Below are 57,671 nucleotides of genomic sequence, written 5' to 3' on the forward strand. Positions count from 1 at the left end.
CGGTCGAGATTAGCATCAACCATCTAGAATTCAAGGGTCAAGAGTACAACTGCGCCTTTGTCCGCGACATCAGCGAGCGTTATAAAGCAAAGGAAGCTCTTCAAGAAAGCGAACAAAAGTTTCGCAGTATTGTAGAAAATGCTAACGATATTATTTATCAGCTAACACCGGATGGAATCTTTTCTTATGTTTCCCCGAACTGGGTCGAGCTTTTAGGGCACGAAATTTCAGAAGTTGAGGGCAAAGTTTTTACTCTGTTTGTCCATCCCGATGACATACCCATCTGTTTGGGTACCTTACGTCGAGCGATCGAAAATGCTCAGAATCAATCTGGGGTTGAGTACCGAGTTAGACACAAGGCTGGTATTTGGCGATGGCATACCTCTAATTTCTCACTGTTGAGAGACTCGCTTGGTCGCGTGGTTTCAGTGATTGGGATTGCTCACGATATTAGCGATCGCAAACAAGCGGAGGACGCCTTGCGAGAGAGTGAGGAGCGATTTCGGAATTTGGTTGAAAGCACTAACGATTTCATTTGGGAGGTTGATCAGAATGCTGTATACACCTACGTGAGTCCCCAAATCAAAGATATTTTAGGTTATGAAGTGGCAGAGGTTTTAGGTAAAACGCCCTTTGACTTCATGCCCTCTGAAGAAGCCTGTTGTGTGAGTGAAATGATGAGTAATCGGGTGGCTTTGCGACAGTCAATTACTAATCTCGAAAACATCAACTTGCACAAAGATGGACATATTGTAGTACTCGAAACGAGTGGTGTTCCTTTCTTTGATAAGGCTGGTAGTTTCCAAGGGTATCGCGGAATCGATAGAGATATTACTAAGCGCAAGCAAACTGAGGAAGCCGTCAGGCAATCTAAAGCGCAGCTACAACGACAAGCTAATCAATTAGAAAAAACCTTACGCCAACTTCAGAATACACAGGCACAGCTCATTCAAACTGAAAAAATGTCTTCCCTAGGACAGTTGGTGGCGGGGATGGCTCACGAAATTAACAATCCCATTAATTTTATCTATGCCAATATTAATCATGCCAGAAATTATATCACTGATTTATTCAATTTGATTGGTTTTTATCAAGATTTTTCTCCTCCTCCCCCCCTGGAAATCGCGTCAGAAATTAAGGCAATTGACCTAGACTTTGTGATAGAAGATTTTCCCAAACTCCTTGATTCCATGAAGGTAGGGGCTGAACGGATTCGGGAAATTGTCCGGAGCTTAAGTACTTTTTCTCGTGTGAATGAAGCGGCTGTTAAAGAGGTAGATCTTCATCAAGGGCTTGATAGTACTTTAATTCTTTTAGAAAGTCGCTTGAAGCCACCGCTGAGTTCTCAGACGATTCAGGTGATTAAAGACTATAGTAATCTGCCTTTGGTCAAATGCTATCCAGGAGAACTCAATCAGGTTTTCATGAATCTCCTGAATAATGCCATTGATGCGTTAGAAAAACATAAGCGGCATCAGAATTTTGCCGAAATTAATGCCAACCCCAGCACGATAACAATTCGCACTGAAATAAGTTCAAAATCTACATCCCATCCCTGGATTGTAATTCGCATTGCAGACAATGGTTCAGGTATGACAGAAGAAATTAGTTCCAGAGCTTTTGACCCATTTTTCACGACAAAACCCGTCGGCGAAGGTACTGGTTTAGGGTTAGCCATTAGCTACCAAATTGTGGTTGAGCTTCACAAGGGTCGGTTGTACTGTATTTCCTCTCCGGGTCAAGGAACCGAATTTGTGATTGCACTTCCTAATATTTAAAAGGAGGCTATCATGGACATTTTAATTGTCGAGGATGAACCAGAAATTGCCAAACTCATCCAACTCGCTTTAGAAAGAGAAGGGTTTGCCTGCAACTGGTGTGCCGATGGACTAACGGCTTTACAGGCGTTTACCAAACAACAACCCGATGTAATCATTTTAGATTTGATGCTTCCAGGTCTGGATGGTTTGGAGGTATGTGCCAGAATTCGACAAAAGCCCGGTGTGAAAGACCCCTATATTTTGATGTTGACGGCTAAGGGTGAGGAAATTGACCGGGTGATTGGTCTATCCACGGGTGCAGATGATTATTTGGTTAAACCTTTTAGTCCTACCGAATTAGTAGCCAGAGTTCGGGCGCTATTACGGCGCAGTCTGCGTCATGGGGGACAGCATTTAATCTACCAAACCCAACATTTTGTAGTTAATGTAGATCAGCGCACAGCAACACGCCAACTGGAGGTAGGCGACACAGAAGTGCTGGACTTAACCACTTTAGAATTTAATCTGTTGGCTACATTTATTAGTCAGCCGGGCCGAGTTTGGAATCGTACTCAGCTAATTGACAAACTTTGGGGTGATAACTTTTTTGGCGATGAACGAGTCGTTGATACCCATGTGGCGCGGTTGCGAAAAAAAATTGAGCCTGACTCCGCTAATCCGACTTTTGTGAAGACGGTGATTGGCGTCGGCTACAAGTTTGAAGACTTAGTTGCAACTTAAAACTTCCGCATCATTTCACGGAATTTTGTCAGCCAATGAGTAAGGATAATTTGCGTCGAATGAAATCCTTGCCTTTAGCATCACGCCTGTTTTTTTCCCATCTTTTAGTGATGATTGTGGGCGTAGGTTCTCTCGTGATCATTGGCAAGTTGTCTTCCCCTCGCTTGTTTGTCCTGCACCTGCAACAACTCGAAGGCAGAGGTCTCACTTTACGCTTTGCTCGCACTTATCTGGTTAAGGGGTTTGAAACCGCTTGGAATCGCAGTACCTTCTGGTCAGTGATTGTTGGGACTACGGCTGCCGGTGGACTTAGCTACTGGGTTTCCAAGCGAATTGTACAGCCTCTGACTCAAATCGAACAAATTACCCAAAAGTTTGCAGCAGGGCAACTGGACGAGCGACTGCCGCCGAGTGAGATTCCTGAAATCAATCAACTGGCTAACAGTTTTAACCGGATGGCTGTCAGTTTGGAAGATGTAGAACAGCGACGGCGAGACTTAGTCAGTGACCTCACCCATGAACTGCGAACTCCTTTAACGGTGCTGCGGGGTTATCTCGAAGAACTAGCCGATGGTCAAATGGAACCGACTCCAGCGGTTTACCAGCGGTTAACAAAGGAAATCAGACGGTTAGAACGTTTGATTAATGATTTGCAGGAACTTTCTAAGGCAGAAGCCGGATATCTCCCGATTAAGGTTGAGCCTGTTAATTTACGTCCCTTGTTAGAGTCTTTGGTGGAAAAATTTGCTGACCAGTTATTGGAAGATGGCCCACAGTTGCGTTTAGACTGTCCGGAGCAATTGCCCAGTGTACTGGCTGATATTGACCGAGTGGAACAGGTGTTGGTTAACCTTTTAGGCAACGCCCTCACCTATACGGAGTCGGGTTCAATCATCATCCGTGCTTGGGCAGAAGCCGAAGGGACAAAAGCTTTTGTCCCGCGATTGTGGATTGCGGTGACTGACACGGGGATTGGAATTTCACCCGCAGATTTGCCTCATGTCTTTGAGCGTTTCTGGCGGGCGGAAAAGTCTCGAAATCAGCATACGGGAGGAACTGGGATTGGTCTAGCGATTTCTCAACGGTTGATTGAAGTGCAGGGTGGTGAGATTGAAGTGGAAAGTCAATTGGGTGTTGGTAGTACGTTTCGCTTTTATCTACCTCTGGCGTGATACCCAATCCGTCTCGATAACCCCCTTTTTTGCCAAAGGGAGGGGGGAGTGGGTGAGTGGGGCCGGATCTCATACGAGGATGAGAGAAGGAGACGTGAGCTAAGTCAGGACTTACGCAACTGTCACATGCGATAGCGAAGCGCTGCTGCGTTTGCGTTCGCCCTTGGCGTTGCCGCAGGCTAGCATTAGCGAGTCTTCGAGCGTCAGCGCAGATCGCATCTCCAGAATTAGGCTAAGGACATGACTAACATTGGACGCTTGAGTTGAGCAATTAAATAGTTTGAAACTAAAGCTAGAGCAATCTTAGAGCCTAGCCAGTTTCCGGATTTAGTCAACTCATTCAGGTAGCAATTACTAACAACATTAAACATTTGTACATCAAGCTGAAACACCTATGGATAAACAGTTTAGCTACAAACAGGCATCATCCACAGCTAGCAATGGCATTAAAACGGGTAGAAACTTACTCCCCAAGAATGCTATTCACAGTGTTAAGAGGAGATGCTCTAGGTTTGGTATCGTAACTCTCTCAATCGCATTACTGGGTTCTGTAACTGTTATTTTGTTTAGTAAACCTAATGGTTCTACTAATAACTATTCAACAAGTAATAACCATCAACAAATTGATGACAATTCCCAAACTTATATAATTATCCATCCAACTCGACAGCCACTCAAACAAAATACTCCCCCAACAGAAAAGAATGACTTAGATTTTTATAATCGGGGTCAGGAAAAATTTATTGCAAGAGAATATAGTCAAGCCATTGAAAATTATACTGAAGCTCTTAAAACAGCCGATAATCCTGTCCGTCTTGCAAACATCTATAATAGTCGGGGAATCTCGCGAATTAAACTAGGAGATAAGCAAGATGCTCTTAGAGATTTTACCCAAGCAATAACCTTAGCTCCTAAACAAACTATTTATCATAGAAATAGAGCGGCTGTTTATGCTGATTTAAAAGATTGGTCAGCAGCAATTAACAACTATAATGTAGCGATTCAATCCAATAGTCAAGAAACTGAATTATATCGATTAAGAGCGCAAGTGCATTTTCATAAAGGAGATAGTATAAGCGCCCTAAAAGATATTAGAACAGCAATACATATTGCCTTAGATAAACGGATATAGTGGTTCTCATGTGGATGAGGTACAAATTTCTCGTTTTTCGGGGATTGGGAAGTAGTAATTTCTTGTTCCCCCATCCCCCCATCTCCCCATCTCCCCATCTCCCCATCTCCCCGTCCCCCATCCCCCCATCATTACCTCTGAGCCTGCTCAATCGGAAAGGCTCCCGGCTTCACCGCTACATTCATCTCTGTTTGATTGCGGCGCAACCCAAATTGTAAGTTGCTGCCAACCTGAGAATTCTCCACAGCTTTTTGGATATCCTCAGCGTTTTTCACACGTTGACCGTTGATTTTGTGGATAACATCCCCAGCACGTAGTCCAGCTTGGGCGGCGGGGGAATTGGGCATCACTTTGGCAATCAGTATGCCGTTATCTTCATTGACCGTAAGACCCGCCTGAGGATTGTTATTAATGTTTTGTTTTAACTCTGGCGTTAATGTCACCATCTGGATGCCGAGGTAAGGATGTTGAGCTTGACCCGTCGCGATTAATTGCTGAGCAATCCGTTGAGCGGTATTGATAGGAATGGCAAAGCCTAAACCTTGGGCACCCTGGATAATGGCTGTATTCATGCCAATCACTTGACCAGAGGCATTTAACAAAGGCCCGCCAGAATTGCCGGGATTAATCGCGGCATCCGTTTGGATAAAGTTAACCCGCTTATCGGGGACACCGACTTGAGAACTGGAACGCCCTGTGGCACTAATGATGCCTGTTGTGACAGTATTATCTAAACCGAGGGGATTACCGATCGCGATCGCCCATTCCCCTGGTTTGAGTTGTTCGGAATTGCCGAGGGTAACGGCGGGGAGATTGTTCGCTTGAATTTTCACGACGGCAACATCTGTCATCGGGTCGGTTCCGACCACTTTACCCACAAAGGTGCGACCATCTTTGAGAGTCACATTCACCGTATCGGCACCCTCTACAACGTGAGTATTCGTCAGAATCTCACCATTGCTGTTGATCATAAAGCCTGACCCTGTACCGCGTTCAACTCGCCTTTGTGGCTCTGCGGGAAGATCGGCTCCAAAAAAATCGCGAAACAGTGGGTTATTAAAAACTTGTGGCCTCCGGGACGTGACGGTTCGAGAGGAATCAATCCGCACCACAGCAGGCCCAACGTTTTCGACGACCTGGGTAATAAAATTTGTGTCTTGAATGGGTAACCGTGTGCTAGGGGGAATGGTTCCGGCGAAAGCTTTACTGGAATTTGGAGAATTCGGTGTAGCCGAAGAGAGCAAGTGACCCGATAAGAAATAATTTCCGGATAAAGTAACACCCACTCCCAGCAACACCAGTGATAAATAACTCGCAGCCTTTTTTAAAGGAAAAGAGGCAGAATCGTAAGCTTTAGAAGTTTGGTTATCGAGTACCATGGGATTCTATTCAAGAAATCGATTGCTGTGGATGACGCGATCCTAATTAATACCGAATCGTGGCTGTTTAGTGTCATGTCAAGAGAGCAAACAGAAGAGGTTCTACAAGACGCTCTACAGATGACATTTACCACTTTAAAGAGTCTGTATGACGTTCTTGTGACAACCAGATGACGCCACCATGAAACGGTTCCAATTTCTTTTGGTTCCCTAATAATCAGCAATCAATCCCTATTTAAACTTTAAAGAAAGTGCGGACGCTGCCTATGATTTTCTTGGAGTTTTTCCTCTAAAGTTTGCCAATCTTCCTGCTCGATGAACTCAATAAATTGGTCGAGGCTGTGGCGATAGGAAGTGAGCGATCGCAACAATGACTCTCGATTATACCGCGCCATCATCATCCCCAGCTCTGGGTTGCCGCCTCCAACGCGGCTGGTATCCCGAAAGCCAGAACTGGCTAACTTTTGAGCTAACTCTAAAACGGTTGAGTCAGGTTCGCTCATACAGCTATCGATCAAGCTGGCGCTAACCATCACGGGTAGGTGAGAAATCGACGCCACGGCGCGATCATGGTCTTCAGGACGGCAGAAATAGACTCGTGAAGTGAGCGATCGCACAATCTCCTCTACCCGCTTCACCGCCGATGCTGGTGTCGTGTCAATCGGTGTTAGGACGTAAGGATTATCTGCAAATAGCCCTAAGACAGCCGCTTCTATGCCATTGTCTGTTGTGCCTGCCATGGGATGTCCACCGACGAAGTTGTGCCATAAAGCAGCAACTTGGTCAACCACTGCCGCCTTAACCGAACCGACATCGGTGAGTACGGTATCGGGGGAGAGATGGGGAATTAACTGCTGTACAGTGGGTGCGATCGCAGCAATCGGTGTGCAAATAAACACAACATCGGCTGCCGCCAAAAGCGTTAGATTCTGACTAGCGTCATCCACAACACCCCGTTCAATCGCCCGTTGACACGTTTGCTCTTGGCGAGAAACGCCTAAGACTTGGTGACCGAGTGTTCTCAAGTCTAATCCTAATGAGCCACCAATCAGCCCTAGCCCTACAATCCCAATGTTCATCGTCTTGTTTTATCAAAGTTCAGCATATGCAACTATTAAACTAAGATTTGTGCAACGCTGAAGCTGAAGGCGACTAGACCTTCGCTGTTTTAGTCAATGCTAGGGTTGGTCGCTACCATTCGCCCCCTAACTCAAGCTTGGGATTGACAAGGAAATGAATGTCAGGGAAATTCTCAAAAAATATGCAGCGGGAGAGAGAGACTTTTCGGGTCTTAACCTTGCCGAAGTCAACCTAAGTGGTGCTAATCTTAGCGGTGCTAATTTGAGTGAAGTGAATTTAAGTGTGGCTAACTTGAGTGGAGCTAATTTGAGTGGGGCTAACCTCAGCCGAGCTAAACTTAATGTCGCCAGACTCAGTGGCTCTAATATCTCGAAAGCCAACTTAATCCAGGCCAGCCTCAATGTTACCAATTTAATTAGGGCCGACTTGAGGGGAGTCAACCTGACTCAGGCCGCACTGATTCGTGCTGAACTAATTCGTGCTGAACTGTCTGGGGCAACGCTCAAAGAAGCGAACCTCAGTGGTGCGGATCTGCGAGAGGCCGCCCTCAGACAAGCTATACTCAGCCGTGCTACTTTAAGTGAAGCGAACCTCCGGGGTGCCTTCCTGACCGCCAGCATTTTGGAAGGGGCGAATTTAAACAAAGCTGACCTGAACCGAGCCGACCTCAGCGATAGCAACATCAGAGAGGCTGACCTGAGGCAAGCGAATCTGAGTTTTGCCAATCTCAGTGGCGCTGACTTTAGCCGAGCCAATCTCCGCTGGGCCGACCTGAGTGGAGCCGATCTGCGCTGGGCTAATCTGAGCGATGCCAAATTAAGTGGAGCCAACTTAATGGGGGCTGACTTAAGTAATGCTAATTTACATAATGCCAGCCTAGTTCACGCCGATTTAACTCAAGCTTCTCTGATTAAGGTGGATTGGATTGGGGCTGACTTGAGTGGTGCGACCCTGACCGGGGCGAAACTTCATGCTGTTTCTCGGTTTGGGTTGAAAACGACCGGGATAACTTGTGAGTGGGTTGACCTGAGTCCGGAAGGCGATCGCAGCGAGATTTTTTACCTCTCTAGCGAGGGGTTGCAAAAGTTTTTTAACGCAACTCAGCCGACTGTACAGATTACCATTGATGCGCCGTTAGATCTCAACGCCAATTTAGCGTTGGCCTCTAGTTACTATCAAATTGCTCATATTTACCCAGTTATTTGTAAAGCTCCCAGTCTTGAGATTGGTGCTCGAAAAACGACGATAACCTTCACGATTAGCTCTAATCTGGATCTATTCACCTTCGCTTACTTTGCCATTCTTCCCTTCAAAGATGCAGGGATAACTCATCAAAATATTCTTGCGATCATCAATACTCTCGAAGCACCCGAACTAAATAGTTCAGGGAGCAAAGAACCAATGCAAATTAGACAATTAATTATCAACCTTCATCAAGCGATTGATAAGATTAACGCTACTGAACCCTCTAATATAGCCCCTAAAGTAATAGATTCTCTTGACTTTTTCCAAGCTCCCACTCATACCGTTATTACTAACTCTAGCGCTCAGAAGTTGGATCTCTATTACCATCCTGCTTTTGGCAAATCGTGGATGAATCAATCTAACTTAGGCGGTCGTTCTAAAAACAACTCCCTGCAAACACCGGAAGCGACTCTGCCGTCAGTGAGTGAGGTTATGGAATTTATTACAGGCTTTGATTATGTTAGGCAATCCCCGTAACATCCTCGCCCACTAAATCGAAGGACTATCCCTATATGGCAAGCTAACAGCTCAATCGGCTTCGCCAACTAATGTAAAAGCCGCCCAATTATAGGGGTTTGGTTGTTGTTTCATCGTTGTTAGCATAGCCTGACGCAACGCTTGGGCTTTGTCAGGATTTTGCTGGAGATTACGATACAATTCGGTCATCAATAGCGCAGTGGGTGCATCGGGGACAGACCAGAGGGAGACAATAACACTGGGAGTTCCGGCACTAATCAGAGAACGAGATAACCCGATCACGCCATCGCCCGTGATTTTTCCTCGACCCGTGTTGCAAGCACTTAGAACAACTAAGTCTGCATTCAGCTTTAAATTGAGGATTTCTCCCGATGTGAGGAATCCTTCATCACCTTGGGAAGGCGCGAGTGCGATCGCACCCGGTACGCCCAGTTTCTTGATATCATCCAGGATGCCGTGAGTCGCGAAATGCATCAGTCGCGCTTTAGACATCTGCTGGACAACACTCGTCTTAGTTGCCCGTTCACCGGTGATGGCTTGGGTATTTAAAAGCTTGGCAATTTCTATGGCTTCCTGTTCAGCAGCAGGTAATGGTTCGAGGTCGGCAGGCATTTTAGGATTGCCTACGATTAGGGCATTCTTTCCTTGCAGTTGTTCTGCATTTTGTGACGCTTGGTTTTTTCGTTGTTGGTGCGTTAGTTCGAGAACTTGAATGGCTGGAGCGGTTAAGATGGTATGTTTTTCAATCAGGTACTGACCGGAGGCGTTTTGGAGTGCCGGAAAAGGTAATAAAAATAGGGTTTCGTGGGGGATAAAAACGACCCGTTCTGTAGGGTCTTTTGGTAAAAATTCGGCAATCGGTTGAATGAGAAGTTGATAAAGTTGCTTTCTCACCGATTCGCTACGTTGGGCGTAAGGACCCTCTAAATTCCGGCTGGCGCGAACGAGGTCTTCTAAGGACGTTGGGGCATTACTTTTTGCCTGCCCTGGCACGGGTTTAAGATTTTTCAGATCAACTTGGCGAAAGGCAACTTGACCAGTGGGTTGGACAACCCAGATGAAGAGTTTGGAGGATGGCCCACGCAGCTTGCCTTGAAATTTGAAATCATCATCCGGGATGATGGCATACTCAACGACTGTGGCTTTTTGGGTTTTAGCTATTTGCTGAATTTGCTGAATAGTCGGTGGTTGTGCCTTGGTTTTATAGTTTTGGGCGGCTTGCGGAGATAACCGTTGACCGAGTAATTCGACAAAAGCACGCGCCCTCCCTCTCTCAGAAATTTCCAAAGCCGCTTCAGGCTTTTTCGCAGCAATCAGGATTTGTTGCAGCAGGTTGTAGGAGAATACTTGGGTGTCAAAAACGGACACATTATCCGCATCCGTCAAACCGGGTCGGAGCGATTCAAACGCGGTTAAGGCTTGCCTGAGTTGTTTCTCCGCTTCTGGGAGATTATTCGCGCTAAACAGGGCATGACCCAAGTTATTAAAGGCCATTGCTTCGAGTTGGCGATCGCCCATTGTTTGGGCAATTTTCAGCGTCTGCTGTTGATGTGCGATCGCTTTGGGGAAGTCGCGTTGGTCTTCATAAGTTAGCCCTAAGCCTCCCAGTGTCCTGGCTTCGAGTTGGCGATCGCCGATTGCCCGTGCTAGGGTCAATCCTTGATTGTAGTAATCAATGGCTTTAGCGGTGTCACCCTTGACTTGGGAAGCAATTCCTAAATTGTTGAGAGTATTTGCTTGTCCTGCCTTGTCGTCAACAGCTTGTGCGATCGCTAAACTCTGTTGATATGTTTTAATTGCTTCGTCGTACTTGCCTTGGTTGGCGTAAATTGCTCCAAGATTTCCTAACGCCGCCCCTTCTCCAATGCGGTCTTTGACTTCCTGGGCAATGGTTAAGCTTTGCTGATAGGATGCAATAGCTTTGTCATAATTCCCTAAGCCTTCATAAGCATTGCCTAAATTTCCCAGAATCTGTCCCTCGCCTTGGCGGTTTTTTAGCTGCTGCATCAGTGCCAATGCTTGCTGATGGGAAGCGATCGCTTTTTCGTAGTCACCCATGCCTTTGTACGCAATTCCCAGATTGCCTAGAGCTCGCGCTTCACCGTTGCGATCGCTTAATGCTTGGGTAATGGGTATCAAGGGTTGCAAGGATGCGATCGCTTGTTTGTAGTTTCCGGTTGCCAGGTAGGCTGCACCCAAGTTTCCGAGTGCTGTTGCTTCACCCTGACGTTCTTTGAGTTGCTGGTAAATTTTCAGCGCTTGTTGCCAAGATTGAATTGCTGCGTCCAGCTTACCTTGCTGATATTGGGTAATGCCTTGCTGTATGAGTTGGTCGGCTGATGTCTTACGAGTATCTTGAGCTTGAACAGAGGTCGATGGTGGTGAGAATACAGCAACAGAGGCAACTATCAAGGGTGTTGAGACAGTGGCAAGGAAAGTAACTAGGGCAGTCAAACCAACTCTATAGGATTTCATCGCTTTTCCAGGGGCATTTACATGAATGATTCCAACCTTCAATCGCGTTGAAGCTAACGTTGTAAATCCAGGAGATATGACCTCAAGATGCTTGGGAAGTTTAGCTGGATTTGATTCTCTGTGGGCAGTGGAAACTCCAGACGCAATAGTTCTGGCTGAGAGGTTGGCAGTTGAAAGAAGTCTATCTCCTCACAGTCTTCCTCCTCAGTGCGATCGCTTTTCTCTTCCTCCGTTGTCTTTTCAGACTGCTCTTGAGAGGTTCGACAGTGGCTCAAGCGATCCGCTTGCTTGTTCTGATACTCAAAGAGTTCGGTGCCAATCTGAACGCTGCCACTACCAGAAGCATCGGTGCCGGTGTCGGTACTAGAACCCGTGTTAGTGCCAGTGTCGGTAGTAGAACCCGTATTAATGCCAGTGCTAGTATCAGTACCCGTGCTAGTACCAATCCCTCCACCACTGCCAGTGCCCCCACCCGTACCAACATTGCTATCTGTGCCACCATCGCTGGGGAGGAAAGAAGATGTTACGCTAATGCGACCCCCACCCGCTACAACTGTCCCGTTGCCGATCAGGGGTCTATCTCGAAACGAAACAACAAGCCCTTCGTTTTCCTGGTTGGACGTGATAGCTCCTGCTGTAAAACTGACAGTTGGGTCATTGGCTGTAATCGGCGTGCTTACAGCAAATACTTCAAAATTGCTAAATGTATCTCCATTGGCATTGACAAATGTTCCATAGTTGATGAAGCCATCGTCATCTAGGCTAGGGAATATCTGCTCTCCCAGCACGATATTTCCATTGGCATCGCGTAGGATATTTCCATCCCCATCCCTTTCTATTAGTCGATAGAGCGTATTACCATTTGCATCCGTTTGAAATGTCGGCCCCACTACAAAAGAGCTGCCCCCATGCTGGATGCTGATGTTAGCACCTCCTTGAGAAACACCTGTGGCATAAATGCTAGTGGGGACAACCGCTCCTAAAACTGCCTGGCCTTGGATTTGATCGATATTGCTACCACCATCCACAAAATCCCGAACCAGTAAGGTGTCCGTGGCGCGAAATGTACCACCTGATCTGATCGTTACATCCCCTCCATCACTACCACTGGTGTTAATCGTTTTAACTTCAATATTGCCCCCAGCAGACAACGATACAAAACCACCAAAGGTATCTTTGTTATCAAACTTGGACGTATCACCACCCGTTGTAATAGCTCCAGTTATGATGTTTCCAGGTGCTGAGAGGATGACAGAGCCTCCATTCGCAAAAGAAGGGGTGGTTGAGATGTTTCCCACTGTAATACTTGCAGGTGACGAGCTAACTCCAGTTGATGTGAAGGTTGTTCCTCCTAAAGTGCGGTTGGGAGGAACAGTTGGGGAGTTTCGCAGTTCCATCAAACTAGGAAGAACATTTGGCGTATTTTTCAGTTCGGTTAAGCCTGCACGTAAAATTAGGGCTGGGTCATTTGACAGAATGAGAATATCTGAGTCTGTCCCTTGCAAAGCAGTATTCGGTCCTGTGATGGTGATATTTCCACCCGTAATGCTTCCCCCCGCTTCTACTTTCAGGGATACTCCTTCGTAATTACCAAAACTGACATCTCCTGCTGAGCTAATAATGCCATTGGAGCTGATCGCGTTGTAACGGAAATTACCTAGTCCACCGGATACATTGAGAACTGAGAAATTTCCATCGTTGATAAAACGGCCATTTCCATTAACATTGCCATCACTAATTAAGGTGAGATTGCCACCTGTTCGGAGTACCGATTGGGGACGGTTGAGTGCTTGAATATTAACAGCCTGATTTCCTTGAATGGTAAGATTTCCTCCCGTGCGAATGATGGAGGGATTTGCTCCATCACTCACCTGTACTGTATTTTGTGCAGCTAGCTGTATGTTGTTGGGCGATCGCAGTTGGCTTTCTTGCACGGTTAGGTTCTGCTGTGCTGTTACGGTTAAGTTTCTCTTTGACTCCAAGCTGCTATTTTGTCCGATGGTGATGGATTGTCCCTCTAACTGTATATCCCGTCCATCGATAAATGACGTTATTAACAGTTGGCTGTTTTCTACCGTAATATTCCCCTGCGGTGCTTGCAAAATTAGGTTTTGCTCTGCCTCTAGCTGACTGTTTTCTATCCTAAGATTTCCTGGATTTCCCTGTGCTTGTAACCTCAAATCTCTCCTTGCCTGCAATTGGCTATTGGCTTGGACTACTACAGACTGTGCGTTCAAGGATAGGTCTCTGGTTGAGTTTAGCCTGGTATCTTCTAACGTTATGTTTCCTGCTGGAGCGTTTAGTCGGATGTCACCCCCGTCGTAAGATGTTTCTAGTTGACTGTTTTGTAACGTTAGGCTACCTTGCGCTGTTAGCTGTATTTCCCCTGTTCTGGAGGTGATAAAAGTATTTGATAGGAGGTTGCCGGTAGGATTCAGATTGACATTTCTCACGGCTTGTATGCCGAGTTCATTGCCGGAGAAATCTGTTAGGGAAACATTATTGCCATTGATTTGCAAAATGTTCAAGGGATTTGTGCCGCCAACAGCCCCCAAAATATTCACATTACCTGTGTTTCCCGCTCCCAAGGTCAGGCTTCTGGGGTTGGCATCTGAGCTATTAATGGTGTTAGTAAAGGTGATATTGGTAGCACTATTGTTGTTTAAGGTACCGAGGTAAGTATTCCCTATCAGGTTTACCGGGCCGTTGAGCGTGATACTTCCATTCGTCGCTGTAATCTGACCTCCAAGCTCAATGCTGGCTCCTGAAATTTCCAGATTTCCTCCGGTAGCGCTAATAAAAGCAAGAGGTTGCTCCATTCTAAAAGAGCCGCCACCGATACCATCAGCATTTGCCGTCAACCTAACCGACCGACCAATCGGAAAATCTAGGGACGTGACGGCTTCAACTACAATATCGTTGGTTGCTTCTAGAATGATGTCACCAGTCAGAGCTTCGAGTGTATTCTCGGATATTGTGAAGGTGCCAGTACCTTCGTTGGCCAGAATTACACCATCTGCTATTTCAGCGTCATTTTCTCCATCCAAAAAATCTACAATTCTGATATTTTCTGGATCGAGCAGTAGAGTACCAAGCGTGCCATTTTGCGCCCGCAAGTCAACCGTGCCGTCAAAAACTAGGTTTTGTTTGCCGGATACCTCAACAAATCCACCATTCCCGAAGTTCATGCTGCCACGAGCACGAGCGCTGATATTACCGTAGAACTGGGTTACCTCATCAGCCCAAACAATCACTTGACCGCCATTACCATTAACTAACCCATCTGCTGCGATCGCTGAATCTCGGCTGACATAAGTGCGCGACGCATTCGGAACCGTTCCCTCACCCTTGTAGTCACCGCCAATTAGCACTGTTCCACCGCCATTTGCGCCAGAAGCATTGATGTTAGCGCCAATCAGGGCTACCCTATCCCCAAGTACGTGTAAAGTGCCTCCCATCTTGCCCTGTGCTGTGTCTGAAACATCCAGACTGCCAGAGGCAATCACCGTACCCGTGCTTGCATCGACCTTGAGACCCGACCCCGTCAGCGATACCGTACCATCATCGTTAACCATTATGCCTGTGACATTACCACCACCCTCGCCTGTGAGCAATTCTGGTAGGGACTTGATTTGCAATGCCCAGTTTCCTGGCTGAGTATCTGCCGAAGCTAGAGGTTCTACCTCCAAACTTAGCAGCATCCCCTGTTGCTTAATCTGCACCAACTTTCCACCCTCTACTGCCGCTACTGTAATTTGTCCTCCTGGTGCTGAAACGTTTCCAGTACTGACAACAGTGCCACCTAGCAGTGTTAAGTCTCCCCCACTTACACTTAAGTTGCCTGCATTAATAATTGCTCCTGGCTGATTGACATTGAAAGCAAAGCCACTGGGAGAACCGACGAGGGCAGCATAGTCATTAACACCACTAGCATTAAACCAGTTATTGCCAAAACCGATACCTGTAGCGGTGGTAGCCGTGAACGAGGCAGGCACATTCAAGCTTGCGCCTGAACCAAACACAATCCCAGCAGGATTCATCAAAAACAGGTTAGACTGTCCGCCCGTAACTTGAATGAGTCCGTTAATAATTGAAGGTTCACCCCCCATCACTCGCCCCAAGATATTGCGGATATTGGGGTTAGATAAAAAGTTGGCGATTTGCCCAGAGTTCAGACCAAATTGCCCGAAGCTGTGGAACAGATTTTGATTGTCTCCTGATAGCTGCCCACCCGTGATGTTAAATTGGTTGGGGTTGCCTGCATCGGGGTTAACGTTCGTATTCGTGCCTGGTTCTTGAGTGATGGGTGGCACCTGTGCTTGGAGAGGGGGACACAGCGCAGCGATCGCCAAGGGAATTGCGATCGCACTCAGCATACCTCGTAAAGGAGCGATCGCACCTAAAACCTTTGTAATACACCCACTCATACCGACTGTTGCTCGTTTCATCGTCACCTTGCTCAAATATGTGGAATGTTGGCAACCCGGCTCAAGGCGAGAGAAACTGCCTTAACCCCTTTTATGTCGGTAATCACCTGAATGTCTAATTAAAACCTATGACTTTCGATAGCTGGCAATTTTTCATAATTCTTTTCCAAAGATTGTAGGGGCGTCAGTTGAACTTCAGGGAATAAAACGCCCATGAAACTCCCTTCAAATAAATTTACTTCCGACACCTTTTTATCCTCTTTCTTCTCTCTCCTTGGCAGACAAGAGCCTATAATTTCTAACTTGCCCTCGCTATTTGCTCTCAACTCGGTTCCATGACAGGGAGACGCAAAACTCTCTAAGCTCACATCAAGAATATTATCCGTATAGCTAACTACAGATGAAGAGGTAGTAGAGGTATCAGATTGCATCTTCGTCTCTAATTCTGTAGGGGGGTTATCCGTTTGAGTTGTTGTGCTGTTTGATGTATCAGAGGTTGAAGAATTAGTCGCAATAACTGGATTGTTTGGGGTTGTCTGGTCAGTAGCAATAACCGGATTGATTGGAGTTATCGGGTCAATTACAGGGTCGGTGACAATAACCGGATTGGTGGGAGTTGTCGGATTGTTTGGAACCGTAGGATTGGTAGGATTAGGAGTAACTGGAACTGGATCAAAAGCTATATTTTGAGTCCCTCCATAAAAACTACCATTGCTGCCAGCGCCTACAACAATTGCACCAACAGTACCGCTACCATCAGCAGGAAAAGCTTGTGAAGAAAATACTAAAGGTTCATAGATTTCATTTTTAACAATGTCACGGTTATAATTATTAGGAGTAATCGGTACATAAGAAGTACCATCCCTTAAGACAAATTCATCATTGCCAGGGACAACCCTACCGCTAATTTTTGGCCCACTATAAAAACCAGCATTTCCACCTTGAACCAGGATGCGACTCGTCCCACTGCCAATAGGAAAGGTCTGATCGATGAGAGTTCTTGATGCATCACCATATCGAATCGTGATGGGGGCATTATTACTACCACCAGCAGGTCTGCCAATAATACTGATAGGAAGAGCGTCCGCGAATTTTATCCTTACTAATTGGTTAGGATTAACTTGAATCCCCTTACTATCCAGGAATGAGCTTAAACTGGGATTGGCATTAGGAGATGTGATGTATCCATCAATAAAGCCACCGTTGTCAACAGAACCTATAGCCTGAAAAAGACCAGCGGCTCTAATATCAATTCCATTCGCTCCTGCATCAATTGTTTTAACGACTATATTGCCGTTTGTAGAAGTCAATTTTACAGAGCTATAGCCCGCATAACTGAGTCCCCCGGTGTGAATATTTCCTGTTGTGATGTTGCCCGTAGCAGACAAGTCTACAGAACCTGCCGTAGTTCTAATATCTCCTGTGATAATCTTGCCTGGGGCAGACATCGTTACGGAACCCCCATGCATAAAGGAATCTCTACCAATCTTGTTAACCACTACATCACCGTTTCCCACCAGTACATTAGAGCCTGTCAGTTCTACCTGTCCCTGGCTATTCACCGTCAGTCCGGTAGCATTTCCCCCACTACCACCTGTGAGTAATTCTGGTAGAGACTGAATCGGTAACGTCCAGTTAGCTGGCATCGTACTCGCTGCTGTTAGGGGTTGGACTTCCAGACTGAGTAGCTGCCCGTTTTGGCTAATACGCACAAAACTTGTACCTGGTATTGCCGCAACCGTAATTTGACCCCCTACCGGTGGTGAATCGAATCCGTTCGTCGGTTTAGCATTGAGTTGATTAGTACTGGCAACAGTGCCGCCCAACAACATTAAGTCTCCGTTCGGGTTATCCAGGTTAGCTGCATTGACAATTGCTCCTGGCTGTGAAGTTGAGAAAGCAAACTGGTTGGGGGTGCCCACTAATGCTGCATAATTATTAACACCACTGGCATTAAACCAGTTATTGTCAAAACCAATACTTGTAGCGGTGGTGGCAGTGAAGCTAGCAGGCACATTCAAGCTGGCATTTGCGCCAAAAATAATTCCGGCGGGATTCATTAGGTAAAGATTCGGAGTCCCGCTTCCTCCCTGCACCGTAACTTGAATCAGGCCGTTAATCAAGGAGGGTTCGCCACTCACAACCCGACCTAAGATATTACGAATATTCGGGTTCGCTAGAAAATTGGAAATCTGGTTTTGATTCAAGCCAAACTGCTGGAAGCTATGAAAGAGATTCTGCTCAGTTCCAGCACCCGATACTTGTCCGCCAGTGATATCAAAGGTATTGCCGTTCAGGTTAACGGAGGTGTTAGAACCGGGTTCTGCACTAATTTGCCCTAAGGCTTGCTGTGGGACGTAAAGTATGAGCGAAGCAGCTAAGAAGGAACTCGCTATCTCGAAGGGGAGCGCACTTGCTGTAAGCCTACCAACTTTTGGGGCGATCGCATCTAGAACCTTTGTGATCAACCCACTCATACCGACTGTTGCTCGTTTCATCGTCGTCTTACTCAAATGTGTTGAATGTTGCCAACCCGGTTCAAGGCCAAATAAACTGCCTTAACGTCTCTATATCGGTAATCACCCTTACTTCTATTTAGAACCTTTGGCTGCCGATAGTTGGCAATTTTTCATAATTCTTTTCCAAGGATTGCAGCGGCGTCAGTTGCAGTTCAGGGAATGAAACGCTCATGAAATTCCCCTAAATAAAATTTATTTTAGACAGATTTCTATCTTTTTCATTCTCTCTTATTGGCAGGCAAGAGCCTATAATTTCTAACTTGCCCTCGCGATTAACTCTCAACTCCGTTCCATGACAAGGAGTCGCACAACTATCTACGCTAACATCAAGAATATTTTCCGTATAGCCAATAAAAAATGAAGAGGCATTAGAGGTATCAGTTTGCGTCTTTGTCTCAAATTCTGTTGGGGAATTATCCGTTTGATTTGTCGTGTTGTTTGACGTATCAGATGTTGAAGAATTGGTCGCAATAACCGAATTGCTTGGGGTTGTTAAGTCGGTAACCCCTGGATTGGTTGGGTTTGTTGGATTGGTAACAACCGGATTTCTCAGTGCCTTGAATCTTGATGCTTCCTCCAGATTGAGCGATAAAAGGTTGCTCGACACTATCGCGCACTTGCACTGTATCTTGCGCCAACAACTGTATTTCTTCCGTCGCGTGGAGTTGGCTCTCTACTAATGTGATATTTTGGTTAGCAGATAGTTTTAAAGTTTTGGCTGTCAGCTTATTTGCCACTACATCACCGTTTTCTACCCGGAATTCTGAACCCGTGAGTTCGACTTTTCCGCTATTGTTCACTGCAATTCCTGTGGCATTTTTTCAAGGGGATTATTAAGAAAATGTCGCTCTAAGATTCGAGCAATTCTGATTCCCGTCTCCAACCCCCTACTCCCCAGACGCAAGCCCCTCAGATTTCCCCCTGGCATAATGGGAAGTGGTGTCATTGCCACCCCAAGATTGCTCAGGTTTATAGCATAGGTAGAGCTAATTGAGGGTTGGTGTTCATTTCTAGGGGCGTTCAGACGCTAGGTCTGCGTGATTGAAGTAGAAGTCCATTCCTCTCTACGTGCCTTTCTGCGCGAGCAGGGTCAACCCAGTTGGCCTCATCATTTGACAATGGCACGGCTAGTCGCACGAGCTTTGCGGCGATCGCGTTCTGCCTTGATTCAGACAGGCAGCACTCATGGCTCGTATCGTCTGAGTTATCTGGCACCTGCCTTACTCTGGCCAGGGCCCGTCGTTCTCGTGGCACCTGTATCCGTACAGCAGTGGTTGCTACGGGTGGAAATTCCTCGACTGCAACAGTGGATGGGGACAGATAAGCCAATTCACACAGGAGATGCTTTTCCGGATGAACGGTTCAAGGGGCTATTAATTACCTCCCCAGCGGCTTGGCTGGCAGACCGACTGGAAGGTCTCCAGCGGTTTCCTCCCGGTATCCCAACCCTGATTGATGGTGCCGATGACTTGGAAGGATGGGTTCGTGAGCAGCTTCGAGCCTGCATCCAGCCTGCGGATTGGGACGAACTAATGCTAGCCTGCCCCAAACAGGCTGACTTCATCCGGGACATGCGTGTGCGATTGACCAAATCCATCTTTGTACACCCGCCTAATCCTTACGAGTGCTGTCTGCTGGAGGCAGCCGAGCAAGATACCTTGCGGCTACTGTTTCAAGCACTACAGTCGACTGTCGATGACAATCAATATTCTTATCTGCCAAAAGCCTGGAAACACTTTTGGCAGGGCTGGCAACGCTCAGGCCAGTTATTGTGGGCTACGATTGCGCGAGGCTCCGGTCAATTTTCGTTGTACTGTGGGCCTGTAGAGGTGGCGACAGCACTCGGTTCAGTTTGGTCGCAACAGCCCGTGGTACTCATTGCAGAAGCGCTGGATTTAGACACTTCAGCGTCTGTCTACCGTCAGCAGATGGGCTTAGGAGAATTGACGTGCTTGAAGTTTTCTCCCGACCGACAACGCGAACTGATTCATCTGTATCTGCCAGATGGGCTACCGATGCCGAATACGCCGCGATTTCAAGACGCCCTGATTCAACAGGTTCGCACTCTACTCAGCTTCAATTCCCAGAGTCAGGGTTTAGCTGTTCTCTTGGTGGGCGATGTACCGCTTAAAGCGCAACTAGGAGCTATTTTGGCGGCTGAATGGGGAACACGCGTGCAGGTGGAAAAGACCTCTCTCGATGACCAAGGCATCCTCGTCACCGGCTGGGAATTCTGGCGCACTCATCAATCGGCTCTACCGCTTCCTCAACTGCTGGTCATTGCTACCTTACCCATCCCTTCGCTGGAAAATCCTCTGGTTGCCGGTCAAGTGGCTTACTATAAGCAGCGGCGATTAGATTGGTTTCGTTTATATCTGTTGCCTGCCGCTTTGAGGGAATTACAACATGCGATCGCGCCCGTGCGAAACTCTCAAGGCGTCGTGGCTCTCCTCGACAACCGCGTGAACCACCGCAGTTACGGCTCTCAAGTTCTATCCGCCCTCAGCCCCTTTGCCCGGATTAACTATCTAGACGCCAGTTGGTTTAAATCAAACACCCCGATGGCACCCGAACGCTGGCTTTAAGGTCGTGTTGGGTCTTTTCAATTGATTTGGCTCAACCGACTCCTACCATCTCTTCTGGGATCGCCTCTAACCGCCAAGTAACATTAAATTATCTTAACTATCCTGGAGTGATCACTTTTCTTTTCGTAAACCATCTGCTAATAAAACTCATCTAGAGCGTTATGATCAATACTCAATTCATTAAAACAGAGTAATCATGGGTGAAGCTAAACGGCGTAAAGCCACACTTGGAGAAAAGTACGGTCAAGAAGCGAATATCTTTACCTGGCTGCCAATTACCAAAAGCCAGGGTGAACAATTTGTCAAATGGACGACGAAGGGAGCTTGGGTGGGAATCGCCTTTCTGGTGGTCTACTGGCTGACTATTCGGTTGATTGGACCGACTTTGGGTTGGTGGCAAGTCAATTAGTATTAGCTCTCTAGCATCTGCTGGTGTGAAACTTGGCTTGTGAGAAAATTCAAGTTTCGGTTAACCCAAACCGATAACTAATCTCTATCAGTTGAGTTGAGCTGAAGAATTTTGCTCTATCGCTTCACCGGGCTTGACCAACAAGTCCTTCTTGAGATAGAACCGGATCGAGACCGCTAAGCTCTAGCATTCAAGAAACCGTCAGTGACTGTCGCTATTGATACTTTAACGCTACCACTGACCGACTAATCTGGTGCAAGGTTTACGGAAATCTACTCGATTGCTCGAAACTTTTTTAAATTTTCAACCGACCTCTCCCTAGAGGAGATGAAAAGTAAATTCTTAAGAAAGTATAAAAGATTTAAAATTTTAGGAGTGGTGTTTGGAGGACTAACGTGTTCATACGACTTGCAGAGCAACACCGTCAATTCGTTCAAGATTTGGTGATGAATCTCCAAGCCTTGGCGACTGTACTAGAAAACCGAGGCTATCTCGCTTCCTGCTATACCTGCGGAAGCCAAATGAACAGCGCATCGTTTATGGTCAGTCTGGGAGATAACCACCTGATCCGTTTTTTAGTGTCAGATTACGGTATTACGTGGACGGAAATGCGGGATGACCGAGAGCTGATGAAGCTTGAAGGGGCTGAAGCCATCAGTCAATTACAGGATCTGGCTAATTTGGTCAAATACCAAATTCGGCCTTCTGGATCTGTTGCCCCGGTGCCTCATTTAGTCTAAACCCAGTTCACACAAGAGGAAGTGGGCATTTGGAGAGTAGGGGACGCGGAGAAATTTCTCTTTGTAGGGAAAGGTCTTAATGTTGCTAGGTTCACTTGTCGTTCAAGAGAGCAAGGCAACCTCAAGACCGGGAAGGAGGATTGTTTCTTTAAGACGAGATATTCTCTTAGCTGTTAGCCTACGCTAAGGGGCTTCATCCCCTCCCCGTGTCCTCTCCTAGCGAACTAGCGGTAATACAAATCGATACAGGGTGTAATACAAAGAAAAGATTATGAATTTCTGGATTTCCGGGAGTTCGTGGCAAAGTAATTTAAGAATTTAATATGGGGTCAGCCGATATAAAGACCCTAAACCTATAAAAATATAAAAAAATTAACATATTCGGAGAGCGCTGTTTTCCTAGATCGGGAAACTGGCGCTCTCCTTGTGATCGTTACTGGGATTGCAGGATTGGCTTCACTCCGTCCTGAACAGGTTAAGAAAAGCCGACATGATCAGCAACCCGTTTCAGCTATCCCCCGCAAAAATGTAGCGGTACAATTCGCTCGGATCGGGTTCTGGGCTAGTTTCGGCAAATTGAACCGCCTCATTAATCAATTCCTGAATGCGATGATCAATGCCCGAAAGTTCTTCCCCGTCGGCTAGATTGTGTTCTGTGAGGTAAGCCGCTAGCTTTTTAATCGGGTCTTTGGGGAACCAGAATTCCTTCTCTTCTTTGGAGCGAAGTTCATCGGGATCAGCCAGAGAGTGACCTCGGAAGCGGTAGGTGAGCGCTTCAATTAAAGTGGGGCCTTCTCCAGCACGAGCACGAGCGATCGCCTCTTGAGCCACCGCCCGCACCGCCAAGACATCCATGCCATCCACTTCAACCCCAGCCATACCAAATGCACTGGCTTTTTTGTAAATCTCTGGCTCGGAAGTGGCTCGTTCGTGAGCCATGCCAATGGCCCACTTGTTGTTTTCCACCACATAGAGAATCGGCAGTTTCCACAGGGCTGCCATGTTCAAACACTCAAAGAACTGACCATTATTGCAGGCACCATCGCCAAAAAAGCAAGCGGATACGCGATCAGCACTAGCATCTCCCAACGCTTCTCGCCGGTACTTGGTGGTGAAAGCCGCCCCCGTCGCCACAGGAATCCCCTCCGCCACAAAGGCATAGCCCCCCAGCAGATGATGTTGAGCCGAGAACATGTGCATCGAGCCACCACGCCCCTTACTACAACCCGTTTCCTTACCAAACAACTCCGCCATCACCTCCCGTGCCGGAACCCCCGCACTTAAGGCATGGACGTGGTCGCGATAGGTGCTACAGACATAATCTTCACCTTGGCGCATCGCCCGGATCACGCCAGTGGATACTGCTTCTTGACCGTTATAGAGGTGGACAAAGCCAAACATCTTGCCCCGGTAGTACATCTCAGCACACTTGTCCTCGAACAAGCGACCAAGTACCATATCTTCGTACAGGAGCAAACCTTCTTCTCGGGTAATATTGGCCTGCTCAGCGTTGAATTCGGGTAAAGTTCGTTCCTGAACCATTGGATTATAGTAACCTCACAGCAACAATAGGATAATTTTTCTCTCAACAAATGTTCAGCTTCTTCATAAAGCTGAAGTCAGGTTGAGTCAAACTGACCCAGAAAGGAATACTTACATATTTCCGGGTCTAATCGAGTTCCAGTCCGGACACCCTTCCAGATTGAGTGACGTCAAAATTGCCTCATTAGTTTAAAATCAAACAGTCTCACTCGTGGGATAGGCCATGGGCATTGCTAGAATTACTAACATATCAAAAGCAACTCGTCCCAAGCGGCTGGGCGACTGGGCTGGTTTCCGAAAGGCAACCGTTCAGCAACCACAGCATGTTAAAGACAGAACGCTATTGGCTACTATAAGTTAATTCGATAAGCTCGCATCGCTGGGGAAGTGAACCGTGCGAATTCCGCTCGATTACTACCGAATTTTAGGATTGCCGATTCAGGCTACTGCTGAACAGCTAAGCCAAGCCTATCGCGATCGCGCCTTGCAATTGCCGCGCCGAGAGTATTCGGACGCGGCGATCAACTCTCGCAAACAACTCCTGGACGAAGCCTACGCGGTACTCTGCGATCTCGAACAGCGCTCAGCTTATGATGCGAGCTTTCTGACCAAAACTTACGAACAAGAACCCGGTCAATCTGTAACACTGGGCTTTACGGGCAGCGGCGAAGGCATAGAAGCCCCAATCGACCCCCATACTCCCAGTATTGAAATCAAGCATGAGCAATTCCTTGGAGCCTTGCTGATTCTGCAAGAACTTGGGGAATACGAACTCGTGCTGAAATTAGGGAACCCAATTCTTGGAACCCGCGACAGCATTAGTTTGGATAAGGGTCGTTTGGGAGACCCCCAACTCGTTCGACCGGACATTATTTTAACGATCGCATTGGCCTGTCTGGAACTCGGTCGCGAACAATGGCAGCAGGGCCAGTATGAAAATGCCGCCTCTTCCTTAGAAACGGGTCAAGAATTACTCTTGCGGGAGGGCTTGTTCCCTTCATTACGTGGGGAAATCAAATCAGATCTCTACAAACTGCGTCCCTACCGCATCCTAGAACTATTAGCCTTACCGGAAGAAACTGTTGTAGAACGGCGTAATGGCTTACGGCTGCTCCAAGAAATGCTACAGGAGCGGGGGGGCATTGATGGCACGGGTGACGACCAATCCGGATTAAGTGTTGATGATTTTCTCCGCTTTATCCAACAGTTGCGAACCTATCTCAGTGCCGCTGAACAACAAACCTTATTTGAAACCGAAGCACGACGTCCCTCCGCTGTTGCAACCTATCTGGCTGTTTATGCCCTACTGGCACGAGGGTTTGCCCAAAGAAAACCTTCTTTAATCGCCCGTGCTAAACAGTTGCTGATGCGTTTGGGGAGACGGCAGGATGTTCATCTCGAACAATCGGTGTGCGCCCTGCTGTTGGGTCAAACCGAAGAAGCGAGTCGGGCTTTAGAACTTAGCCAAGAGTACGAACCGCTGGCTTTTATTCGGGAACATTCCCAGGGTGCCCCAGACTTGTTGCCGGGACTGTGCCTGTATGGGGAGCGTTGGCTGCAACAATCAGTATTTCCTCACTTTCGAGACTTGGCTGAGCAAAAAGCATCTTTGAAGGAATACTTTGCCGATGAACAGGTACAACGGTATCTAGAAACTCTGCCAGAGTCACCTGAGGAAAGCAACAGCGAGTGGAGTGTGGTTCCACCTCAGAATTCAGCCTATACCTCAACCAGAGCTTCCAAGAGTGTTAGTGAGCCACAGGTGCTTCGTCGGTCAGAGATCGGCTCTGTATCAGAATCGAGTCGGAGTTTATCGCGTGAGGCGCAAGCTTCTGGAAACTCAGGCTTACGCTACTCAGTTAATGAACCCACGGTTGTAGCTTCCCAGTGGACGGGTGGACGAGAAGCGGCCTCTGCTACAACCAGCCGCACGGCAACGTTGGGTACGGCGACGGAACACTCATCTAAACCAGGCTTGTCAACCCTGCCTGACGCCCAACCGCTTTCCTCCCGTTCGCGTAGCGCTGTCGGAGAGCAACTCTCAGTGGTGGGAGAGCCTACCATTACAGAAATACCTCGTGAGCCTTCTGGAAAGCCGCCGCGCCGACAACGCCAAAAAGGCTTAGCTGAACCCCAAACAACTCGTTCTCGTCAAGCCGATGCTGGGGCAGGAGTACCATCGTCGGCTGGAGAAAGCTTCAAGCGTCTACCCCCCGGTCGTCTTCAAACTTCATCGGACAAGTCCAAGTCTTCCTCAAAAGTCAGACGCCTCGTTTTAATGACCATAGCGAGTGTTGTAGGAGCAGGAATTCTAATTTGGCTGTTGATTGCCACCCTGAGTTGGCTACAAAAAACTCTACAAGGTTTTTCTGCGCCCGACTTAAAAGGACCACAGCCAATGATAGAGCTATCAAAACCTCCCATTCCTATTCCTGAACCAGGCAATCAAGGGAGGGCTCCATCGGGCCCTCTGACTCAGGAGACAGCTCTACAAGTGATTGAAACATGGCTGTCCACAAAGAAACTGGCTTTCGGCTCAGACTATCAAATCGAGCAATTAGATCAAATTCTCGCGGAGCCAGCTCTGTCGCGCTGGCGGCAACGAGTTCAAACAGATAAACAAAATAATTCGTCCTGGCAGTACACGCATAATGTGGTAGTCAACTCGGTTGAGACCAGTGAGGCTAACCCTGAGCAGGCGAGGGTAGATGCGGCTGTGAAGGAAGCGGCTCAGTTCTATCAAGGGGGTCAGCCCAATCCAGATAAGTCCTACAATGATAATCTGCGAGTTCGGTACGACATGGTGCGAAGAGACGGTCGGTGGCTGATTCAAGATATGAGTGTTGTGAACTAGCTCCTGAGATGCAATAGGTTGTCATCAACCTTGCATGAGCAGCGATTCAGAAGGCATACCCTACAGCTGGAAAAATTCCAGTATCAGCATTTCGCCTAAAGCCTTTTCGGTAGGAGTGGGGGGTACGCTCGCTGTAACAGGGGTGTAGGTACCGAATAGAGGCTACAAATCCTGCAACGGAACCTGCGCTCTAGCGCTCCATCTCTTTGCGTGCCTGTTGGCGCAGTTTAAGGGCGTGTGGATGGTTCGGTTGAAGTTGGAGTGCCTTGTCTAGAGCAACAATCGCTTCGTCCCAACGTCCGAGTTCCCAGAGCGCTTTACCTTTAGTCGTCCAAGCATCAGCAGAATTGCGCTCCAAATCAATCGCTCTATCCACGGCCCAAAGCGCTTCATAGGAGCGACCGAGTGATTGGAGTACCATACCCCGACTCACCCAGGCTTCAGCAAATTTGGGTTTATTGATAATGGCTTGCTCATAGAGTGCTAGGGCTTTGGTTAGGCGTCTTTGCTGCTGGTAGCCATTGCCTTTACCCCACATCGCTTCTGGGTATTTCGGCTTCAGGTCAAGAGCATCATTGCACGCCACCATGGCTTCGGAAAACTTTTCCAGCTTATTCAGACAATAACAGCGCCCACCATAAGCTTCAGCAAACTTAGGCTTAAGTGCGATCGCTTGGTCGTAAAATTTTAGCGCTTCCTGGTATTGTCCGGCTGTTTTCAAGCGTTCTCCCTGCTTTTGGAGTTCTTCAGCCGTCAGCTTGCGCGGTGGAGGTTTGGGCGTTGCCGATTGGGTTGGCGTCGGAGTTGAACGTTGATCAGCCAGCACACCGCTACGATTGACGGCTCGACCCGCAAACTGGGGCGAAAGTACAGTTTTGGTGACCACGAAGGTTACACCTACAGCAGTTAAGACAGCCAGCCAAGGCCAGAGTTGAACCCACTGCCTTGGGATTAACTTGAGTGTAGTCTTTGGTGGCACTCTGGTTGGCGAAGCATCAGCGGACGGTTGTCGTTGAGACAGAGATACCGTTGGCTCGTTACTACCCTCTGAAGAATGAACCGGGAATTCTGTTGGCAGCCAAATGTAAGTTTCCTCTTGATTTGTCTCCAATTCCGTCGGTTCCTCCGCCAAGGCTAGCTGATTAGGACGAGGTTGTAGTTCCTGAATGGGTAGCGCTTCTCTTAGGCCAGACGGCGGAGTCATCAGCACAGACTCTTGACGCGAACCGAGTAGACTCTGGAGTGCTGCCAAGGCATCAGCGGCGGCTGGGTAGCGATCGCGGAAATCATAGCACACCATCTTGTCCAAAATACCAGCCAGTTCTGGGCTGACATGGGGGGCATGTTCCCGCCAAACCATTTCGCCTGTTTGGGGGTCTTCGGCCATGGATTTAGGGTGAACCCCAGTTAATGCCTGAATGCCCAGCATACCGGCGGCGTAGACATCGCTGCTAAAGCGAGGAGTTCCCGCCAATTGCTCGTTGGGCATGTAACCCTTCGTGCCGATGGAAATGGTTAAATTTGTCTCCCCTGTTTCGGGATTGACAACCTGAGTGCTGACTTGCTTCACGGCACCAAAATCAATCAGCACAATTTTGCCATCACCCTGGCGACGAATCAAATTGGGGGGCTTAATGTCGCGGTGGATCACCTGTTGCTCATGGACGAACGCCAACACCTGTAGAATATCTTGCAACAGCTCAATGACCTGAGATTCTGTCCACGGCTGACCCTTAGCGAACTCTTTGGTTAACGGCTCTCCTTCAATGAATTCCTGAGCCAGATAAAACTCTTCATTGTCCTCAAAGTGTGCTAGTAGACGAGGAATCTGGTCATGATTACCGAGTTGATAGAGAACTTCTGCTTCCGTGTCAAACAGGCGTCTCGCCATAGCCAGTGTTTCAGGTTGACTCGTCTGGGGCTTGAGCTGTTTGACCACACATTGGGGATGACCCGGAAGGTGTAAATCTTCTGCCAGAAAGGTTCGACCAAACCCCCCTGCTCCTAGTTTGTTAATAATTTGGTAGCGTCCACCCAGGGGTTTCTCCGGATTTGTTGGTAGAATATCTTGGCTCATGTTAAATTGGCCTACTCGAATTCACTCGGAATCAAGCCAGTTAAGCGTTACAGGTTCTTGCTTTAGTGCAGAGGTATGTTTAGGCTTGGCTTTCCAGAAGCAGATGTGTTTCCGTCATTACGATGGGCGTTATGTCAGGTCATCTCTACTAGGAAGTAGCGACAACAACAGAAATTGATGTAGAGACATTGAAATGCAGCCGATGATTCTTCATAAGCTTTGCAGGCTCCTTAGAGAGGAAGAGGCAGAGACGGCTGGCAGAGGAATGCAAAAGCCAGCCAAGCGGATAATCTCCGTTTATTCCTTTGTGTCTGAAGACATGAGTTTGAGACCATTTGTGCCCTTACACGTCAGTGATGGTTAGGACTCTATGCACCCAACTCCTAACGGAACCCTGAAATGATGCCTAATTATCCGCACGCTTTTAGCTACAAACTCAGTAGCATTATGGCAGGATTCACATCCCTTACTGCCATTCCCTAGAGCCAAGGGTTTTGTTTTTAAGTGTACTTATGCCCAGGATACTCCTTCTCGCGCTCTTTGCCACTTTGATGACGACCTTACCCGCCCTTGCGGAAAACTGGGTTTTAGTCACTCGCGATGACCAGGGGACGGATTACTATATTGATACAGAATCCGTGCAGGGTAGCAATAATACTTATTTATTTTGGCGGATGGCTGTCCGTGCCAAACCGAATGAAGCTGGGATAGTCGCAGAAAAGACCTTTGTGTCGATGAGTTGTCCGCTACGGGCATGGCGACGCAAGGCAGTAGCGAGATTCAATGCCCAAGCCGAACTTTTGAACCGTGAGGAGTTTAGCGAAAATGAACCCTTGCAATTCTTTATAGACGGCACGGTGGGAGAAAGATTGTGGAAGTTTGTGTGTAAGTGAAGTTTAAAAGCCTTGGCAAAGAATTGAAGGATGCGATCGCTAAAACTCTAGCCGTTCTCAGTAACATCCACCATACCGTCGGGCACGAGCAGATCGTGCCCCTACCAGCAACTCTAATTTTTGCTGCTCAGTTATTTCTGCCGCACTGTACTGGATAAAACTTTCAGGAGGTGGGAATGTCAAACACTATCCGTTACGCTACTGAAGTTAAATTCCTTCACCCTTACCCCGGGTACCACACTGCTACCAAAACGCTGCACGCTACTCACAGCATCCACATCCCGTAACATATCCGGTAGACATTGGTTAAAACGTAAATTCTTAATCGGATAAGCAATCCGACCATCCTCAATCCAAAACGTACCATCCCGCGTCATCCCCGTCACCTCCAACGTCTTGGGATTGACATAGCGCACGTACCAGGCACGGTTAACCAAAATTCCTCGCTCTGTTTGAGCAATTAAGTCAGCGATTGTTTTGTTGGAACCCGACATCACAACTGGATACATTGCCCCCGTCGGCTCTTTGTCCTGCTGCTGTGCCCAGTAGCGGCTATAGGATAAAGCTTGAGGAATACCGTCTTTAATCACCTCCAGATAGCGATTACTCAACCCATCCCCAAAAAACGTACTGAACTGCAATAGAGGGTGAGCTGGATTACGTTGCACCTGTACTAAAGGACTAAAGATTTGCTCACCCAAGCGGTTGCCTGCCTCATCAGGGTGGGACATAAACGATCGCCCCTCATCCGCCGCCCGTGCATCCAAATTCCACATCACCCAACCGAGTAACTCCTTAAAGGCTGCACCATCGAAAACTACGGGATACTTGCCAGGACTCACTTCACGGGGTTGGCGAGAACTCAGGGCACGCTGAATCAGTTGCTCTGTTACAGACTCTATGGGTAACTGGTTTACGCCAAAAGCAGTACGCTGACCCCAACTAGAGCCATCTTCAATCCGAGCCGTAAAGCTAAAATCTGCATTAGTGCCGCGATCGCAAGCTCTTAATCCCCGCGAATTCCCGACAGCCTGCAAGACAGCCGATGTACTCAGCGTACCAGAACCCTCAACTCCAGCCTGACGACTCAACGCACACACTCGCTGCACGATTTCTCCGCGTGCCAAGGGTGAGAAAGTTGCTGTTTGTTCATCAAACGCCGGAGTCCGCTGCTCATAAGTTTGAGGTTCAAGTAAAGGCACCCATTCTGGGTCTTCTGGGGCAATACGAGCCAAATCTTCTGAACGTCGGATAGTCTCTGTAATCGCCTCTGGTTCTAGTTCCGTCGTTGAGGCAGAAGCACTGCGCTGACCGAAATAACTAGTGATATTCAGGCTGAATTTAGTTCGGCTGAGGTTCTGCGTCATCTGGTTTTCTGAGAAGCGCGAGAGAGCCGACTCGTTAGCGCTGAGACTGACGAAGACGCCTTCTGCTTCGGATTGTTGGATGACTGTTTCAATCAACTCTAGGGCTTGGTCTTCACCCACAAGTGTGGGTGCGGTAGCTAAGGTCACGCTCATCCTCCAATGGTTCAGGATTAACAATCGAACTTGAAATTCTATCTTTAACTAAAAAATCTGTACCTTTTGATCTCAAAAAACCGATGAACTAAAAAAATGGACTATTCCTTAAAATTTCTTAGGGGGTTGTACGATGAACAGCCAAGAGCCAATCTCAATAGTTAAAACAAATTATCCAAGGCTCTAAATACCGTTTCCTCCGAAAGAATGACGATTCTGCGAGGTACAAACCCTATTAATGGGAGTGTACTGAGGAAATCCTGATACAGGTAATCATGACACAACAAAATATTCAGAATGAAAGTGAGTCGGATCGTGGCCTCCGCGATAGCGAAAATTCGGAATCAAACCAAGACGCTACAGATCGGGATCATCGGGTAGCGAATCCGTCCATCGAAGCACAAGACAGCTCTTTTAAAGAGTACTGCGCTGCTAATCCGAGTGCCTCTGAGTGTAAGGTTTATGACCTTTGAGCCATCTTGCACCTTACTTCCTATGACGGCCTGAAGTTGTAGGAGGCGGCACGAGTGCATTTTGCGGGGCATTCCTAATTGGGGATGCTTGCATTCTCACTTCAATTATGAGGCTCCGCCAATTTGAATATCGCGCACCCGCACCGGCACGCAGGCATGGGTCATCTGAGCTAGTTGCATGGGTTCACCCTTACCACAAATATTGGTGCCACATTGCTTCCATTCGGAAGCTGGCCCGATCGCATCAACGCTATTCCAAAAGTCGGTTGTCATGGCCTGGTAAGTGACATCCTTTAACATGCCCACCACTTTGCCTTTCTCCACCTTCCAGAAAGCATCCCCGCCAAATTGGAAGTTACGCCGCTGCTGGTCAATAGAAAAGCTGCCAACGCCATCAATTAAAATCCCGTCCTCAGTATCTGCAATCATCTCTTGGAGAGTGGCAGTGTGGCTACCCCCATCTAGCCCCGGTTCCAAGCCTAAATTCGGAATCCGTACCATTGGCAAACTCGACCAACTATCCGCATAGGCACTACCATTGCTGCTGGGGCGACCTAGTCGATAGGCGGTTTCCCGGTCAGTGAGGTAGTCAACTAAAAGACCATCCTTGACAATAGGCCAACTTTGTGCAGGCACACCTTCGTCGTCATAGCCCATCGTACCGCGTCCCCCCGGTTGAGTGCGATCAGCCCGGAAATTCACGCAAGGTGCTGCATACTGGAGCTTGCCTAATTTATCGGTAGTGGCGAAGCTGGTTCCCGCAAAGTTAGATTCGTAGCCGTATACCCGATCCAGCTCTGTGGGGTGTCCGACAGATTCGTGGATGGTGAGCCACAGATTGGTGGGTTTGAGGATCAGGGTGGTGCGAATACCAGAGGGGCCTTTGGGCGCGTATACTTTTTCAATCGCTTCTTCGGCAACTCGTTCAACCTGACTCAAAAGGTCTGCGGGATTGATATGCTCGTAACCAATGTTTAGGGGGGGACGTTCGTAGTTGCGCTCTTGAGCATCACCGTTTGCGATCGCCGTACACCCAAATCCTGGATAGCTGCGGTAGATGGTTTGCTGAATCAGGGAACCTTCTGTAGAGGCAAAGGTTTTATCCTCGCGGGTGAAACGCAAGAAAGAGTAAGCTTTTTTAATGCCGTGCTCGCTATAACGCAATAACTGTTCATTGAGGCGCAACAACAACTCAGCTTTTTCGGTAATCGGTACGCTAAACGGGTCAATCTCAATAGGAGTAATGTAAGTATCGCGGTAGGCTTTGACAGGAGCTAATTGCACCCGTGTTTGCTGAGAGAGGCGGCTACCTTTAGCAATTTCTACAGCTAAAGCGACAATTCGTTCTACTTCTGCTGGGGTTTTATAGGGACTAGCGGCGAATCCCCAAGCACCATCTAACAGAACCCGCACCCCAAAGCCAGAACTGACATTATCGGAAAGTTGACTGAGGGAGCGATCGCGTGCGAAAAGATTCTGACTGCGGTAGGTGCAAAAACGGACATCCCCGTACTCGCATCCAGCACGAGCGATCGCATCAATGGCTAATGTAGCAAGGTCAGTCGTGGTAATCGGTGCGGGAGCTTGTACCATAGGAAGTCTTTGGCGGAGTAATAACGTATTGTAACGACTTCACGGCTAGCTTTGCATCGTACATCCTGCAATTAAACGCCAAGATCCCCGACTTCTTCAAGAAGTCGGGGATCTGAACAGCCAGTATTCGCACCTTATTCATTGCTATGGGAATATTGAGTTTTTACATATTGTTTCACCACAGGTACGAGACTAAAAACCATTTGATTGTCCCCTATCTGTTTTTCAATCAATGAGCGTCGTTCTAGAGATTGAAGCGAACTGAATAACTCGGAGGGGGATAATGGTATTTCTTCTATCAATTTGGTAGTGGAAACAGACTCTACTTGGTTACTAAGGCAGGACATCACCTCTTTTTCTACAGCCGACAACCGCTGAAACTGCTGATTTAATATAGCTTTTAAATCCTCGCACAATAACAGGTTTTTATATTTTAAATACTCAGATGCTCTACCATTAAATAAGTCTTGAATCAGTGTAGCAACTATCTTTAACCATAAAGGGTTGCCTCGGTAGGCATTAATCAAGTCTTGCCATGAATCCTCTTCAACTAAACCTTTGTCTCTGAGGATATTCCTAATAGTGTTACCAGGCGACAGCGTTCCTCTACAATATCCTACTTTTTCCGCCCTATTTAGATAATTAAAGATTTGAAGAAGTTTCAGTAAATCCTACTTTTTCCGCCTAGAAAAAACAAAAATTGTACCCGATCATATTTATATACACTGATTTCAGCTATTGCGGAAGTTTCTACGGATATAAAAAAATGACAGGACAAATAGTATCGACAGCTCAAGCCAATTTAAAGATGGCTCTCTGGCAAGTAGATGCTGATTCAATGAGCAGCAGTGAGCTGTATGCATGGTTAGTTGACAGTGGCTTACCCCATGAGGTAACTATCAGACTCCATGAGCTTGCTAGCTATACAAAAAAATCTGGCAACAAAGTTCTAGCTGTCGGAAAAATCATTCTGCTCAAAATCATTGAGTTTATCAAGGCACATCCTAATTTAGCTATGGGTGTTGCTCTAGGCGCTGCTGTAGGACTCTTGGTGAATTCTGTACCAGTTCTAGGGTCAGTGTTAGCACCATTGGCAACAGTATTGGGGATAACTATTGGTGCGATCGCTGGACACAGACTGGATAAAGGCAAAGAAGTCAATGAAGGAATAATTGGAGTTGCCCAAGACATTATTGAAATTGCCAGGGATTTTTTCAAATTATTTATTGATATTTTCAATGCTATCTTCCGCAACGTTATTACTGCCTAAAGAAAAATTAAATCAACTTAAATCAGGAATTCTGATATGTTTGGAAATAAAACCCTAACTAAAGAGCAACTTCTTAAAGCACTTGAGGAACTGGAAAAAAATCCCCAGGATAGGCTAGGAATTTTAGCTGATATTGGAGTTGGTGTTGTAGGTGCTGCTGGTGCTGGCTATGCTGCTTCTGTTTTGGGAGCTAGTGCTATATTCTTTGGGCTGATTCCAGTTGCCGCTCCCGTAGCAGTAGTTGCTGGCGGTGCTGCCTTAGGTGGACTGGCTCTCGTAGGAATCAAGAAGATGCTGTTTGATGGCACTTATGACGAAGGAAAAAGAGATCAAATACGAATTCAAATAGAGGAAAACCTAAGGGATATTGAAGCTAAAGAAAAGGCATCTAATTTAGGGGAAAATGATAAGAACCAGTTTTACACTTTCTTGAAAGAACCAGTAAAGTTTGATCTAATCAGTCCAGAGGATGCTCAAGGTTTAATAAACGCTGTAGAAAGTGGCAAAATGTCATTAAAGGAAGCGTATCATTTAGTAGAAGATGTAATTAATTCAGCAAAACCCTAACTTCCTTCTGACTTCACGACTTGAAATGCTAGATATTGGCTATGCCGTTTGCTCCTAGTGATGCTGATATCTACTTCAGATGAGGTGAAGAAATACCAACTCTTCAGAGTAAAGCCCGAATGCTTCAGAAAGAACCCCAAAATACTCCTTGGTGGCAAATGCGGGTATTTTAGTAATCTTTTAGGTTTGAATGCGATCGCACTTCGTTTAGGTAGGTGCGATCGCATTTTTTGTGTCTGGATTAGTGCAGAGTGCTTCCTTCTGCGAATGCAGGTACGATTTGCGCCATTCAAATCTCAAATGAGAGAGGCATGAGGTGCGATTGCCTCTCCTACACCTCTGGCTCAACCCCTAACGCCCGTAACTGCTCCGCCAACCGCTCAGCCCGTTGTTGAGCTAACTCCTTCTCCTGCCGCTCTTGTTCGAGACGTTCCTCCGCCGTCAGCAGCAGATTCCCCCCTATATCCCACCAGCGCAGCCAAGGCCATTCCTGATTCTGATACTTACCCTGCCAAATGCCCAATTCTGTTCCTAGAGGTTCAATGGGATAATGACCTCGCTCATTCGCTGGCATGAGCTGATAGCGCCCGTTTACTAACTGATAAACCTCCACTCGTGCCTTTTTGACTTCATAGATGCCATAGTAAGGGATACGAATTGCTCGTTCGTAAACCCAAAACTTACCTTTCTTGGGAGTTTTGTCTCGTTCTTCCACACCCTCCCCAGAAACGAATTCCAAAGCAATTAGCGGCGCGACAAATTCCTTCCACAAGACATAGGAACGGCGAATTTCTCCATGGAGGTTAGGTGGCACATCCGGTACATAGAACCAATCCGGTGCCTCTGCTCCTCTTTCCGCTGGCTCTGGCGGTTCTGTCATGCGCCAGTAAATGCCGCAATCTCGACCAATGCAATACTGCCCATCTGGGTGGAGTTGCTGCAAAATTGGTGTAATACAGTCCGTGAGGAGGTCGCCTTCTGGGGGTTCGGAGAAAATTTTTGCCTGTGGCACGCTCCGCGAACACAAACTTACCATCCGAGTCGGGAAGCTGGGTATGATCTGGCAGGGAAGCAGGCAAACCCGCTGTGGGAGACAAATCGGTTGACGGGTCTAAAGATTGGGTGGTCTGGCTCATATCGCTTGAGGATGTCAGTATCCTGAAGGTTATACCCATGATTGCTCCAAAGCCGGAGCTGAGGTTATCTCAAGGTTAGCCCAAGGAGCGATCGCCCACTGTAGAGTACTTCGTCGTGCTTGCCGAATAGACGCAGTCCTTGGGGCGATAGGCTCAAAGCGTCTTGCCCAAAGGGCGATCGCAAATGGGAACAAGTCAGTCGTAATAATCGGTGCGGAGGCTTCTACTCTGGTAAGTCTTTTCTTTGCAAGGTGGATATTGTATCTTAACTACTTCACCTGTTTTCCTGCGTTATTGACAACTTTAGCGTAGTGCGGCAGGTTTCAGGTCTCCAGCACAAGAGCTACTTTCCTATGCTCAAGAGCGTCCTCAACAAAGACCTAAGGCTCAGGCGTCGCAGTAGCCAATATCTTTTTGGGCAGAGAGCTTCACTTGAATTGGTAAAAACTGAGACAATTACCAAAGGGTTCTCCAGCAAGATTTGAAATGTATTAGCTGAGATTGCCTATGAGTAACTTTGACGTTCTACAAGACTATCCACAGAAGCAAGATTTTGGCACAATTGATCCATTAACTTTCCTCTTATGACCTTTTCTAAAACTTGGGATTAATGAAACCAACTAATCAACCCATACGCTTGCAACTTAACCACTATCGCTCCTATATTGCGATATCCTATGATGACATAGAAGTGGGTTTTTGCACTCCTGAATTTGCCGACCGAATTGTTGAAACGTTTAATGAGTATGAGCGGCTACACGAAGATAATGAAACTTTAAACAAAGCCTTACAAATGGCTTGCAGGGACTTGGTCAAACAATCAGGTGGCAACGCTTATCATGTTACTCGGCGCATCAAACAATACATAGAAAAAGCTAAACGCCCTGAACATGGTACACGAGCCATTGCCTTCTTACTACGCGAAAGACAACGGGAACTTGACCTCAGCAACAGGGAATTTGTGCGCTTCTGCTATTCTTACAAACTGGCTCCTCAAGAACTGAAAGATATTTTTAGTGGCAAAGACATTACAGATAACCAACTCAAAGTTTTATCGCGAATTCTCGGAAAATCGGCTGAGGAGTTAACCGAAGTGCGAGATGGTTTTAGCGATAGTGAACTCAATCGCTTAGCCCGAATTCTGGGTACCTCGAATGAAGAATTATCGGATTTATTCAAAGGATAAACTATCCTAAACTCAATTAGGATATTTGACCCGATGAGGCTTTCACTTATTTTTGTGTGCTTCTAGACCGATTAGTAATTCCTGGCAGAATCACACCCACTTGATTGTTAAAAATCTCCATATCCTTTTGATCCTTTTCCTCAAAACTCAATTTGAAGTAATCGGGTACGTTAGGCCAGTCAGACGAATCATATTCGGGAAAATCACCAGGCTTCCGTTTGTTAATGAGTTGAGTGACACCCAGTAACTCGCCATCCGAACCCACAACTGGCATACAGAGTAGGCTACAAGTACGATAATGGGTTCTCTCGTCCGTTTGTCGAGCCATGTAAGAGTCAGGATGGTCATATAAGTCAAAGGCAATATTCACCGCCTGACCCGTTTGAGCAACCTTGCCCACAAAGCCTTCTCCCATCGGGACTCGTGTTTCCAGCCAAGAACCATCGCCTTGGCGGATAGTTGTCCACAATTCATTAGTTTGGTGATCCAACAACCAAAGGGAACTGCGATCGGCATTCGTAAGTTTTTTCGCAGCTTGCATCACTTTTTGAATCAAGTCTTCTGGATGGCCACTACTTTGGCTCACGAAGCTAATCGCTTGATAGAGCGGATCGATCGCTTGTCGTTGCTCCTGAATCGCTCTAATTTCTCGATGGAAAGATTGGAACGCTTGTAGGATTGGCAGTATCGAGGCCGTACACTGCTGTAGCTTCTCTGCATCCGCTTTTGTAAAGCCCCTAGTATCAATTCGTTCGGCTAACGGAATACTGGGGTCAAGAGATAGGAATTTGTTAAATGACCGAACAATGGCGATCACCTTTCCTCGTTGATCCAAAACAGGAAATAGTAACAAATTATGCAAGCTACTTATACTTTTCGAGGTGATGCCTCTATGGATTAAGACATCGTTCAACTTGCTAGGTTTACTACTGGCTTGTACAGCTTTTGAGTCAACAATTTTATTGGCGATCCCTAGATTCGCCGAAATCCGAATCTCTGAGGCATTACTCGCTTCTTCCTCAAAAATTAACGACCAAAATCCAGTTTCTTCGGCATCCAACATGAAAATCGTTGTATGCTCAGCTTCCAATAACTTGTTAATCGTCAGACTAATAAAACTCAGCAAATAGTAAAGTGCATTGTAGAGAGCTTCATCACTCTGGTCTAGTATCGAATTACTCAGTACAGCTAGAGCATTATAAATCGCTTTTTGCGGTTCAACTTGCGCTAGCTGCTTCAGGGTTTCATGGGTTCTCACAAATTGGAGTACCACTCCAACGCGCTCATTAAAGACTTGCATCGACTGTTGGTCGTTTTTGTCAAAGCTAGTCTTAAAGAAATCGGGAACTGTCGGCCATTCTTCTTTGTTATATTCACCGAAGTCACCGGGTTTGCGTTTGTTGACCAGTTGGGTGACACCCAGCAACTCGCCATCAGGACTCACAACGGGCATACACAGTAAGCTACAAGTGCGATAACGAGTTTGCTCGTCGATTTTTTTCGCATTCTCGGCGCTAGGGTGGTTGTATAAATCGAACGGAATAATCATGGGTTCGCGAGCTTGAGCCACTTGACCGGCGAAACCCACCCCAACCGGACACCGGACTTCCCCTTTACCCGGAAGTTCGGTCCACAAGTCACCCCGGTCATGATCAATCAACCACAGCGTACTGCGATCAGCATTCAGCAGTTTTTTCGCTGTATTCATCACCCGTTGCAGGATGGCTTTGGTATCCAAATTAATTTGGTCAAGAGAGCGGGTGGCTTCGATCAGGGCTGCCGTTGCCCGTAGCTTCTTGGTTACTCTATAACAAGACTGGCAGCTTTCTAAAATCCGGCGAATCGGAACCACACATTTCGCCAATCGTTCTAGGTCTAATTTTGTAAAGCCCTGTGGCTTAGTGGGCTGCTCACTGCTCTCCTGCGACTTCTCCGGCTGCAACTTGTTCAGCAGTTGAATAACAGCAACGACCTCTTTGTGTTCATCCAAGATCGGCAGGGCTAAAATATTTTGAGTTTTGTAATGGTATTTCTTGTCATATTCTTTGACTAAAGCGGCGCGTGGGTCTTCATAGACATTGTTAGCAATATGAATAACTTTCCTAGTCTGGGCGACTTGACCTGCAATCCCTTCCCCGACTCGCACCTGAATATCGAGAAATTCTCCCTCTTCATTCTCCGCCACTAGCGACCACAATTCTGTCTTGTCGTCATTGAGTAAATAGATTGTGGCTCGGTCTGCACCTAATAAACTTCCTACTTTTGCCGTAACTTCTCGTAATACTTGGTAGAGAGCCTGAGCTGAACCTTCATCCTCGGCTTCATTGTCGGCCTGAGACAAAATTTCTACCTGAGAAACTAGCAGTTTTCTTTCTAATTCAGCCAGAGTTCTCAAAAATTCTGTGTCAGTTGGTTCAACCTCAGATTTTTGATTTTTCAAGGCATGTTCAATCCAAGCCTCGCTAAATATGGCCTCATAAACCCGATTGTGAGGCTTTAACTTGCCTTGTTGCTTGACGACTAAACCCAATAGTCGCAATTCATTTTGTTCGGGTGTGTCATTGGCGACCACAACCTCTTGCCGCAAAATACGCTGATAGAGCTGCAAGAGCCTAACACTGCGCTGATTTCGTCTCAGGAGGCGATCGCGGATAGTTCGCAAATGATCGAGTTCCGGCAGGGTCTCCCATTTTTCAATGAGCTGTTGGCGCACCAAGCGGTCAAACCATTCCGCTTCCTCACCGACCGGAGGTGAATCCTCCGCTTCGACAATCAGTTGACATAGCTTTTGGGTGAGTAAGGGCTGTCCCCCCGTCCATTTCAACACCTCTGTTAGTAATTTTTTGTAATTTTGGGATTTTTCTTTTAATCCCTGAGCAATGAGTAATCCGCTCTTGATAACTTCGCTATGACGTAAGGATTCAGATGTATTTGTGATCATGGTGCAGCCTGATGGGAGAGTATTAAGTCTTAAACTTTCTTAAAATTTAGGAATTGGGAGCAGGTCACTAGCAGCTACAGATGAGTTTTGAGTGTTTCATAGATTTAGCTGTATTTTACGAGGAGTTTTGCGTTCCCCACGAGTTAATCTTGGGCACAACTTATAACTCGAAAGCGACATAGCTGTTGAACCACCGACGCTTCAGCTCAAATTCCGAGATAAAGCCTAAAGGGATTGGGCAAGCGGATGCTTCATCCCAAGTTATATTGGTTTAAATCACTCCCCATCTCGGCGTTGGGAGCATTCGTGTATTAGATGCATCTCCCTAGTGAGCAAATAGTATATCTAAATCAGAACGACAGGATCAGCTAAGCCTTGTTCTCTATTATCTTGTCTCAACGACAGTGATCGGTGAACAGTAACCTGTCTAATTTTGAATTTGCTCGACAAAGACAAATAAGGGCGTTAAGCCACGAGTTTATCGCCAATTGCCCAAAATTAGACGAACAGCGAACACTTTGCTCGGTCAGGTACTTCAATACCCAAAATTGGGTTGCTATGATTAGAGCTTATTTCAACTTACCAAATTGGCTCTCACCCAACTTTGGCAAGTATTCGTGGATTCTACGGGGTGTCATCATGCAAAACTCGAAAACCGTATCCAAACAGAAACATATTGTTCTAACTTCTCATCCAGGTCGTTTAGCGTCAAAGCCGTTAAGCGTGCACTGGGGAGAAAGTGACCCCAGCAAACGAGGCGCAATTATTGGCACATTGACCAACCCAGCTCACCGAAATGTGATCGGGACACACTCCGGTTCTTATTCGGTCTATCGGGCTTTAGCGGTCGCCAGTGGCGCTCTCCAAGCCAGCCACCGCGCCGATCTGACCAATACGTCTCCAGTGGTTGCGATCGGGCCTCATCCCAGTTGGGCTGATGCCAGCAAAATCGTCGCCCTCGATCCCTTTGGCGCGATGGTGGGTGAAGCTTACGCCGAGCTGTACCAGCAGGGATACGACATTCGACCGACGATCGCAATCACTCAGGCTCATATTAATATGCCAGAGTTACAGGATGCGATCGCCAAAGGCCGTTTGCTCATCGATAATCGAATTGTCAAAAGTGGTGGCAGTTTAGTCGTAACGAAGATCGCCATTGACCCTGTATGGTATCTGCCGGGATTGGCTAAGCGCCTCAAAGTTGGGGAAAGTGACTTACGTCGTGCCCTGTTTCAACAAACCGGTGGGATGTATCCGGAATTAGTCACCCGCCCCGATTTACAAGTCTTCTTACCACCGATTGGCGGCATCACGGTTTACCTGATTGGCGATGTAGCGGCGATTACCGACCCCAACCGTAAGCTAGCTGTGCGGGTACATGATGAATGCAACGGCTCAGATGTGTTTGGTTCCGATATTTGCACCTGCCGCCCTTATCTGGTGCATGGTTTGGAGGTCTGTGTTCAGACAGCACAAGAGGGCGGTGCTGGTATCTTAGTTTACTTCCGTAAGGAAGGTCGAGCCTTGGGTGAGGTCACGAAATTCCTAGTCTACAATGCCCGTAAGCGTCAAGAAGGAGGCGATCGCGCCGATGCCTACTTCAGTCGCACAGAGTGCGTTGCAGGCGTGCAGGATATGCGGTTTCAAGAACTGATGCCTGATGTGCTGCATTGGCTGGGCATCACGCAAATTGACCGCTTTGTCTCCATGAGCGATATGAAATACAACGCGATCGTCAATTCTGGCATTAAGATTATCAATCGCATTGCCATTCCAGACGAGTTGATTCCGGCTGATGCACAGGTGGAAATCGCTGCCAAGCAAGCGGCGGGTTACTACACAGAGGGACTTGCACCCGATGCGGTCACTCTGACTCAAATTAAAGGACGCAACTTAGTCAGTTAGGAGCTTCCCAATCAAAAAATATCCAACTACCCCTTGTGGAGTGAGCATCCTGTCCGGCTTTGACCTGTTGCAGGCCAGACGCCTGCTCCACAAGATCGGGTAACTTAGTTTTTGGGAATTCCATTAAACGGCTGACTTCATCCTTCATACTTTCTTTTGTTGCTCATGGGGTTCTATACCCCCTACCCAAAGGAAACAGTTTTGATTCATTATCAAAAGCTACCGGACTGCTCTGAGGAGCAGCTTTTGGCGATCGCTTACTTGAGGACGCCTGCTGCCATTCGAGAACGCTGCGATCGCCTCTTTCATTTGGCCTGTGCTGACCAGTTGCAATACTTTCGCTGTAATTTAACCCATCTCGACCGGGTAGCCCATTATGTCATTGAGGTCATGCGTAATGAGTACCCTGATTTAAATATTCCCTTTCATAGTCGTTGGCGACATTTTGAGGTTGGCAACGTCCTACGTCTGGCGGAATTAGAGCAACATTTAGCAGGACTCACCCCCCTGGAAAAGGCACAAACAAAATTTGACCTAGCTATTATCAGCGTCTTGCTGGATGCTGGAGCAGGTTCCGAGTGGCAATACGGCGAACAGGAAACAGGACAGGTGTTTCGTCGTTCTGAAGGCTTAGCCGTAGCCAGTTTCCGCATGTTCTGCCAAGGCGCATTTTCCAGTAACCCCAAATTTCCCCTGCAAGCGGATGCCCAAGGACTACAAAACTTCACGGCAACTCAACTCGCTCAGGGATTTCAGGTAAGTTCGACAAATCCCCTGCTGGGTTTAGAAGGTCGAGTTGAGCTGCTCCAGCGACTCGGTCAGTCGCTACACAGTTTACCTCAGTTGTTTGGCACAGAAAACCCACGTCCTGGAAATCTGGTCAATTACTTGCTTCAAGGGTTGAATGTTGGCAAGTTGAACGTTGAAGGTTCACAAAAACAGTTGAACGTCGGTGAGCTTAAAGTTGAAAATTCAACCCAAACAAACCTACCCTTCGGGAACGCCTTCGGCGAACAACCTTCAACCTCTTTACCTGCCAGTACCGTATTCAGTGCTGTATTAGAGGGATTGGGGAATATTTGGCCTGGACGACTGACTATTGCAGGTGTCAATTTAGGCGATGTTTGGATTCATCCTGCCCTCAAAGGAGACAATCCTAGCGCTCAATATGTACCGTTTCACAAACTCTCCCAGTGGTTAACCTACTCCTTGTTAGAACCCTTACAGGAACTCGGTATAGAGATTACTGGGTTAGACGAGATGACTGGCTTACCCGAATATCGGAATGGGGGTTTGTGCTTAGATTTAGGGTTACTAGAAGCCAAACAAGCTTCTGTTGTCCAAGAGCGTCACTTCCCAGAATCTGAGGTGATTGTTGAGTGGCGATCACTGACGGTGAGTCTATTAGATAGAATTGCCGACACCATCCGGCAACAACTGAATCTAACTGCTGCCCAATTACCCTTAGTGAAAGTTTTACAAGGAGGAACTTGGACGGCAGGACGGCGAATAGCTGCCCAGTTGAGGGAAGGCGGCGTTCCTCCTATTCAGATTGAGAGCGATGGCACAGTGTTTTAAAGATTTTCCCTTGTGCGTTGTTATTGAACAAGTAACCCCTAATATTTAACCCCTAACAAATGACCCCTCAAGTCACGGTAATTGACCACCCTTTTGTACAGCATAAATTGACGCTGATGCGTCAATTTGATACCAGTACCACTAAATTTCGCCAACTGATGAAAGAGGTTGGGATGTTATTAGCCTATGAGGTAACACGGGACTTACCTCTCAAATATGAACCCATCAAGACGCCCATTGCCCCGATGAATGCTCCCATGCTGGCGTCCGAAAAGAAAATGGTGGTTGTATCTATCATGCGGGCAGGGCAGGGGCTATTGGACGGAATTCTGGAACTGATGCCCTCAGCTCGTGTGGGTCATATTGGCTTGTATCGTGACCCCAGTACCTATGTTGCTATTGAGTATTATTTAAAACTCCCCCATGATGTCGATCATCGAGATATCTTGGTGGTTGACCCGATGCTAGCGACTGGCAATTCAGCGATCGCTGCCGTTGACCGCATCAAGGAATTAGGTCCGGTGTCGATTAAGTTTTTGTGCTTATTGGCGGCACCGGAGGGAATGAAGCACTTCCATGAGCATCATCCAGATGTGCCGATTTATACAGCGGCGGTTGATGAAAAGTTAGACGAGAATGGCTATATTGTGCCCGGTCTTGGGGATGCAGGCGATCGCTTGTATGGCACCAAATGACTTGTTAAGGGAAAGGGTGAGGGGTGACAACCTCCCCTCTCCACAACTGCCTCTTGACTGTCGTAATTTGGTCTTATCGAATGAACGCAGACTCCCTCTTGGTAGATGACTGAGGGAGTCTTTATTGACTTTTGGTGTAGTCGTAAGCTTCAGTACACCAAGGTGAACATGATTCTTATCCCATTGCTCCAAAAAAATTGGGTAAAAAAGATGAAACGGCAATAGAACAATTACTATTATTGTCGGTATTGTCCCGTACAGAATTCCGTATTTCAACGGAGGAATGTATGTAGAACCTCTTGATAGGTTGAGGTAACCACACCCAACCACACCAGGGGGATTCGTGTCAAATCAAGTCTCAGACGGCAGTTGCATTGCTTTTAAAACAGCGCTTGAACAGCAGTGCAAACAAAGTAGAGATTTACTAGCCTTATCCGATATTTCCGCAAAAGACAAAGTTTGGGACAAGCATAGAGCCAATGCGGACATAGTTTCTAATTACTACGCTGGTGCTCTTACAGGTTGCTTCAATCGCTATGCTCAGCGCGTTAGTACCTGTGCCGAGTGGCTGGAGTTTCGATTGGTACCAGAGCCATCAGAAGGTCTTCTCAAGTTAAAGCTATCAGATGCACGATTTTGTCGGGTTCGTCATTGTCCGGTTTGTCAGTGGCGGCGAAGTCTCATGTGGAAGGCAAAGGCTTATAAGATTCTCCCTCATGTGGTTGCCGACTATCCCAAGCACCGTTGGCTTTTTATCACATTAACTGTAAAAAATTGCCAAATTGAGGAGCTACGAGCAACGTTAGATGGGATAAACAGAGCTTTCAAGCGATTAACTGAGTTGAAGGCATGGCCTGCAAAAGGTTGGGTGAAGTCTGTGGAGGTGACTAAAGGTCGGGATGGGATATCGGCTCATCCTCATTTACATATTTTGGCAATGGTGGCACCTTCGTACTTCAGTCACGGCTATTTGTCCAAGGTGAAGTGGGTAGCTTTGTGGCAACAGTGCTTACGAATTGATTACGAGCCAATTCTTGATATTAGGGCGATCGCAAAACAGCATGACCCCAAAGTGATTATCCCGGAAATTCTCAAGTATCAAGTGAAGGAGCCGGATTTGGTAGCTAATCAGGAATGGTTTCTGGAGTTAACCCGCCAACTGCACAATACCAGAGCTGTTGCGATCGGGGGTGTGCTGAGAAAGTATATGCAGGAGTTGGAAGAGGAACCAGAAGACCTGATTGGCAAGGATGAAGAGACTGATGAGGTTGATGAAGGGAGTTTGTCTTTCAGGTGGCAGCGAGAGTTAAGGAAGTATTTAATCAAATAGGTCTATCGACGATTAGCAAAAGCCAGCGAGATACAGACTACAAAAAGATTAAAGGCCATTTTGCTCTGTAAATCAAAGACGGAGCAGACGGTAAGTCGTTGCCCGCAAAGAGGACTGAGAATGAGGAAATTTCAGAGAAAGTCGGTAATACTCTTTACAAGGAGCTTCAAACCAAAGCAGTATATTGCCGTTCTGGTAAGGTCTGTGATGAATGATATGAACAGATTTGTACCAAGTCCGAAAGGCAGGTAATTCTGTCCAAGCAGAAGGAACATAAATACGACCAGTCAATACACCGCGAACCAAATCGACGGAAAATTCGGGTTGATGGGAGTATGGATTAGAAAGCATGTAAGAACCTCACAGCAATTGAAATATCATTTTTCATTCTTCTAAGGCGTTAGCCCTGTTTTTGATGCGTCACGAGAGACTGGAAAGCTAGGCAAAACAAACCCCAACCGCTTAGGGTCGGGGAATGAAGCTCGTGTCCAAACTGGGAAATAACGAAGATGGTTAGTTGTAGAGAAAGACCTTGCTGTCAGGCTATTCCTTCAAAACAGCCAAGCTGATGACGATACCGTAGATCGATCGCCAACAGATACTTGTAAATTCAAAATGGGATAAATCAGAAACAGCAGGGGAACCCTCGGAGCGGGGAACGGGGGAAAAAGTCTGCTATCTTTGACTACAACTTGGTATCACAAACGAGAGTGCCACCCCCATAGGATAGAGTTTACCCCGACAACCCCCCAATTTTTGCCCAAATCCCCGTACCGCCTCAATCTTAGGGGAAGTGATAGGATAACAATGTACCCCCCAGGGGTGACAGTCGGTGGTCAGCAAATAGGAACTAAAGACTGTAAAAAGATTTCAAATCTAATAATTAACTCTGCCCTTTTGCCTAGAGTCTTGCCGCTCTAACCTCTACCCTGGAACTTAGTGAATAAACTCTCCTGATATGTTAAAAACCGTACTCGGCGACCCCAACGCCCGCAAACTAAAAAAATACCAGCCTTATGTTGTTGATGTTAACGTTCTGGAAGACGAGATCCAGGCGCTATCGGACGATCAACTCAAAGGCAAAACAGCAGAATTTCAACAGAAGCTAGCGAAAGCCAGGAGCGATCGCGAACGAGCCGAGGTGTTGGATGAGTTGTTACCAGAAGCCTTTGCTGTGGTAAGGGAAGCAGGGCGTCGAGTCTTAGGAATGCGCCATTTTGATGTGCAGCTCTTAGGAGGTATTGTCCTGCATAAAGGACAAATCGCTGAGATGAAAACGGGTGAAGGGAAAACCCTGGTTTCCACCTTACCGGCTTACCTGAATGCCCTGACTGGCAAGGGTGTCCACGTTGTTACGGTTAACGACTATCTAGCCCGTCGGGACGCGGAGTGGATGGGTCAGGTACACCGCTACTTAGGCTTGAGTGTCGGGCTAATTCAATCCGGCATGGGGCCAGCCGAGCGTCAGCGTAATTACGCCTGTGATATTACGTATGCCACAAACAGTGAGTTGGGCTTCGACTACCTGCGTGATAACATGGCAACGGTCATGGCAGATGTGGTACAACGCCCCTTCAACTACTGTGTCATCGACGAGGTAGACTCGGTACTGATTGATGAGGCACGGACGCCCCTGATTATTTCCGGGCAGGTGGAGCGACCGACGGAAAAGTACCTGAAGGCGGCACAAATTGCGCGAGCGCTCAAAAAAGAAGAACATTACGAAGTGGATGAGAAGGCGCGTAACGTTCTGTTAACGGATGAGGGGTTCGCAGAAGCGGAGAAACTCCTAGAAGTTCAGGATTTGTATAACCCAGAAGATCCCTGGGCGCACTATATCTTCAACGCGATTAAGGCCAAAGAATTGTTTCTCGCCGATGTGAACTACATTGTCCGCAACGGAGAAGTGGTGATTGTAGACGAGTTTACCGGGCGGGTGCTAGCCGGACGCCGTTGGAGTGATGGTTTACACCAAGCCATTGAGGCGAAAGAGAATGTAGATATTCAAAATGAAACCCAAACCCTCGCCACTATTACCTATCAAAACTTCTTCTTGCTGTATCCCAAGCTAGGGGGAATGACGGGTACGGCGAAGACGGAAGAATCCGAATTTGAAAAAATCTACAACCTGCAAGTTACGATTATTCCCACCAACAGACCTTCGGGACGTGACGACTTGTCAGATGTGGTTTACAAAACTGAGCCAGCCAAATGGCAGGCGATTGCTGAAGAATGTGCTCAGATGCATGAAGAGGGACGCCCAGTCTTGGTGGGAACCACCAGTGTCGAAAAATCCGAGCTGCTTTCAGGTTTGTTGAAACAACGGGCCGTCCCTCATGAATTGCTCAACGCCCGCCCTGAGAATGTGGAACGGGAGTCAGAGATTATCGCTCAGGCTGGTCGCAAAGGCGCTGTGACGATCGCCACGAACATGGCGGGACGAGGGACAGACATCATTTTGGGGGGTAACTCCGACTACATGGCGCGACTCAAGTTGCGGGAGTACTTCATGCCCAAGATTGTCATGCCCGAACAAGAGGATGCTTTGACTCCAGTGTCGGTACCGGGAGCGAGTGAGAGAGCGCGTCCTCAAGGCTTTGCCCCAGGCAAAAAGGTAAAAACTTGGAAAGTGAGTCCGCAGATTTTCCCCACGGAACTGTCAAAGGGAACAGAACAACTGCTCAAAGATGCTGTGAATTTTGCGGTGAAGAGGTACGGAGAGCGCAGCCTGCCAGAGCTAGAAGCCGACGAAAAGATAGCTGTGGCGGCAGAAAAGGCACCGACGGATGACCCGGTAATTCAACAGTTGCGGGAGGTTTATAAAGCGATTCGCAAAGAATATGAACAGCTTACGTCCCGTGAGCATGATGAGGTGGTCAAACTCGGCGGTTTGCATGTGATTGGTACAGAACGTCACGAATCACGGCGGATTGATAACCAGTTACGAGGACGTGCGGGACGGCAAGGCGACCCCGGTTCGACCAAGTTTTTCCTGAGTTTGGAAGACAATTTATTGCGGATTTTCGGGGGCGATCGCGTGGCGGGATTGATGAATGCCTTCCGTGTTGAGGAAGATATGCCCATCGAATCCAAGATGCTCACTCGTTCCCTAGAAGGGGCGCAGAAAAAAGTTGAAACCTTCTACTACGACACCCGGAAACAGGTGTTTGAGTACGATGAGGTGATGAATAACCAAAGACGAGCGATTTACGCTGAACGTCGCCGCGTGCTAGAAGGGCTAGACCTGAAAGAACAAGTGATTCAGTATGCTGAACGGACAATGGATGACATTGTCGAAGCCTACGTGAACCCCGACTTACCGCAAGAAGAGTGGCAACTTGATCAGTTGGTGTCGAAGGTGAAGGAATTTGTCTACTTACTACAAGACCTAGAGCCACAGCATCTAGAAGACATGACGGTCGCGGAAATCAAAACCTTCATGCACGAAGAAGTCCGTAAAGCTTATGACATCAAGGAATCCCAAGTGGATCAAATTCAGCCGGGATTAATGCGACAAGCAGAACGCTTCTTCATCTTGCAGCAAATCGACACCCTATGGCGGGAGCATTTACAGTCGATGGATGCTCTGCGAGAGTCCGTAGGTTTGCGCGGTTATGGGCAAAAAGACCCCTTGATTGAGTACAAGCAGGAAGGATATGAAACCTTCTTGGAGATGATGATTGACATCCGTCGCAATGTAGTGTACTCATTGTTCCAGTTCCAGCCCCAAGGTCAACCACAAGCTGTTTAAAGTTCCTTCGTCCTGGGCAAAGGGCTTTGTTGACAATCCCCCGGCTTGAAGTCGGGGGATTGTTGTCAGGGAAAATGATACCCATTGCGGGCTAACTACTCTCTTGGTGAAAACCAACCACTCCACGCCTAAAATTCACAGAGCGGATCATCATAGCAAATCCGGGTTGACTACCCCCTATTAGGCAACAAACCACAAAGGTACAGAGTTCACAAAGAATAGAACTAGAGGAGATCAACAGATAAAAGCGGATTGGGTATTAACCGTTTTCAGTGAGACTATTCAATCAGGGCTATTGAGTTGTCCACGCTCTACTCAAAGAGTCAGCGTCGGCTTATTGACTGCTCTGTATGGATTGTTCAAAGGCTAAACGCTGTTCAGCATTGTGCAAAAAGTATCCACCGATCATCGCGGCGACTAAGAGTTGACCCAGGTGTTCGCGACTCGTCGTAATCGTCACATCAAAGGCTTCTGAAGGTAAAGTTCCTAGCATTCCGATGATGTTGTTTTCTATTACTTTGGCGGCTTCTGAGGAAGGCTCTGAGAGTTGAGCGATCGCTTCAGGATGCAGCGATTGGATATATTGCCAAAGCCCAGCGCCACCCGTTGAGTCGCTATCGAAGAACTTTGGTATTTGATGTGGCAGATTGCTCATGGTACTCACCAAAAAGAGTAGACGTGTTGAGATTTCTACACCATAGCGACCCCTTGACTGCTTCATCCTCATCCCAGAGCAAGTATTTACTTCCACGCCTTTTGGAGGATGAGCAGACGTTGGTTTTTAGAAAGTGCTATCTTCAGGAGGTGCAGCGACAGGCAGTACAGGCATATCGCTGTCTGCGGTGCGCGTAGGTACGCCCAAATGCTTACGAGCACCCTCCTCTGCTAGCTGCCGATCATGTGCGCTCTCAAACTGACTTTCATCTAGCAGATATTGGCTCCGTGCCGCTTGATCCCGGCTGGGTGGAGCGCCATTTTTCCATCTGTATTATAATCCATGACTTCAAACGCAGGTAAAACTGCGCCTCTATTCCTGTGGTTTTAATCGTAGGTGTGCGGTGACGGTTATGCTTCTACTGTTAGGATGAGGTGTAATCAGCAGGTTTTTTGCGGCTGCAATAGATGACGAGTAACGTAAATAATCCGACTCCCGCCAGATATTTGAGAGGGTTGGGCACTACTAAACTGGGTGAGTAAAAGCCCTCAATCGTACCGGCAATAATCAGCATCGGCACAATGCCAAAGACTAACTGAGCCGCTTTGTAACCATAAAATTTTAGCGCCTCGACGCGGGTGTATTGACCCGGAAACAGCATTCCTCTGGCGATGAGTAAACCAGCGCCACCTGCTAAAAAAATCGCGGGTAATTCCAGGGAACCGTGAGGAAACACGAACGCCCAGAAGGGATAAGCTAAGTTATTTTGTCCAACTAATGTGGCGATCGCACCAATCAGCAGTCCGTTGAAAGCTAGGACAAAGACGGTAAAAGTTCCCGCCGTAATACCACCAGCAACAGCCTTAAAACTCACCGATATGTTGTTAATCATAATATTGCTGGATTCCACAGGTTCTTTGCCCAAAATAGAACCCATCCATAATTCGTGGCGATCGCGCACCTTCTCAATCAACGCTTCAGGAACAATGAGAGACATAAACATCGGATCTTGCCATGAAAACCACCAGGCAATGAGCGCTCCCAACAGAAAAATTGCTGTCGCCACAGCCGTATAGCCGAAGGTTTCTTGTACCATAGCAGGAAAGCCCCTGCGAACAAACTCCATCACCGCCTGCCATTCCTGACGGCGCGAACCTTGATAAATCTGGCTATAGCTGCGGGAAGTTAGTTGCTGCAAGTTTTGCACTAAAATATTGCCCACTTGATTAGTGCGCGCCCTAGCCAAATCCGCTGAAACCGAACGATATAAGCTAGCCAGTTCCCTAATTTCCGATGCTTTCAAGGACTTCAGTCCTTTTTTCTCCACTTGTCTCAAGAGAGCATCTAATCTCTGCCAGTTTGGTTCCCGCCGCGCAATCCAGCGCTTAATATTCATAAAATTTACCCGGAGCGTTTGCTAGTCGTAGCGTAAGAGATATCGATAAGATTTGCGCTTGCGCCGCAAGCTACTGGAGAAATCGTCACATGTCCAAAAATCCGAGCCTTCGCCAACCCATAGGGCCGCTCAGTGTGGGGAATGTCGTCAGTGCTGGCTTACGTATGTACCGCGATCATTTCAAGTCCTATTTTGGTCTATCGATTAAAGCTTTGTTGTGGGCTTTGATTCCAATTTATGGTTGGGCAAAAATTAATCAAATTCAGGCCATCATTTCACGGCAAGTCTACAAAGAGTTGGTGAATCAGCCAGAACCTATTAGTACAACCCGTAGTTATATCCAGCAGCGATTTTGGAGTTTTTGGGCTGCCCAAATCCTCATTGGGTTTATGAGTTTTGGAATTTATTTTATTTCATCACTTCTGTTAAGAGTCCTTGTTTTTGTACCGCCTATACTCCTGGGCAATATTTCTAATCTGAATTCAGTCTTAAGCCCCATCAGTTCCTTTCTTAATTTAGGGGTGTGGTTTGTTGCCCTACTTATTTATGTTTGGTTATATTCTCATTTTTTTATCTCCGAGTTACCTTTAGCCATCGAACATAATATGAATTCTACTAACTCGATAGGTCGGAGTTGGGAGTTAACCAAGGCATTTTTACTGCGAATTCAAATTATTATTATAGTAGCTAGCTTAATTACATTACCCATCGTCTTACTCATGCTTGTTCCTGTATTTTTTATCATGCCGCTTTTTGCTACCTCTTCCTCACCCGAGATGGTTCTGGCTTCTGTGTTCTTGATCGGGTTTTTGGGAATGATTTTAGCCATCGTGGGAGCTACGTTAATGATGCCATTTTGGCAAGCGATCAAAGCTATTATTTACTATGATATTCGCACTCGTCAGGAAGGTTTGGGTTTGCGGATACGCGATTTGGGTTTGCACTAGAGCCGCTTCACTCCAAGCCAAACATCCTTTCCTTTCCTTTGAATATCAGGCGTTCCTGCATACTTCAGGCTCAGAGTGGCTCTGCCATTCTTACATCCCATGAACCTTGCTCTATCTAGCGATAGCCCAAAGCCGTAGCTTGTGCCAGTTTGGTAAGCTTCGTGCTATCGAAGATTGAATATTCATAAATTTTCCTCAGAGATTCTTCCAGACATGGTTAAGATAGCCTTATTTCGCCTCACACAATCGGGGAAGTCTGGTCATGTCTATGAATCCGAGTTCTCGCCAACCGATTCAACCGCTCAGTGTTGGCAATGCAGTCAGTACAGGTTTACGTCTCTACCGTTCTCACTTAAAATCCTATTTCAGCGTCGCTGTGTTTGCCACGTTGTGGATAGTACTTCCCTTTTTGCTAATTATTCCCTTCGTCTTTTTGTTTGTTACTAAAACATTGGGTTTATCGGCCTTGTGGTTGATTATTCCCCTGTGGTTGGTCATTTTCCTGTATTGCTTGTCCCAGTATTTGACAAACTCTGCCTTGATTTCCCGCTTAGGGTTCGGTGAATTGATCGATAAACCAGAAACCGTTAATACGGGTCGTGGTCAACTCAATCGAAGAAACTGGTCTTTTTTATTTCAGGGGATTGTGGTAGGTATTCTATTATTGGCGTTCTATATAATTTGTGGAATTATTTCTGTAATTGTCGCGGGCATATTAGGGGTTGTATTAGGCTTGATAAATCCAGCATTTGGTACAATCGTGTCTGTGATTATTAGCGTTTTTATCGTACTACTTGGTCTGAGTTGGTTCTACTCCCGCGTATGGTTAGCGGAGGTAATATTAGCTGTTGAAGAGGGAAGTCAAGTTATTCCCAGCATTGGCAGAAGTTGGGAATTAACACAAACATCAGCCTTTCGCATTCAAGGCGTATTTTTAGTGACTTTTTTGGTGACACTCCCCATGGTGTTAATCACGGGCTATCTGCCTCAAATACCACTTTTCTATATGGAACAGGGTTCTGCAACTTACCGGACTTTGTATATCATTTCCCTAGTACTCAGTTTTGCCGGTGGGGCTGTGACCATGCCATTCTGGCAAGCCATCAAAGCTGTTGTTTACTATGACGTTCGCAGCCGTCGGGAAGGATTGGGGTTGCAGTTACGGGATTGGCAATCACCTTAGAGCAACTCAGCCAGAGCCTTTTGACGCTAGCATTGTCCTACTGCTAGCATACAAACCGTTTGCTTAGCGTTTTAAGTCGCATCGGGATAAGGCAGCTCTAGTTAACTATTTTTATTAGCTGACACACTCGGTGTGAAATGCGAAGCTTAAAGAATAATCAACTACCTTCCTCAAGCTTTGCTTAACTGTCATGCGATTTTTCAACCGAGTCACGCTCCAAACTCCAGAAAGCGTTGAACTAGAATTCACCCTAGCAGGAATCGGAAATCGAGCTTATGCCCTGTTAATCGATTATTTGGTTTGGGGCTTACTCTTATTGGGATTTTTCATTACTTGGGCAATATTTTCTAATCAAGTCTTAGAGGTTATCGGCAATTTAGTCGGAACGAACAGGCAACTAGAACTGTGGCTTTTGGCTATTCAATTATTAATTACTTTCTTTATTTATGTCGGTTACTTTGTTGTTTTTGAAACCCTATGGCAGGGACAAACACCCGGTAAACGCTTTGCCAAAATTCGTGTCATTGGCGATGATGGAAAACCAGTGAGGCTACAACAAGCTACACTGCGTTCATTGCTACGACCTGTTGATGATATCTTTTTTCTTGGTGTATTCTTCATCGTGTTAGGCAAGCGAGAAAAACGATTGGGAGATTTGGTTGCGGGAACTCTTGTGATTCAAGAAGAACAACCAGTTGCCTCTTCCAGCTTTCCCGTCTCTAAAGAGGCTGAAACCTTGGCAACCCAGCTCCTAATTGACGCTGATTTTTCCGGTATGTTACCCGAAGACTTTGCTGTGATTCGAGAATATTTACAGCGGCGAGCGGCGATGATTCCTGAGGCGAGAGCCGAATTGAGCCGACAACTCGCTCATCAAAGCAAAGATGTAATTGCCTTAGAAAAGGTGCCGAAAGGAGTCACGGCCAACCAATTTCTAGAGGCTGTTTATCTAGCTTATCAGCGACAATCTTCTAATTTGTAAGCGGTTTTACGGATGAAAGTAGCCGTCTAAGTGGGCGCATCTCTTGTTCCACCCTACAGCCTACCCTAGTAACTGATAAATGCGGATATCGGGTTCAGCCGCAATTAAACCCTGTAGTTGTGAAGCTGCTTGTGTAAGGTGTGGTGTAGCCAGATGAGTATTCAGCAATTCCTGACTTTCCCACTCCTCCACAAAGGTAAAATCGCTTGGGTCTTTTTGATTTTGCAAAAGCTCATAAACAATGCAACCGTCCTCCTGGCGTGTTGGCTCAATGAGTCCTAGCAAAATGGATTTAACTTCTTCTACTTTGTCGGGAAAGGCCACAACACGAGCTACTACTCTAACCCTAGTTTTAGACATAATTTCTCTACGTTATTTCATCAGAGTTTTATAGGGAAAGTTGATTAAGGACGTTCAAAATCCACCACTAGTTCAAGGCTTTGACCATCCTCCCACATTTCATCGATAAAATTTCGAGTTTCTTCGCTGATGGAGATTTGTGATTTCATAAACGCTTCATAGGCTTGCTCTAAACTATTAGCTCGAACATATTGATATAAATATACGTCTTGACCAGAGCGTTCGAGAAACAACGATTCGACCCGAATCCCTTCAGCATCGAGTAATTCTGCAACTTCTTCTTGACGCTCTTTCAGGGAGTGTACCCAGCGCACGGCTTCCTCAGCTTTATCCCTACGAAATTTAATTTTCAGACACTGAATCTCTGTCACTTTATATGGCTCCTATAACAGGCTTGAACGGAGGCTTGGAGGCGGGTTTTGATGTGGAAGCTCGTCCAGCCCAATTAACCTAGGTAAGGAAATTCAAGTGGACGTTCTGTAGCAGGTGTTTGGGAGAGACACGCCCAGACATAGCCATCTTGCTCTAAACAATGAAAACTTTTGATTCACAGATTCTCAGAAATTGCACAGTTTGCTGGTAGGGTAGGAACGTGACTCACCCTCTCATCAGCCCCATAGCGCTAGCTGTGATACGCACACTCTAGCTGATCTTGACAAATATTTCCTTTTGAAAGGGGGTGTATTACATTGAGAAGAGCGAGCTTCCAGTGTTGCCACTTTACCCGATTTTGTGCGAAATACAATGAGATGCATTTCCCTGAGGTGATGCCAAGTGGCTTTTTTCTGAGCTTTTGGGAATGGCAGGCCATGTACCTATCAGACAAATCTGAGATTTTTATGGGTTTATGAGTAAGATTTACGGACTTTCACCAAGATATTTAATGAAGATTTAAGAATTTTGACATCTCGGTCGGAAATGGAGGATCGCCCCTATTGTGGAAAGTGACCAAGCTAAATTCCGTACTTGAGATCCATTTTCTGCAATCTGGTTGATTTATGAGTATCCTCCCCAACTATCTCCGTTCCCTCGTGCTGACCGTCCTTCTGTGTTTTGTGGCTCCAATAGTAGTGGTGACTCTTTTATTCACCTCATTGGGGGTTATTAGCTGCGTTCCCGGCTTAGAAACTATCGGTCAAGCAGGCACCACCCAGTTATTGCAGTTTCTCGCCACCTTTGGCAGTGGGTGTCCCGTCCAAGGTGTCATGACGATTAGCTCCGCCTGTAGCGTTGTGGGAGCCTTATTTGATACTTATGCTTTCTATCGTTATCAGAGCCTAAACGACCATTAAGTGGATAGAACGATTAAAGGTACGGGAATTAAGGATTTATCTATCAAAATAGGAACATAGGATTTGGAGTTGGAATTTCAATAATTTAAAAGCCAAATCTCCCAATCCTAAATCATGGCAATGGGATTGCGTTCTACGCACGCTTTGCGAACGCACACCCAGTTAATTTAACCCTAGAGTGCCAGTATTGAAGATTTCGACGCTTTATATTGTGCTAAACATTACAATTCGGGTATTTTATCGCTGTTCCGCGCTAATTTTATCGATTACAGGATGTATTTTTAACTAACCTTTTAATAAAAGCGATCACGCAAATTTAGGGCACGATATTATCGTGCCCTAAATTTGTGGTCTAAGTTTGTGATTAATGGGTTAACGTTCAAACAAGTGCGGCCTTACCCTTGGCAGCAATGCCACTCTCATCTAAAACATTCAGTTCAATCAGCCGACGCTTGGAACTCTGTTTTAATTGCGGGGCAATCATACTATTGGTGAAAATAGCCATATGCTTGACTATTTCTTGCTGTCTTGCTTCCTCAATCTGCTGCTTTCTAGCCTTAGACATGGATATACTCTCCGGTTTGAGTGTTGGATATCTCCTGTTGTATTTGTTCCACCCTCATCTTTAAGTTATCAGGACGTTTGAACAAATTTCTGTACACAGAGAGATATGTATTGGTTCTGTATCGGTGGGACTGTATCCGTCTCGCATCCAATTCCGAGGTGAAGGGTTCCCTCCAGAAGACGTGGAAAAGCCAAGAAGAGATTTAATTAAACTACATTTGCTCAAAACAGATAAGAAAACCTACAGCCTGCATCAGTTGATTCGGCAAGTTTTCCAAAAGAAGCTGGATGAGTCAACCGAGACAGAGGAAGCGAAAACTGCTTTTGCAGCGATGCTGCAACACCAGAGTCAGAAGATTGAATTGTCTTAAAGTGAAATGAATAGCGCGATCGCACATTTTGCCGCACTCTCGAATTCGCTACCAAACCCACCCAGAACTTAAGTTCTGGGCTAATAGCTTAAGTCCACTTAAGTGGACTGAATAATTCATTTACACTAAGCATTTAGTCCTCTTTCAGAGGACTTTCGCTATGAACCAAGGACTTAAGTCCTTGGTGGGTGAGCAAGGTAGATGCAAGATGTCAGGCGATCGCACACCTCACCCCCTCTAGGGGATTGAGATCGCAGCTCGTTAAGATATTAAAGATACCACCAGCGACTGAAGACAAACTGTGGCTCAATCCGAAGCATCCAAACCAGAAACATCGCCCACCCTTTTACGCACCCCCCTCTATCCACTCGCTGTAGAACAAAAAGCCCGACTCACGGCCTTCTCCGGTTGGGAAATGCCTGTGCAGTTTAGCGGTATTACTGCCGAACATGAGGCGGTACGCACTTCG

General features: G+C 46.9%; 45 protein-coding genes and 1 pseudogene (2 of these 46 cut by a window edge). 26 read left to right on the forward strand and 20 right to left on the reverse strand.

Translation table 11 applies throughout. The annotated features are described in order from the left end of the window. From NDI48_14330 to NDI48_14345, 4 genes are all read left to right on the forward strand, one after another. Window positions 1–1,778, forward strand: the 3' portion of a protein-coding gene (locus NDI48_14330) for a PAS domain S-box protein (GenBank protein ID MEP0832349.1). 769 nt of this gene lie to the left of the window's left edge; the window shows 1,778 of its 2,547 coding nt (coding positions 770–2,547); the start codon falls outside the window, past its left edge; it ends in the stop codon at window positions 1,776–1,778. Window positions 1,779–1,790: 12 nt separating this feature from the next. Further along, a complete protein-coding gene (locus NDI48_14335; protein ID MEP0832350.1) occupies window positions 1,791–2,501 on the forward strand; it encodes a response regulator transcription factor in 711 nt (236 codons plus the stop codon). Window positions 2,502–2,536: 35 nt separating this feature from the next. Then, entirely contained in the window at window positions 2,537–3,673 is a 1,137-nt protein-coding gene (locus NDI48_14340; protein ID MEP0832351.1) for a HAMP domain-containing histidine kinase, read from the forward strand. Between the two features lie 394 nt (window positions 3,674–4,067). Further along, a complete protein-coding gene (locus NDI48_14345) occupies window positions 4,068–4,805 on the forward strand; it encodes a tetratricopeptide repeat protein (GenBank protein ID MEP0832352.1) in 738 nt (245 codons plus the stop codon). Window positions 4,806–4,936: 131 nt separating this feature from the next. Here NDI48_14345 and NDI48_14350 read toward each other — a convergent pair whose 3' ends face one another. Together NDI48_14350 and NDI48_14355 are read right to left on the reverse strand one after the other, a co-directional pair. Next, window positions 4,937–6,184: a trypsin-like peptidase domain-containing protein gene (locus NDI48_14350; GenBank protein ID MEP0832353.1), complete on the reverse strand. Its 1,248-nt coding sequence runs from the start codon at window positions 6,182–6,184 to the stop codon at window positions 4,937–4,939. 242 nt (window positions 6,185–6,426) lie between these two features. Next, window positions 6,427–7,263 (reverse strand): prephenate/arogenate dehydrogenase, encoded by an 837-nt coding sequence (locus tag NDI48_14355; protein ID MEP0832354.1) that lies wholly within the window; start codon window positions 7,261–7,263, stop codon window positions 6,427–6,429. Window positions 7,264–7,417: 154 nt separating this feature from the next. Between NDI48_14355 and NDI48_14360 the strand changes: the two genes are divergently transcribed. Continuing rightward, window positions 7,418–8,986, forward strand: a complete 1,569-nt coding sequence (locus tag NDI48_14360; protein ID MEP0832355.1) for a pentapeptide repeat-containing protein — start codon at window positions 7,418–7,420, stop codon at window positions 8,984–8,986. A 51-nt stretch (window positions 8,987–9,037) separates the two neighbouring features. Here NDI48_14360 and NDI48_14365 read toward each other — a convergent pair whose 3' ends face one another. The 4 genes from NDI48_14365 to NDI48_14380 all read right to left on the reverse strand — a co-directional run bounded on the left by NDI48_14365 (window position 9,038) and on the right by NDI48_14380 (window position 19,207). Further along, complete coding sequence (locus tag NDI48_14365; protein MEP0832356.1) at window positions 9,038–11,461, reverse strand: CHAT domain-containing tetratricopeptide repeat protein; 2,424 nt, start codon at window positions 11,459–11,461, stop codon at window positions 9,038–9,040. Between the two features lie 53 nt (window positions 11,462–11,514). Next, window positions 11,515–15,909 (reverse strand): filamentous hemagglutinin N-terminal domain-containing protein, encoded by a 4,395-nt coding sequence (locus NDI48_14370; GenBank protein ID MEP0832357.1) that lies wholly within the window; start codon window positions 15,907–15,909, stop codon window positions 11,515–11,517. 98 nt (window positions 15,910–16,007) lie between these two features. Further along, window positions 16,008–18,386, reverse strand: coding sequence for a filamentous hemagglutinin N-terminal domain-containing protein (locus NDI48_14375; protein ID MEP0832358.1), 2,379 nt, complete (start codon window positions 18,384–18,386; stop codon window positions 16,008–16,010). A gap of 467 nt (window positions 18,387–18,853) precedes the next feature. Next, window positions 18,854–19,207: a hypothetical protein gene (locus NDI48_14380; protein ID MEP0832359.1), complete on the reverse strand. Its 354-nt coding sequence runs from the start codon at window positions 19,205–19,207 to the stop codon at window positions 18,854–18,856. Window positions 19,208–19,444: 237 nt separating this feature from the next. On the opposite strand from NDI48_14380, the gene NDI48_14385 reads away from it, so the two are divergent. From NDI48_14385 to NDI48_14395, 3 genes are all read left to right on the forward strand, one after another. Next, the gene (locus tag NDI48_14385; GenBank protein ID MEP0832360.1) at window positions 19,445–20,992 is read left to right on the forward strand and encodes an ATP-dependent DNA helicase; all 1,548 of its coding nucleotides are present in this window, start codon (window positions 19,445–19,447) and stop codon (window positions 20,990–20,992) included. A 196-nt stretch (window positions 20,993–21,188) separates the two neighbouring features. Further along, window positions 21,189–21,401, forward strand: coding sequence for a DUF2839 domain-containing protein (locus NDI48_14390; protein ID MEP0832361.1), 213 nt, complete (start codon window positions 21,189–21,191; stop codon window positions 21,399–21,401). A 395-nt stretch (window positions 21,402–21,796) separates the two neighbouring features. After that, window positions 21,797–22,141 (forward strand): DUF1815 family protein, encoded by a 345-nt coding sequence (locus tag NDI48_14395; GenBank protein ID MEP0832362.1) that lies wholly within the window; start codon window positions 21,797–21,799, stop codon window positions 22,139–22,141. Window positions 22,142–22,648: 507 nt separating this feature from the next. Here NDI48_14395 and pdhA read toward each other — a convergent pair. Next, window positions 22,649–23,683 (reverse strand): pyruvate dehydrogenase (acetyl-transferring) E1 component subunit alpha, encoded by a 1,035-nt coding sequence (gene pdhA, locus NDI48_14400; GenBank protein ID MEP0832363.1) that lies wholly within the window; start codon window positions 23,681–23,683, stop codon window positions 22,649–22,651. Window positions 23,684–24,077: 394 nt separating this feature from the next. On the opposite strand from pdhA, the gene NDI48_14405 reads away from it, so the two are divergent. Then, window positions 24,078–26,537, forward strand: a complete 2,460-nt coding sequence (locus NDI48_14405; GenBank protein MEP0832364.1) for an IMS domain-containing protein — start codon at window positions 24,078–24,080, stop codon at window positions 26,535–26,537. A gap of 190 nt (window positions 26,538–26,727) precedes the next feature. Here NDI48_14405 and NDI48_14410 read toward each other — a convergent pair whose 3' ends face one another. Further along, the gene (locus NDI48_14410) at window positions 26,728–28,614 is read right to left on the reverse strand and encodes a serine/threonine-protein kinase (protein MEP0832365.1); all 1,887 of its coding nucleotides are present in this window, start codon (window positions 28,612–28,614) and stop codon (window positions 26,728–26,730) included. A gap of 512 nt (window positions 28,615–29,126) precedes the next feature. On the opposite strand from NDI48_14410, the gene NDI48_14415 reads away from it, so the two are divergent. Together NDI48_14415 and NDI48_14420 are read left to right on the forward strand one after the other, a co-directional pair. Beyond that, a complete protein-coding gene (locus NDI48_14415; protein MEP0832366.1) occupies window positions 29,127–29,507 on the forward strand; it encodes a hypothetical protein in 381 nt (126 codons plus the stop codon). Then, window positions 29,504–29,665, forward strand: a complete 162-nt coding sequence (locus NDI48_14420) for a hypothetical protein (GenBank protein ID MEP0832367.1) — start codon at window positions 29,504–29,506, stop codon at window positions 29,663–29,665. The genes NDI48_14415 and NDI48_14420 overlap by 4 nt, the downstream gene beginning before the upstream one ends. Window positions 29,666–29,686: 21 nt before the next feature. On the opposite strand, the gene NDI48_14425 is transcribed toward NDI48_14420, so the two are convergent. After that, window positions 29,687–31,027, reverse strand: coding sequence for a TldD/PmbA family protein (locus NDI48_14425; GenBank protein MEP0832368.1), 1,341 nt, complete (start codon window positions 31,025–31,027; stop codon window positions 29,687–29,689). 275 nt (window positions 31,028–31,302) lie between these two features. On the opposite strand from NDI48_14425, the gene NDI48_14430 reads away from it, so the two are divergent. After that, on the forward strand, window positions 31,303–31,500 hold the full coding sequence (locus NDI48_14430; GenBank protein MEP0832369.1) for a Calvin cycle protein CP12: 198 nt from the start codon (window positions 31,303–31,305) through the stop codon (window positions 31,498–31,500). A gap of 105 nt (window positions 31,501–31,605) precedes the next feature. Here the strand turns inward: NDI48_14430 and NDI48_14435 are convergent, their stop codons facing one another. Together NDI48_14435 and NDI48_14440 are read right to left on the reverse strand one after the other, a co-directional pair. Next, the gene (locus NDI48_14435; GenBank protein MEP0832370.1) at window positions 31,606–33,093 is read right to left on the reverse strand and encodes a TldD/PmbA family protein; all 1,488 of its coding nucleotides are present in this window, start codon (window positions 33,091–33,093) and stop codon (window positions 31,606–31,608) included. Window positions 33,094–33,227: 134 nt separating this feature from the next. Continuing rightward, window positions 33,228–33,620, reverse strand: coding sequence for a hypothetical protein (locus tag NDI48_14440; GenBank protein ID MEP0832371.1), 393 nt, complete (start codon window positions 33,618–33,620; stop codon window positions 33,228–33,230). 239 nt (window positions 33,621–33,859) lie between these two features. On the opposite strand from NDI48_14440, the gene NDI48_14445 reads away from it, so the two are divergent. Continuing rightward, window positions 33,860–34,363 (forward strand): DUF2273 domain-containing protein, encoded by a 504-nt coding sequence (locus NDI48_14445; protein MEP0832372.1) that lies wholly within the window; start codon window positions 33,860–33,862, stop codon window positions 34,361–34,363. Between the two features lie 36 nt (window positions 34,364–34,399). Next, complete coding sequence (locus tag NDI48_14450) at window positions 34,400–34,930, forward strand: hypothetical protein (GenBank protein ID MEP0832373.1); 531 nt, start codon at window positions 34,400–34,402, stop codon at window positions 34,928–34,930. 331 nt (window positions 34,931–35,261) lie between these two features. Here the strand turns inward: NDI48_14450 and NDI48_14455 are convergent. Further along, window positions 35,262–36,066 (reverse strand): annotated as a pseudogene (locus tag NDI48_14455) (Uma2 family endonuclease). Between the two features lie 610 nt (window positions 36,067–36,676). On the opposite strand from NDI48_14455, the gene NDI48_14460 reads away from it, so the two are divergent. Continuing rightward, window positions 36,677–37,252 carry a hypothetical protein gene (locus NDI48_14460; protein ID MEP0832374.1) on the forward strand — a complete coding sequence of 192 codons (576 nt, stop codon included), beginning with the start codon at window positions 36,677–36,679 and terminating at the stop codon, window positions 37,250–37,252. 46 nt (window positions 37,253–37,298) lie between these two features. Here NDI48_14460 and NDI48_14465 read toward each other — a convergent pair whose 3' ends face one another. Next, window positions 37,299–40,193: a GAF domain-containing protein gene (locus NDI48_14465; GenBank protein MEP0832375.1), complete on the reverse strand. Its 2,895-nt coding sequence runs from the start codon at window positions 40,191–40,193 to the stop codon at window positions 37,299–37,301. A 639-nt stretch (window positions 40,194–40,832) separates the two neighbouring features. Between NDI48_14465 and NDI48_14470 the strand changes: the two genes are divergently transcribed. Continuing rightward, a complete protein-coding gene (locus NDI48_14470; GenBank protein MEP0832376.1) occupies window positions 40,833–42,098 on the forward strand; it encodes a GTP cyclohydrolase II in 1,266 nt (421 codons plus the stop codon). Here the strand turns inward: NDI48_14470 and NDI48_14475 are convergent. Beyond that, complete coding sequence (locus NDI48_14475; GenBank protein ID MEP0832377.1) at window positions 42,091–42,246, reverse strand: hypothetical protein; 156 nt, start codon at window positions 42,244–42,246, stop codon at window positions 42,091–42,093. The two genes, NDI48_14470 and NDI48_14475, sit on opposite strands and share 8 nt — an antisense overlap. Window positions 42,247–42,299: 53 nt before the next feature. On the opposite strand from NDI48_14475, the gene NDI48_14480 reads away from it, so the two are divergent. The 3 genes from NDI48_14480 (at window position 42,300) to NDI48_14490 (ending at window position 45,701) form a co-directional block, all read left to right on the forward strand. Beyond that, window positions 42,300–43,676 (forward strand): URC4/urg3 family protein, encoded by a 1,377-nt coding sequence (locus NDI48_14480; GenBank protein MEP0832378.1) that lies wholly within the window; start codon window positions 42,300–42,302, stop codon window positions 43,674–43,676. A gap of 59 nt (window positions 43,677–43,735) precedes the next feature. Then, the gene (gene upp, locus NDI48_14485; GenBank protein MEP0832379.1) at window positions 43,736–44,371 is read left to right on the forward strand and encodes a uracil phosphoribosyltransferase; all 636 of its coding nucleotides are present in this window, start codon (window positions 43,736–43,738) and stop codon (window positions 44,369–44,371) included. 343 nt (window positions 44,372–44,714) lie between these two features. Then, window positions 44,715–45,701, forward strand: a complete 987-nt coding sequence (locus NDI48_14490; GenBank protein ID MEP0832380.1) for a protein rep — start codon at window positions 44,715–44,717, stop codon at window positions 45,699–45,701. A gap of 72 nt (window positions 45,702–45,773) precedes the next feature. Here NDI48_14490 and NDI48_14495 read toward each other — a convergent pair whose 3' ends face one another. Beyond that, the gene (locus NDI48_14495) at window positions 45,774–46,052 is read right to left on the reverse strand and encodes a hypothetical protein (protein ID MEP0832381.1); all 279 of its coding nucleotides are present in this window, start codon (window positions 46,050–46,052) and stop codon (window positions 45,774–45,776) included. Window positions 46,053–46,659: 607 nt separating this feature from the next. Here NDI48_14495 and secA point away from each other — a divergent pair. Continuing rightward, window positions 46,660–49,452 carry a preprotein translocase subunit SecA gene (gene secA, locus NDI48_14500; protein MEP0832382.1) on the forward strand — a complete coding sequence of 931 codons (2,793 nt, stop codon included), beginning with the start codon at window positions 46,660–46,662 and terminating at the stop codon, window positions 49,450–49,452. A 334-nt stretch (window positions 49,453–49,786) separates the two neighbouring features. On the opposite strand, the gene NDI48_14505 is transcribed toward secA, so the two are convergent. After that, window positions 49,787–50,107: a DUF760 domain-containing protein gene (locus tag NDI48_14505; protein MEP0832383.1), complete on the reverse strand. Its 321-nt coding sequence runs from the start codon at window positions 50,105–50,107 to the stop codon at window positions 49,787–49,789. Window positions 50,108–50,531: 424 nt separating this feature from the next. Then, window positions 50,532–51,503: a stage II sporulation protein M gene (locus NDI48_14510; GenBank protein MEP0832384.1), complete on the reverse strand. Its 972-nt coding sequence runs from the start codon at window positions 51,501–51,503 to the stop codon at window positions 50,532–50,534. 89 nt (window positions 51,504–51,592) lie between these two features. Here NDI48_14510 and NDI48_14515 point away from each other — a divergent pair, with 89 nt between their 5' ends. The 3 genes from NDI48_14515 to NDI48_14525 all read left to right on the forward strand — a co-directional run bounded on the left by NDI48_14515 (window position 51,593) and on the right by NDI48_14525 (window position 54,615). Next, window positions 51,593–52,450 carry a hypothetical protein gene (locus NDI48_14515; GenBank protein ID MEP0832385.1) on the forward strand — a complete coding sequence of 286 codons (858 nt, stop codon included), beginning with the start codon at window positions 51,593–51,595 and terminating at the stop codon, window positions 52,448–52,450. Window positions 52,451–52,712: 262 nt separating this feature from the next. Further along, window positions 52,713–53,633, forward strand: a complete 921-nt coding sequence (locus NDI48_14520) for a hypothetical protein (GenBank protein MEP0832386.1) — start codon at window positions 52,713–52,715, stop codon at window positions 53,631–53,633. 190 nt (window positions 53,634–53,823) lie between these two features. Beyond that, window positions 53,824–54,615 carry an RDD family protein gene (locus tag NDI48_14525; protein MEP0832387.1) on the forward strand — a complete coding sequence of 264 codons (792 nt, stop codon included), beginning with the start codon at window positions 53,824–53,826 and terminating at the stop codon, window positions 54,613–54,615. 60 nt (window positions 54,616–54,675) lie between these two features. On the opposite strand, the gene NDI48_14530 is transcribed toward NDI48_14525, so the two are convergent. Then, window positions 54,676–54,975 carry an antibiotic biosynthesis monooxygenase gene (locus tag NDI48_14530; protein MEP0832388.1) on the reverse strand — a complete coding sequence of 100 codons (300 nt, stop codon included), beginning with the start codon at window positions 54,973–54,975 and terminating at the stop codon, window positions 54,676–54,678. A gap of 44 nt (window positions 54,976–55,019) precedes the next feature. Continuing rightward, window positions 55,020–55,346, reverse strand: coding sequence for a DUF6176 family protein (locus NDI48_14535; GenBank protein MEP0832389.1), 327 nt, complete (start codon window positions 55,344–55,346; stop codon window positions 55,020–55,022). A 627-nt stretch (window positions 55,347–55,973) separates the two neighbouring features. Here NDI48_14535 and NDI48_14540 point away from each other — a divergent pair. Next, a complete protein-coding gene (locus NDI48_14540; GenBank protein ID MEP0832390.1) occupies window positions 55,974–56,267 on the forward strand; it encodes a hypothetical protein in 294 nt (97 codons plus the stop codon). A gap of 379 nt (window positions 56,268–56,646) precedes the next feature. Here NDI48_14540 and NDI48_14545 read toward each other — a convergent pair whose 3' ends face one another. After that, on the reverse strand, window positions 56,647–56,832 hold the full coding sequence (locus tag NDI48_14545; GenBank protein MEP0832391.1) for a hypothetical protein: 186 nt from the start codon (window positions 56,830–56,832) through the stop codon (window positions 56,647–56,649). A gap of 124 nt (window positions 56,833–56,956) precedes the next feature. Between NDI48_14545 and NDI48_14550 the strand changes: the two genes are divergently transcribed. Together NDI48_14550 and gcvT are read left to right on the forward strand one after the other, a co-directional pair. Beyond that, the gene (locus tag NDI48_14550) at window positions 56,957–57,202 is read left to right on the forward strand and encodes a hypothetical protein (protein ID MEP0832392.1); all 246 of its coding nucleotides are present in this window, start codon (window positions 56,957–56,959) and stop codon (window positions 57,200–57,202) included. A 301-nt stretch (window positions 57,203–57,503) separates the two neighbouring features. After that, a protein-coding gene (gene gcvT / locus NDI48_14555) for a glycine cleavage system aminomethyltransferase GcvT (GenBank protein MEP0832393.1) crosses the window boundary here: on the forward strand, window positions 57,504–57,671 show its 5' end (the start). 984 nt of this gene lie beyond the right edge of the window; 168 of the gene's 1,152 nt are visible here — the first part of the coding sequence; the start codon lies at window positions 57,504–57,506; its stop codon lies off the right edge, out of view.

The sequence above is a fragment of the Microcoleus sp. AS-A8 genome, from assembly GCA_039962225.1.
Classification (GTDB): Bacteria; Cyanobacteriota; Cyanobacteriia; order Cyanobacteriales; family Coleofasciculaceae; genus Allocoleopsis.

Bases quoted from the DNA above. Each gene is read 5' to 3' on its own strand.
- NDI48_14460 (MEP0832374.1), top strand. From the start codon at position 36,677: ATGAAACCAACTAATCAACCCATACGCTTGCAACTTAACCACTATCGC.
- NDI48_14370 (MEP0832357.1), bottom strand. From the start codon at position 15,909: ATGAAACGAGCAACAGTCGGTATGAGTGGGTGTATTACAAAGGTTTTA.
- NDI48_14375 (MEP0832358.1), bottom strand. From the start codon at position 18,386: ATGAAACGAGCAACAGTCGGTATGAGTGGGTTGATCACAAAGGTTCTA.
- NDI48_14510 (MEP0832384.1), bottom strand. From the start codon at position 51,503: ATGAATATTAAGCGCTGGATTGCGCGGCGGGAACCAAACTGGCAGAGA.
- pdhA (MEP0832363.1), bottom strand. From the start codon at position 23,683: ATGGTTCAGGAACGAACTTTACCCGAATTCAACGCTGAGCAGGCCAAT.
- NDI48_14530 (MEP0832388.1), bottom strand. From the start codon at position 54,975: ATGTCTAAAACTAGGGTTAGAGTAGTAGCTCGTGTTGTGGCCTTTCCC.
- NDI48_14445 (MEP0832372.1), top strand. From the start codon at position 33,860: ATGACAGGACAAATAGTATCGACAGCTCAAGCCAATTTAAAGATGGCT.
- NDI48_14545 (MEP0832391.1), bottom strand. From the start codon at position 56,832: ATGTCTAAGGCTAGAAAGCAGCAGATTGAGGAAGCAAGACAGCAAGAA.
- NDI48_14475 (MEP0832377.1), bottom strand. From the start codon at position 42,246: ATGAAGGATGAAGTCAGCCGTTTAATGGAATTCCCAAAAACTAAGTTA.
- NDI48_14425 (MEP0832368.1), bottom strand. From the start codon at position 31,027: ATGAGCGTGACCTTAGCTACCGCACCCACACTTGTGGGTGAAGACCAA.
- NDI48_14520 (MEP0832386.1), top strand. From the start codon at position 52,713: ATGTCTATGAATCCGAGTTCTCGCCAACCGATTCAACCGCTCAGTGTT.
- NDI48_14360 (MEP0832355.1), top strand. From the start codon at position 7,418: ATGAATGTCAGGGAAATTCTCAAAAAATATGCAGCGGGAGAGAGAGAC.
- upp (MEP0832379.1), top strand. From the start codon at position 43,736: ATGACCCCTCAAGTCACGGTAATTGACCACCCTTTTGTACAGCATAAA.
- NDI48_14430 (MEP0832369.1), top strand. From the start codon at position 31,303: ATGACACAACAAAATATTCAGAATGAAAGTGAGTCGGATCGTGGCCTC.
- NDI48_14505 (MEP0832383.1), bottom strand. From the start codon at position 50,107: ATGAGCAATCTGCCACATCAAATACCAAAGTTCTTCGATAGCGACTCA.
- NDI48_14335 (MEP0832350.1), top strand. From the start codon at position 1,791: ATGGACATTTTAATTGTCGAGGATGAACCAGAAATTGCCAAACTCATC.
- NDI48_14470 (MEP0832376.1), top strand. From the start codon at position 40,833: ATGCAAAACTCGAAAACCGTATCCAAACAGAAACATATTGTTCTAACT.
- NDI48_14410 (MEP0832365.1), bottom strand. From the start codon at position 28,614: ATGAGCCAAGATATTCTACCAACAAATCCGGAGAAACCCCTGGGTGGA.
- NDI48_14345 (MEP0832352.1), top strand. From the start codon at position 4,068: ATGGATAAACAGTTTAGCTACAAACAGGCATCATCCACAGCTAGCAAT.
- NDI48_14515 (MEP0832385.1), top strand. From the start codon at position 51,593: ATGTCCAAAAATCCGAGCCTTCGCCAACCCATAGGGCCGCTCAGTGTG.
- NDI48_14390 (MEP0832361.1), top strand. From the start codon at position 21,189: ATGGGTGAAGCTAAACGGCGTAAAGCCACACTTGGAGAAAAGTACGGT.
- NDI48_14495 (MEP0832381.1), bottom strand. From the start codon at position 46,052: ATGCTTTCTAATCCATACTCCCATCAACCCGAATTTTCCGTCGATTTG.
- NDI48_14350 (MEP0832353.1), bottom strand. From the start codon at position 6,184: ATGGTACTCGATAACCAAACTTCTAAAGCTTACGATTCTGCCTCTTTT.
- NDI48_14525 (MEP0832387.1), top strand. From the start codon at position 53,824: ATGCGATTTTTCAACCGAGTCACGCTCCAAACTCCAGAAAGCGTTGAA.
- NDI48_14465 (MEP0832375.1), bottom strand. From the start codon at position 40,193: ATGATCACAAATACATCTGAATCCTTACGTCATAGCGAAGTTATCAAG.
- NDI48_14450 (MEP0832373.1), top strand. From the start codon at position 34,400: ATGTTTGGAAATAAAACCCTAACTAAAGAGCAACTTCTTAAAGCACTT.
- NDI48_14415 (MEP0832366.1), top strand. From the start codon at position 29,127: ATGCCCAGGATACTCCTTCTCGCGCTCTTTGCCACTTTGATGACGACC.
- NDI48_14355 (MEP0832354.1), bottom strand. From the start codon at position 7,263: ATGAACATTGGGATTGTAGGGCTAGGGCTGATTGGTGGCTCATTAGGA.
- NDI48_14540 (MEP0832390.1), top strand. From the start codon at position 55,974: ATGAGTATCCTCCCCAACTATCTCCGTTCCCTCGTGCTGACCGTCCTT.
- NDI48_14340 (MEP0832351.1), top strand. From the start codon at position 2,537: ATGAGTAAGGATAATTTGCGTCGAATGAAATCCTTGCCTTTAGCATCA.
- NDI48_14435 (MEP0832370.1), bottom strand. From the start codon at position 33,093: ATGGTACAAGCTCCCGCACCGATTACCACGACTGACCTTGCTACATTA.
- secA (MEP0832382.1), top strand. From the start codon at position 46,660: ATGTTAAAAACCGTACTCGGCGACCCCAACGCCCGCAAACTAAAAAAA.
- NDI48_14365 (MEP0832356.1), bottom strand. From the start codon at position 11,461: ATGAAATCCTATAGAGTTGGTTTGACTGCCCTAGTTACTTTCCTTGCC.